Below are 57353 nucleotides of genomic sequence, written 5' to 3' on the forward strand. Positions count from 1 at the left end.
GCCGAAGAGAAGCAGACCTCACGGGAGGCGATTGTGCTTGCATGGCTGATGAAGCATCCAGCTGCGATCCAGCCGGTCATCGGAACGACCGACCCTTCCCGGATTCAAGCTTGTGCGGAAGCGGAAAACATAGAATTGAGCCGTGATGAATGGTATTCCTTGTACGTTAGCTCCCGCGGCGTAAGCTTGCCTTGATCAAGTTCCTAATATAGAGCCGTAAAATTAAGCGTACTCTTCAGCCTTTGGCTGGAGGGTGCGCTTTTTCAACTCCTTTCTATTAAAAATGTAAAAAATAGAAGATAAAACCTTTAATTTGCAAAGTGTAATGTATGCGCTTACCTTCTATAATTTTCTAATAAAGGAGGTGATAGTAAGATGTGGTGTGGATATGCTCCGGGATAAGAGCAATGCCGGAAAAGAAGGCAACCGTAGTTTTGCGCAGGTGAATCAATTGTAATCCAATAAAACGATTTGAGGAGGTAGTGTTCATGTTCGGGTTCAATAAGAAACTTTTGACCTTATGCCTTGCAGCTTCGATGAGTTTTGGCTTGTTTGGAGCAACCTCAAATGCAGCGACGGACTACTGGCAAAACTGGACCGACGGCGGCGGAACCGTCAATGCGGTCAATGGATCAGGCGGGAATTACAGTGTCACTTGGAGTAACACCGGAAACTTTGTTGTAGGCAAAGGTTGGGGCAAGGGATCGCCTAATCGGACGATCAACTATAATGCCGGCGTCTGGGCGCCTTCTGGGAACGGATACTTGACGCTCTACGGATGGACAAGAAATTCACTCATCGAATACTACGTTGTTGACAGCTGGGGCACGTATCGGCCTACCGGAACGCATAAGGGTACCGTGACTAGTGACGGCGGCACCTATGACATCTACACTACGATGCGCTACAATGCTCCTTCCATCGACGGTACACAGACCTTTCAGCAATATTGGAGCGTCCGTCAGTCGAAGCGGGCAACGGGCAGCAATGTAGCTATCACTTTCAGCAACCATGTCAACGCTTGGAAAAGTAAAGGCATGAACCTGGGCAGCAGCTGGTCTTACCAGGTGTTGGCGACAGAAGGATATCAAAGCAGCGGGAGTTCCAACGTAACGGTGTGGTAAACGATTGATCCTTGAATACAGAGGCCGTTCGGTCTCCATTGCCGGCGGCCTTAATGCTTTCATCCAAAGCTTCTACATAACTGTTGGAATATAATAATTCTATTTTCCCAAAGGAGACCTATCCATGAGAAAGCTGATCATTTTCCTGCTAATAGAATTAATGCTTGTTGTCAGTGCTTGCTCGCAGGGAGGGGCCGAGAAGGAGGATGGCTTGGTATTCATCAAGGGAGGTGCTTTCGTGAACACAAAGTCCAACTACCATGGAGGAGACGCAGTTCTATCAAGCTTCTATATCGGAAAATATGAGGTGACTCAAAAAGAGTGGGTAGAGATTATGGGAACCAATCCCTCCCAATTTATTGGCGACAATTTGCCGGTTGAAGGAGTCAGTTGGTACGATGTGGTAGAGTACTGCAATAAAAGGAGCCTGCTGGAGGGCTTGGAGCCCCATTATAATATAGACAAGAATACAAAAGATCCTAATAACAAGAGCGAGAACGATTCCGTAAAGTGGACCGTAACGATAAATGAAGGAGCTAACGGTTACCGGTTGCCGACAGAAGCGGAATGGGAATATGCCGCAAGCGGCGGCCAGCTGAGCAAGAGCTACAAGTACAGCGGCAGCAATCAGGCGGATGAAGTGGCCTGGTATTGGAGAAACGTTGGGGAAGAATATTTAACCGGAGACTGGAACTGGCCTGCGATTGAAAATAACCGGAGTCAGACCCAACCGGTCGGGGGCAAGAAGCCCAATGAATTGGGACTCTACGATATGTCGGGCAATGTAAGAGAGTGGTGCTGGGACTGGTATGTAGACGATTCCGACAATCCTGGCGGTTTTCGGGTAGTCAGGGGCGGCGGTTGGATTGGCGACGTTGGCAGCAGCGAGCTGTCTTATCGGGGTAGATTCGAAGCAAATGGATTTGGGCCCGATCAAGGCTTCCGCGTGAGTCGTAATGAATAGAGGGAGAAGAGGGAAAGAGCAATCTGGCCCTCCAAAAATGAGGTTGCCCCAGTCCGATTAGGACATTGGGACAGCCTCATTTTTGCGTGTTGCCCAGTCCGAGCTTCACGCTAAATAGGCAGATTCAGTCTAGAACATACTGAAAGGCCATCGTATAGATAATCTCCGCCATTTCTCTTGCGGATTTATTATGACCGTACTTTAGCCAATGCTGTATAAGTCCGACGCTTCCGTTCACAATGAATATAAAGTAGGATTCCTTCGTATCCATCGTTCCATCAGGCTCAGCATATGGATTAATGCCGGAATGCTGGTAAATAAGCGTGAACAACTGCTTCTGGAATTCTAGGTCGCCTTGTTCACTCATTAATACCTGAAGGTAATTGCTGTTCTGAACAAAGTAATGAAAGATTTCCTCCAGAAGCTGCAAGGCTTCCTGCTTGTCTGTCTTGTGCTTGAATCCGGAAATCATTTCCTTCGCCCAGGATAGAGTTTCGGCCTCAATCTTGCGAAGCAGATCATATTGATCTGAATAATGCGCGTAGAAGGTGGTCCGGTTAATATCTGCCCGTTCACATAATTCTTTTATCGTAATTTTATTGATCGGCTTCTCTCTCATCAGCTCAATAAGACTGTCTTGAAGCACCATCCGGGTATACCGTTTTTTTCGGTCAAGCTTGACTTCATTCATGCCCAAGCTCCTCCTAACACAATCCTACATCATGCTTTTAATCCGACACATTTATTAAAAATGTCGTGAAATTAACGTTTTAAACTCAACTGACGGTTGTAAAAACAACACGTTGTCTTTAAGCTATTATATTAACAGATAAAAGTCAATGGGTTGCGTGTTGAATCACCCTTTGCAAAAGGAGAGAATCAAGTGGCATATATCGAATTCAACAAGGTCATCAAGGAATACGCCTCAGAGGGCGTGGCAATTCGGGCATTGGATGATGCGAACTTCTCGATTGAACAAGGCGAGCTTGCCGTCATATTGGGGGCTTCCGGGGCCGGTAAAACGACGGCACTGAATATCCTGGGAGGCATGGATACGGCGTCGACCGGCGATGTGATTGTGGATGGCGAAGTCATTTCGAAGTATAACCAGAAACAGCTGGTGGGCTATCGCCGTACGGATATCGGTTTTGTATTCCAGTTTTACAATCTGGTTCCGAACTTGACGGCATTGGAAAATGTTGAGCTGGCGGCCCAGATTTGCGAGAACTCCCTGAGTGCTTCGGACACGCTGGATAAGGTAGGACTTGCCGACCGCAAGAACAACTTCCCGGCTCAATTGTCCGGAGGGGAGCAGCAACGGGTATCGATTGCCCGGGCCTTAGCTAAAAATCCCAAGCTCCTGCTATGCGATGAGCCTACCGGAGCCTTGGATTACAATACAGGCAAGCAGATCCTGCAGCTCCTTCAGGATACGTGCCGCCGGGAGAAGATTACGGTGCTCCTGATTACGCATAATTCTGCAATCGCGCCGATGGCAGATAAGGTTATCCATTTTAAGAGCGGCAAGGTGGTCAAGACTGTTCACAATGAGCAGCCTGTACCGATTGCGCAGATTGAGTGGTAAACGATGAACAAGGCCTATCAAAAAGACATCCTGCGTTCGATCAAGAAGGGCTGGAAGCGATTCTTATCCATTACGTTCATTACGGCGCTCGGCGTGGCCATGCTGACCGGCTTATACGCCGCTTGTCTCGATATGTATTATTCGGCGGATAAATTTTATGACAAGCAGCAGTTATTTGATATTCGGGTGATGTCGACCCTTGGATTAACAGATGAAGATCTGGATGCACTAGCTCAAATTGATGGAATCGAGCAGGCAGAAGGCGGATACAGTGAGACGATCTACACCGATGTCGAGGGTATTCGCAAGAGCACGGAAGTCAAGATGCTTAGTCCGAAGGGATTAAATGCGCCTCACTTGCTGGAGGGAGCCTTGCCGGGCCAAGCCGGTGAAATTGCCGTGACCAAGAAGTATTTGGAGGAAAGCGGCAAGTCGATCGGGGATACCTTGATACTGATGGAGGATACAGAGGAAGGCGAAGATAAGAAGACCGAGTCTCCGGCAGCGGCGGATCAAAAGGATGCATCGTCAGACGAAGTCGGTACGCTGGAGCAAGACTTGGAGCTCGACGTAGAGACGGATATGGAGGATGAGGAAGCTTCCAGTCTCGTAAGATCTAGCTTTACGATTACAGGTGTTGTCCTGGACCCGATGGATATACAGGGAAGCGGAGCGGGTAATATTTTTCGGGCCAATACTTCTACGGACTTTATCTTTTTTGTAACTGCCGATGATGTGGACCATAAGATTTATACGGCTGCGTATCTGGTGTTGGCGGGAACAAAGGAAATGGACACTTACAGCGAAGAATACGATCAAGCTGTGCAGGCCGCTATCGGCCAGATTGAAGGCCGAATCAAGTCACAGCGGGAGCAGGCGCGATATGAATCGGTACAGGAAGAAGCGCGCTCAAAAATAGCAGATGCCGAAACCACCATGGACGAGAAGTTCACGGAGGCAGATCAGAAGTTTGCTGATGCATGGGACGAAATCTCATCCGCCAGAAAGGAATTGACCGAGGGCGAGGACAAGCTTGTCCGTGAAGAGAAGAACGCAGCACAGCAAATTGCCGATGCTCGTGCCGCCATTAATAGCTCGAAGAAGAAGCTGGCCGAAGCGGAGAAGCAATTGGCTGAAGGGGAGGCTCAGCTTGCCAAGGGAGAAAGCGAGCTGAATGCCAATGCCCGGAAGCTGAAGGAAGGCAGAGAGCAGCTGGCCAAGGAGCGCGAACAGGCGGAAGCGAAGCTTACTGCGGCTGAGCAACAGTTGAAGCAGGCCCAGGAGCAATTGGATGCAGGGCGCGCACAGCTTGAGCCCCAGGTTGCTTCGCTGAAGGCTGCCTTTGGCGACTATTGGCCGGAGGAGCAATGGAACGCGTTGGTGAATGCGGCGGCTGCTTTGGCTGCGAACGGTGCGGATGATCAGGCGATTGCAACCGGCACCGGGGAAGAGAGCAGCGCGCTCGCTGCTGCCCTGCCTGCACAAGGTGATGCTGCTGTTCGGGCCGCACTCGGCATGGGCAAGATCATCGGCGGCCAGCAGACACTTGATCAGCAGAAGAATGCCTTTGCGGAGCAGCGGGAACTCGGTGAACAACAGCTATCAGCAGCGGAGGCAGAACTGAAGGCCGGGGAGAAAGAGATTGAGGCGGCCCGCCAGACGATCGAGTCGAAAAAGGCCGAGCTTAAAGCCGGAAAAGCCGAGCTTGCCGAAGGAAAGGCCGAGCTCGCCGAAGGGGAAGCCAAGCTGAATGCCGAGGAGGCGGAGGCGAAGGATAAAATTGACGATGCCCGCCAGGAAATCGCAGAAGGCAAAGAAGAGCTTGCCGAGGGCGAGGCGGAGCTGAAGGGACAAGAGCAGGAATATGCTGACAAAAAGGAAGAGGCCGAGCGGAAGCTGGCTGACGCCTACAAGGAACTGGATAACCTGGATATGACCCAGTGGTATGTTCAGGACCGCACGTCGATTGACAGCTATTCCAGTTTTAGCAGTGACCTCTCCTCTATTGAAGCGGTCGGAAGGGTCTTTCCCGTTATCTTCCTGCTGGTTGCCATTCTTATGAGTCTCACGACAATGACTCGAATGGTGGAGGAGGAACGCGGACTGATCGGTACGTATAAAGCCATGGGCTTTGGAAATGCGGCGATCTACCGCAAGTATATTCTTTTTGCGCTGTTAGCCTGCCTTTTGGGTGGTGTCCTGGGCGATCTGTTTGGCTTTGTGTTTATGCCGAAGTTTGTAGCTGTTATCTTGCGGGACCTGTATACCCTGCCATACTATGAGCTGCGGTTCGATCTGCTCTACGGCATTGGAGGCGTACTGCTGTTCATCGTCGGAATTGTTGGTGCTACCGTGCTGGCTTGCCGCAGCGAGCTGGTTAAAATGCCTGCAACACTCATGCGTCCCAAGGCGCCGCGCGCAGGCTCACGCGTCTTTCTGGAGCGAATTCCAACCGTCTGGAATCGGTTTAAATTTTTGAACAAGGTAACGGTCCGGAATTTGTTCCGCTACAAGAAACGTCTGTTTATGACGATTGGCGGGATTATGGGCTGTACCGCCCTGATTCTTTGCGGTTTTGCCATTAAGGATTCGATCGCCGATTTGGCGCCGAAGCAGTATGAGCAGATCAACCGTTATGATTTGATGGCCGTATTCGAAGACGATGCGAATGATGCGATTGTAGAGAAAATGGCTGCGGATAGCCGGGTCAAGGATACGGTGAACCTCCGAATCGAGAGTGTCAAGGCAATCAATAAGAATGAGCAGGGCGAAAAAGTGCAGTTAATGGTTCTTACAGAGCGTAATGCCCTTAGGGATTATATTCATATTGAAAATCTGGACGGCAAGCAGATCGATCCGGATGATGAGGGGATTCTGATTACCCGCAGCGCGGCCCGGATCCTTGGGCTGTCATCGGGAGACGCTCTTTATTTGCAGGATATGAATCTGGTGCAGCGTGAGGTTGTGGTCTTGGATGTAGTTCAGAATTATTTGGGAAATAACGTCTACATGACGCAATCGCTGTACGAAAAGCTGTTCGGTTCTTACGCTCCGAATGCCGTGATGGCTCACTTTACAGACATTCCGCGTGCTGACCAAGCCGCTTATGCGGATGAGCTGCTGGAGAATGACGCTGTTCTCTCCTCTGTAAGCAAAGCGGCTCTGATCGACGAATTCGGATTTGATCTGATTAATGCCGTGGTGCTGCTGATTACCGCGATGGCAGGCGGGTTGGCCTTTGTCGTGCTGTTTACACTCTCGAACACAAACATTTCCGAGCGGGCACGGGAGCTTGCCACCATCAAGGTGCTTGGATTTTATGATAAAGAGGTACATTCATACGTGAACAAGGAATCGTTGATCCTAACGCTCATCGGTATTCTTGTCGGATTACCGGTTGGAAGAATTCTGAGCGGATTCTTGACCACGGCACTCAATATGCCGTCAATGTACTTTGCCGTACATGTCAAGCCGATCAGCTATCTGTTCTCAGCGGCGATTACCTTCTGCTTTGCGATTATAGTCAACCGCATGACCAATCGCACCCTAAACCGGATTAACATGGTGGAAGCGCTGAAGAGCGTGGAATAGAAGAAGCCGTATCCTTATAAATAGAAGAAGCCCTTCCGGAAAAGCCGTTTCGGCAGACTGGGGGGCTTTTTTTTGAAGAGAGGAATTCTTGCCCTTTGTATCGAATGGGTAGAATCCACCAGAATCGGAGAGCTTGGCGAACATAAGATTAATATTCAACTGGATCAGCTTCCTCGGGAATGTAAATCACTTAGCGATCTGCTCATTCCTAATAACAAGTCTCGTACCGGCTTTTCCCAAATTGATCACGTTGTTATTTCGCCTTATTGTCTATTTGTTATTGAAACGAAAAATTATAATGGAGAAATCAAAGGGAAGCGAACGGACCAACAATGGAGTGTAAGCAATCGATTCAAAATGTACAATCCTCTAAAACAAAAGCTAACAAGGCTGAAGCTGGAGAACTCAGAGCCATCCCTTTCTCCGGAACAAATTGATGCAATTTATGATCGTTTATTAAAGTCCAATATCACCGATCAAGCCATTCGCAACCAGCATGTTCATAGAATTCTTACAAATACCAAGGGAAACAAGGGTAATCGCACATAGGTCTCGGTGCTATAATAGAATCGTTGAACGAACATGAACCTCTCTAGAATGAGACGGATGACTTTGAGCAAAGAAGGTAGAATGACGATATGATTTCAATTGAACGGCAACAGGTAGAAAATGAACTGCAGAAGTTCGTTGGGGAAAAGGTATATGTGCATAGTGAAGCTACATCTTATGTATTTGTCCGGAACTTCAGGATGAACTTGAGAGAAGCGCGCGTCGCAGGAGGAGAAAGAGGCTCATACCGTGTGGCGTTTCGCTTTGATGAGCAGGGCTGGCTGCGTATGGAAGGATTGACCCATTATGAGGTCGACTCGGAAGGGCATCTGTTACTGGCTGGCTACGATGATCATGGACGTATGGATGTAGCACTTCATTTGGGAAGGGAGGCATTTCCCGAATGAAAGAGGATTTGCTAGGGGCAGGTAACAAGCTGCTTGCAGTATTCGCGCATCCCGACGATGAGACATTTATTTGCGGGGGCACTTTGGCGAAGTACGCCGCAGCTGGTGCCGAGATTACGCTGATTAGCGCCACGCGCGGAGAAATGGGACGCCGCATGGGAAATCCGCCTTATCTGAACCGCGAGACGATTGCAGCCGCACGGGAAGAAGAGCTGAGAGAGGCTTGCCGTCATCTGGGCGTTGCCCATCTTCATTTTCTGGATATCCGTGACAAGACGGTGGAATTCATTGAAGAAGCGGAGCTTACCGCTCGAATTGAGACATACATCCGGGAGATCGAACCGGACGCAGTGCTAACCTTCCACGAACAATGGGGAGGACATCCCGATCATTGCGCCATCGGCCGGGCTACTCGTATTGCCTATGAGCAATCAGGCTGTCAGAGCGGCCTCTATTATATTTCGTATGGAAATATGATGGCTCAACCGGAGCGTTATGGCTACACGCGCAACGATGTTGTGAAGATTGATGTTTCGGGACAATTCCAGGCCAAGCTGGCTGCCTTTCGGGCACACCGCTGTCAATCGGAGCTGGATGAATGGGTATGGCTGCCGGATGCCGAAGCGATCGCCCAATTCGGAAAGCATGAATACTTTGTCAGACATTAAAAGGCATGGCAGCAGTTAATTATAGTAAGCTTGCTGCCTGTGGCAGGCAGTGCACAAGCATTTAGCACGTAGGGATGGCAGCCGTGTGAAATGATCTTACGATCGCTGTTGTTCTTTCTTCAGATTCATTTCACACTTTTGCCCTGACTACTTTGCTCTGCAGTTTAACTACAAAATGCAGTTTGCACATGGCCAAACCATAAGGATGCCCTGGCCTTGCGTCGAACTTCATTTGTCCGGTTGGTATCTCCGGTTTTGCTCCGAAATTCACTCTCCTTCTTGATTAACCTCATTCCGGTCATGCTCCAGTGAAATTACTTACCTTAAACTCTTCATTCTGCGCTCAAATCCATCTCTAGTGAAAAAACTTACCTTAAATCTCCAGTAATTAGCCAAACCCACGTTTTAGCCAACTTTAAGCGAAAAAATTTCACTATATACGCATTTCCACCAATTTCACGAAATTTAAGTAACTTTTTTTCACTAAATGTGCGCGATCCGTATTTGATGGGGTGCAGTGTTACGCAGTTGCTGTTAGTAATGAAATAGTGTGTCAAGGCAACTATAAAGCCGAGTCAAGAGCCTGCTTAGAAAGGCATAAATGTGAAGAGTTCGCACGTTGCCCCCCACGCAGAATCATTAGCAGGCTTTATACTGCTGCGCCCGCCGCGCTATTGCAAGCACGCCAGCTCCCTCGACCACTTTTGTTTTCGCAAGGTCAACGCTATGTAAATGGACGCTTCAAAATTTTTACAGGCAGATAATCATTACATAACAAAGGGCTTGTATGATGAATTTGGGTTTGCATTCGAGAGACAAGACACTCGGCGAGTCCGAATTATAAAAAGTGGGGGTATTTGATAGTGAGAAACAGATGGATGTTAACTGCAGTATTTGCATTAGGGGTTGGCCTTCTTGCAGGATGCGGTGCTAACGGAAACACGGCAAATAACGGAGCGGCAGCAGATAACACGACTCCTGCCCCTCAGACGAATACGGCGCAAGAAGCAACGCCTTCTGCAACAGAGATCAAGGAGCTTAAGGTCAGCTTTGTTCCATCCAAGGACCCTGACCAAATCATTACGGCAACAGACCCATTGAAGGATTTGTTGAAAGAGCAACTGGCTACTGAAGGCTATAACGTGGAAACAGTTACGATCGATGTAGGTACGACTTATGAGGCGGTTGGTGAGGCGCTGACAGCAGGGACGACGGACATCGGGTTCATCCCGGGCGGAACATACGCCCTGTACGATGACGGTGCGGATGTGATTCTGACTGCTACCCGTGCAGGTCTGTCCAACGATTCCGACAATCCGAAGGACTGGAACGACAATAAGCCGACAGCACCTACAGACAAACAAGCAACCTACTACCGTTCAATTGCCATCGCAGGCCCAACGGATAAGGGCAAAGAGCTGGCGGCAAAGGTGAATGCAGGCGAATCCTTGACTTGGGAAGACCTGGACAGCGCGAACTGGGCAGTCATGTCCACTTCTTCTTCCGCGGGTTACATTTACCCGACACTGTGGCTTCAAAAGAACTACGACAAGAGCATCACAGATCTGAAGCATGTAGTGACTTCGGACTCTTACGGAAGCTCGTTCGCCCGTCTGGCGGCCGGTCAAGTGGATATCATTGTGGCTTTTGCTGATGCAAGAAGAGATTATGAAGAAAAATGGACAACCGAGTTCAGCCGTTCCGCTTCGATCTGGGATGAGACGAATGTGATCGGTGTTACGGAAGGAATCTATAACGATACGATCAGCGTAAGCAAAAACTCTTCGCTGATGGATGATCAATTCAAGTCTGCCCTGCAAAAGGCCTTCATTGCCATTGCTCAGACAGACAAAGGAAAAGAAGTGATCGCCGTGTACAGTCATGAAGGCTACCAGGAAGCAAAGTCCTCGGATTACGACAACGAGCGCAAGGCTCAAGAGCTGATCAAGAGCCAAAAGCAGTAATCCAGGATCAAGGCGAGAAAGTCAAAGGGAAGCTTTGGAATGAAATGAGTGCATCATGGCAACGTGATGCCCTCATTTTTTCACGTTTTTACGCAGACTAAAGGATCGGAGCTTATGCCATGATTGAATTCAAACAGGTGGAGAAGAAATACGCAAACGGAACAACAGCCTTGAAAAATATAAATCTGTCCATCGAGCAGGGCGAATTCGTCGCCATCATCGGTCTCTCCGGAGCGGGGAAATCCACACTGATTCGTTGCATTAATCGAATGCATGAGATTACCGGAGGCCGGCTCCATGTGGATGGCGTGGATGTAGGGAAGCTGAAGGGCAGCCAGGTTCGCCGGTTCCGCCGGAGAATCGGCATGATTTTTCAATCCTTCAATCTGGTGACGAGAACTTCCGTGATCAAGAATGTGCTGGTTTCCTTTGTCCCTGATCTGCCGCTATGGCGCAAGCTGACCGGAATCTTCACGAAGGATCACAAGATCAAGGCACTGGAGGCATTAGATAAAGTAGGTATTCTCGATAAGGCCTATATTCGTGTGGATCAGCTGTCAGGCGGTCAGCAGCAGCGGGTGGCACTCGCGCGGACGCTTGCTCAGAATCCGGATATTATTCTGGCGGATGAGCCGATTGCTTCGCTTGATCCGGTGACGTCCAGAATGGTTATGGATGATTTCAAACGGATTAACCAGGAGATGAATATCTCGGTCATTATGAATATTCACCATGTCGAGGTAGCACTGGAATATGCCGACCGCATTATTGGCATTCGTCAGGGCGAGGTTGTCTTTGACGGGGAGGCCTCCGGGGTCACTGTGGCAGTGCTTGGCGAAATTTACGGCGGTCGTTTTGAGGAGGAAATGTCGGTCCAAGCGGAGGCAGGGATTGCTTATGTATGACAAACTATTTCCGCCTAAAAAGGTTATTCTTCCGAACGGCAAAATCGTTCTGGAGAAACGCTCCCGCACGCCGCTGATTCTATTGCTCGTTATTGTGGCAGTTGCTCTGTCCGTGGAATTTACGAATTTTGATTTGAAAGTATTGTTTGTGCGAATAAGCAAGCTGTTCGGGATGATCGGCGAGATGTTCCCGCCGGATTGGGCGTACTTTCCTAAATTGTGGGGAGCGCTTGTAGACACGCTGCAGATGTCGCTTATCGGATCGATGATCGGCGCGCTGCTTGCACTGCCTATAGCGATTTTGGCTTCCTCCAATGTCGTTCCAAACCGGTTTGTGACCGCCTTCTTCAAGATTGTTCTAAGCCTGCTGCGTACCTTGCCAACCCTGGTTACAGCCTTGATTGCTACCTTCATCTTTGGCTTGGGACCAACCGCGGGCGTAGTAGCAATTCTGCTGTTTACGCTATCTTATGTGGGCAAGCTGCTGTATGAGCAGATTGAAAATGTGGATATGGGTCCATTTGAAGCGATGGAATCCATCGGGATGACAAGAATTCAGGCATTCCGCTATGCCTTGTTTCCACAGGTGCTGCCAAGCTATTTGTCGAATTCGCTGTTCTGCTTTGAGGGGAATGTACGCTATGCGGCGATCCTGGGATACGTGGGTGCGGGCGGAGTTGGCCTGTTGATTAAAGAGGATTTGGGCTGGCGTGATTATCAGAATGTGGGGATGATCATTTTGGCACTGGTAATCACGGTCTATCTGATCGAGACGGTTAGTGAGCATTTCCGCAAAAAGCTGATTTGATGAAAGAGAGGAGGTTCGTGAGTGACGACGATCGAGAAGCAACTTCAGGCTCACCCGCGTAATATGCGGTATGTGCTGACGCTTACGGTGATTATTATTACGCTGTTTGCCTGGTCGCTTGCTGCTGTTAATTTGAAGGATATTAATCAGAGCGGTCTGAACATCGCTCAGAATATTATAACCGGAATTCTGAATCCCGACTTGAACTTGCTCTTGAGCGTCTCAAAACAAAGTGTACTGTATTTGCTGGTGGAGACGATAGCAATTGCATTCTTGGGCACGATTGTAGGGGCGGTCTTATCCGTTCCGCTTGCCTTTCTGGCTGCTTCAAATATTGTACCCAAGCCGGTGGCTTGGCTTACCCGCCTGCTGCTGATCTTCATCCGGACGATTCCGGCTCTCGTGTATGGCTTGATGTTTATCCGTGTCTCCGGTCCGGGGCCTTTCTCGGGCGTGATGACGATAGGGATCACGTCGGTTGGAATGCTATCCAAGCTGTATGTGGACGCGATCGAGGAGTTGGATACCAAGGTGCTCGAATCCATGACCTCGATTGGCTGCACGACCTTTGAAAAGGTACGCTACGGTATCTTGCCGCAATTGATGTCGTTGTTCCTCTCGGTAACGATTTACCGGTTCGATATGAATATGCGCGAAGCATCCATCCTGGGCCTGGTTGGCGCAGGGGGGATCGGTGCGCCGCTGATCTTTGCCATGAACGGGTATAAGTGGAATCAGGTCGGGGCGATTCTGATCGGATTGGTTATTCTGATTCTGATCATCGAGTGGGTGTCCAACAAGCTTCGGACCAAGCTGGTAAAAGGGTGAAAAAAGGGCGGTGTCAGAAAATTTTATTCTGGCGCCGCCCTTTCATATGGATTAGATGAACTTAGTAGACAACCTCCCAATTGTGATTACAAGTCGCCTGGATCACGCCCGCCCGGGAAATGTAATCCGCGAGAATCTCGGTCATATCGGTAGGAATTTCACGAATGACAGGTGCTTCTTTCAGCATGTCGAAATTGCCGCCACCGCCAGCCCGGTAGCTGTTCATGACGACATCGAAGCTTGCCTCCGGATTAAGAGGTGCTCCGTGGCGCTCCAGTCTGACCACCCGGTGTCCGACGGGCTTTGAGATGTCGAGCGTATAGTCGATGCCTTCCCACATATCATAATTGAAATGCTGCGGCTTTGGCTCCAGGTAAGACGGCGCAATGCATAGTCCGTCACCGGTCTCATTCACCTCAAAGTATCGGGCCGTCTGCTCCAGCATGTCCCGGATGTCGCTGCCTCGCATACGGACAACCTTTAACGTATTTGGATAAATGTAGTTGGACACTACATCGCGCATAGTAATTAATTCTCCAAAGCCTCTGGCTTCATTGGTAAAGATGGCAGCCAGAGAGAGCTCGGCCCCGGTCACCTCCATTTGAATCCAATTTATCATTTCCGTAAAGGCATGATCTGCCTGACGGGCTGTAAACGGATCGGGAATGGAGAGATCTCCCTCGGTGCGGCCTATGGGTTGATCAAGCCAATGCTGCGTTTGCCGTTCATCCTCAGCAAATAGAGACAGAAAATCCTCATCGGCCTGATCCGCTTCATCTACAAGAAGCAAAGAGGAGGATTTGCTCGATAGCCGCCATCCCCCTTCTGGAGTCGCCTGAAATTCCAGCTCTACCTTTGCGATCGCTTGTCCGGCACTGCCAGGCTGCGTAATGACTACCCCGTTAATCTCCCCGTCTAACAGGCGGTGTTGGTGGCCGGTGAGCAGGATGTCGACACCCTCGATCGTTTCACATATCGCATAGCCTTGATTTTCGCCGGTTAAGGGCTCGGTTGCTTCACCAGTTATGGGATCGCGTTCGAAGCCCCCGTGATAGCTCAAAATCACCGCATCCGGTTGCTCAGTGTAACGAATCTTGTCTACCCAGTACTTAGCAGCATCAAGCACATCAATAAAGGACAAGCCTCCGATGTGATTTGGTTCCTCCCAATTTGGAATGAAATGAGTGGTAAGCCCCAGCAGGGCGATGCGGACGCCTTGCGGCAGCTCGAAGATCCGATATGGCTTGCCGAATGCAGGCTTGCCATCAGCCTTGTTTACGATGTTAGCAGATAGCCAGGGGCAATCGGAATCGCTGATCGCCTGTCGAAGCAGGTCCTGTCCGTAATTGAACTCGTGATTCCCAAGCACGGCTGCATCATATCCAAGCGCATTCAGCGCTCTGGCTGCAGGGTGCAGACCTTGGCGGTTGAACTTGGCATAGTGATACATCAGCGGCGTTCCTTGGAGCAAGTCTCCGTTATCGATCAGGAGCATATTTGTGCTCCGGCTTCTCTCTTTCTGAATCAGGCGCGACAGCTTGGCAAGGCCAAGCGGTTTATCACCAGGGCCGCGGTAATCGGTCGGATACAGGTGGCCGTGAATATCACTCGTATGCAGAATCGTCAGATTTATAGAATTTATAGATGCCATCAATGGCTGCCTCCCATGCCGATCAGATAAATGTGGAACTTGAATGGAATACAGCTATTATAAACAACTACATCAGCGGCATGGTAAACGCAGTGTTATTTTTGTTAGGATGCCGATGGGAAGAAAAATATATTTCTTTAAATTTTACATAACCTTACTTTTTAGCTAATAATCGCATGCCAAAATAAGGGTGTTAAACTACTCTTAATCTCATGGGAGGGAAATTATGAGCAGAAAGCTGGTTAGGCTTGGAAAGAAAATCGGGAAGAAGTGGCTGCGGATCGGACTTGCTGTATCCTTGGCATTTACGATTCAGTTGGAGCTGGGCGCGATTCTCGCACCTGTGCATGCCGAGGGTCCGAACGATCCCGCACCCTACATTGCTGCCAAAGTGGTAAATGAGAATGCCGGCAAGAAAATTCTTTTTGACAACACTCATGCCCAGACCGCAGGTGCCGCAGACTGGGTGATCGACGGCGGGTTTTCCGATTTTGGACAAGCACTGGCGGCCGACGGATTTGATGTCGCCGAGCTGCGCAAGTCAACACCGATTACCTACAGCGATCTAAGCGGCTATTCTGTATTTGTTATCGCGGAGCCAAACATTCCCTTCAAGCAGAGCGAACAGGTTGCGATGGAGCAATATGTACAAAACGGCGGAAGTATTTTCTTCATCGGTGATCACTATAATGCCGACCGTAACAAGAACCGCTGGGACGGCTCTGAAGCTTTCAACGGGTATCGCAGAGGGGCTTGGGAGGATCCGACTAAGGGCATGAGCACGGAAGAGCGAAACTCGGAGGCCATGCAAGGTGTCGTCAGCTCGGATTGGCTCGCAGACAATTTCGGAGTTCGATTCCGGTATAACGCATTGGGCGACATCACGGCTAATCATATTGTAGAGCCCGATCAAGCGTTCGGAATCACCGAGGGAGTTGACGGAGTTGCGATGCACGCCGGTTCTACGCTAGCGATTACCGATCCGACCAAGGCCAAGGGCATTGTGTATCTCCCACAGACGAATGAGGCATGGGGAAATGCGGTCGATCAGGGCGTATATAACGGCGGCGGCATGGATGAGGGACCTTATGTTGCCGTAGCCAAGGTTGGATTGGGTAAAGCGGCCTTCATCGGTGATTCCTCGCCGGTAGAAGATGCAACGCCAAAATATTTGCGTGAAGAGACAGGAGCTAAAAAGACGACCTATGATGGCTTCAAGGAGCAGGATGATGCCATTTTGTTAGTCAATTTGATGAATTGGCTGGCAGACCAGGAGAGCTATACAAGTCTGGCACAAGTCGATGAGCTTCAATTGGACGAGGCGACAGAGCTGCATTCCTTCGAAGCGCCTGAGGCTTCAACGGAGCCCCAGCCTGAACCATGGTCTGCACCGGCCGCCGGCTATAAATGGTGGGACAGCTCGACCTTCAAGCCGGGCTCCTATGGTGGTGCTGGAGTGAATGCTTCGCCAGTCTACAGCTTTGTCCGCCAATCTGTACTTCCCAATGCAGCAGAGTTCCAGATTCGCGTTCTCATCGAGAACCTGCCTGCCAATTCAACGGTGACCGGCTTTAGTGCAGGGATTTACCTGACGGGAGGAACCCAGGTGGCCATGACGCAAAAAGCGGACGGAACCTGGCCAACCGCTTATGGATACGGGGACACCTTCAGCCTGACTGCTGATAGTCAAGGACGGGCTTATAAGGATTTAACGATGCGCATCAAACCGGGCACCTCTGGGGCGGCCAATCTTCGCTTGCGGCAGAATGGCAATAATCTGTTGACCCAATCCGTGACGCTGGATAATGTGCCTGCCGAACCGTTGCCGGATGGAGGCAGCTCGCTTCCGGAATTGATTACGATTGCGGAAGGAAGAAGCAAGCCGGAAGGAAGTCTGATCACGGTTCAAGGTACTGTAACGACTGAGCCGGGTATCTATGGAGGACAAACCTTCTATCTGCAGGACGCTACCGGCGGAGTCTATGTGTATCAGAGCAGTACGGGATTTCATCAAGGAGATGTGGTCAAGCTTACGGCCTCAACAGCCCTCTATAACACTGAACTCGAATTAACGAGCCCGGTCTTGATCGAAAAGACCGGGACGGCAGATCTGCCGGAGGCAGTCGCGGTCGATACCGTAAATGCTGCCAATCAAGGCCAACTGATCGCACTCCACCAGGTGGAGATCACCAATATCATTACGGCATCTCCATCGGGTTCCTTTGAATTTGATGCGATCAGCGCGAATGGAGTCAGCAACCATGTTCGCGTGGATGCCAGAACGGGTCTGGCACTCGCAGACTTCCCCTATGAAGAGGGACAGATTGTCAATCTTCAAGGTGTATCTTCGATCTTTAGAGACGTATATCAATTGAAGGTGCGGGGGATAAACGATATTTCGCTTGCGCAGGCCCATGTCCCCCCGGCAACCACTGCCGTTCTATCAGAACAGCCGAATTCGAACGGTTGGTTTAACCGGAATGTGGCCCTTACTCTGACGGCTGCGGGTTCGGAGCCGGTATCGACAACCTATCGGTTGAATGAGGGAGCTGAGTCCGTATACTCGGGTCCTGTGGATATCGGCAGGGAAGGGATCAACGTCATTCAATATTACTCTTCTGCAGGCGGTGTGGTTGAAGAGGCGAAGACGATAGAAATCAAGCTGGATAAGACAGCGCCCGCCGTAACGCTGACGCAATCGGGGAACCGAATCGGAGACGTATGGGAGCAGGATATCCTGAAGTTTGAGCTTCGCAGCACGGACGAGCTCTCCGGGGTCATTGCCCGCGAGCTTCTCCTCAACGGCCAGCCAATTGAAGAGGGTCAGACGATCAGCGCCAAGGAGCTGGGAGCAGGAGAGCAGGTCATTGAATACCGCGTAGAGGACGCCGCAGGCAACGTGGCCTCGGACCGGGCCGTATTCCAGGTGAAGCAGCCGCATGCCGCCGCTGCCCCGGGCAAACCTGTACTGTCAGATAATAATGGTTATGATACCGGCCTCCGAGACGGGGATTATAAGGTGACCATGAATTTGTGGTGGGGAAATAACGGGTCGGAATTCAAATTGTATGAAGACGGCGTCTTGATTCAGACCGTCCCATTGACGGAGGCTTCCCCCTCGATGCAGACGGCTTCTGTCGATATTACGGGAAAGGCAAACGGCGTATATACGTATGTCGGCGAATTGGTCAATGCCTGGGGCGCATCGCAGTCGGAGCCCCTTCGCGTAATGGTGACGGATGCTTCACCGGGCAAGCCGGTATTGTCGCATGACAATTGGGACGGAGATGGCAGCTACCAGCTTAGCGCGAGTCTGTGGTGGGGGACGAATGCCACCGAGTACCGTCTCTATGAGAACGGCGTATTGATCGACACCCAGGCTTTGACCAGCGCTTCGCCGGGTATGCAGCGCGCTGTCACTGAGATCCATGACCGGGCGCCGGGCACTTATGAATATTATGCTGAATGGATTAATGCCGCAGGCGTAACCCTTAGCGACCGTATTCAGGTTCGTGTAGGAGCAGGGGGCTTCCTGCCGCAGCACGCCGCTTAAGCAAATTTAACACATGACTTGTGAATGGCCGATCGGACCGGGACAACCCGGAGCCGGTTGGCCTTTCTTTTTTGGTTCTCCACATTTGGTTCTCCATAAGAACAAACTTAAGAAAAACTTTAGATTTACCATCCGTTCTTTTTAAAAAGTTCCTCTTATCCTTAAGGAAGAAGAAAAGGTATGGAGGAAGTACGCATATGAAGAAGTGGTTGATTTCTCTGGTGATCCTGCTGCTCTTGGGGCTTGGGTTTGCGAAGCTGAAAGTGAGCACGCTTGAAGAATGGCATAGAGAGCTGACCGTCCCTGCGGAGCAAAATGATCAGATGCTGGAACCGGAGACTTTTACGAAAGAACTGGGGTTTACGATCGAAGTAAGCAAGTCCATGATCTATGAAGGGGACCTGCTCCTGGTGAACAAGGATTATCCGGTGCCCGAAGGACTCCATCCTGAGACGGAAGCGGTAAGCCTGGTTAAGAATCCTGAGTTGATCGATGGTTTCGGTGTCCTGGATAACAGCATTATGTTATCACCGCGGCTGGTTGAGCATTTTACCGCGATGGTTAAGGCAGCGGGCAAGGAGGGCATTCATCATTTTCTGATCAGCAGCGGGTACCGGGATGAGAGCAAGCAGGACGAGCTGTATCGCGAAATGGGCCCCAAGTGGGCGCTGCCTGCCGGATTCAGCGAGCATAACCTCGGTCTGTCGCTGGACATCGGTTCATCCCAAGGCGAGATGAGCGAAGCGCCTGAAGGACTGTGGCTCAAGAAGCATGCCTGGGAGTACGGCTTTATATTGCGCTATCCCGAAGACAAGACGGACATCACGGGCATTCGGTTCGAGCCCTGGCATTTCCGGTATGTAGGTCAGCCTCATAGTACAATTATGCAGGAAGAAGGCCTGGTTCTCGAACAATATCTTGATGAGTTAAAGAAGCGGAAAAGTATGAGCGCAACAGTAGGGGGGCAAGAATATCGGGTGTTTTATTACCCGGTTTCGGAAGATCAGGTCATCTATATACCCGCACAAGGAAAATATTCACTTTCCGGCAACAATATAGACGGCATCATTGTGACGGTTGCGGAGTAAGCAATACAATCGAGCTTGGGAAGGCAAGGAGATGGTCGCATGAGTATTTCATCCAGAATAATCCATGCCGGGATTCGGCTTATATTTGTTATTTATTTGTTCATGCTGGTGAAGATTATCCTGTTCAAGATGCAGAACGTTGAACCGGGGTTCTTATGGAACCAATTGTATAGCAGCTTGAGCCATCCTGGACTGGTCTATCAGAGACTTCTGACGGGGAATCTGGTGCCGTTTAGAGAAATAACAAGAACGATGGAGCTGATGACGGGCCATAGTCTCTTCAACTTGATTGGCAATGTGGCGATCTTTGTTCCTTTTGGCTTGTTCACCGGAATCATGCTGCAAAAGAATGAGACTCCTGCACGGGCCACTCTAATATATTCTTTTCTGATGAGCCTCTTCCTGGAGTGCGCCCAGCTATTATTGAGAATCGGCCAGTTTGATGTGGACGACTTGCTGCTGAATACCTTTGGAGGGCTTATCGGTTACTTTAGCTTCAGCGTCATAGCTAGGGCAATCAACGGATTACCGAATTTTACGGACATTACATCCTCTTAGAACTAATCTTTGATGACGATGGAAATCTAACGGACATTTTGTACACTTAGCTAATAGATTTGAAGGGGAAAGGGTTGATTAAGCGTTCTAAGTAACGAAAATGTCCGTTAGCGATCAAAATAGTCTGAAAAGGCTTGCTAACAATCCAAAATGTCCGTTAGAGGAGCGGTTGGTATGTTTTGATTCCATCTGCAGGGGAGCTTGCTGTTCTGAGGGTGGGATTGGTGATGACCCAAGATCAGATTATCCATGTGCCTGCTCATGGGTTGGTCATTGAAATCGCAGGCAGTCTCGGTTATGCTGTCCTTGAAAAGGAGACGAAGCTATGAAACCGATTTCGATTCTGATTGCGGACGACGAGGAGGAAATCGCCGACCTGATTGAGCTGCATCTGTCCAAAGAAGGCTATCGCTGTATGAAGGCCTGCGACGGCCAGGAGGCGCTTGATGTGATTCGAACACAGCCCATCGACCTGGCCATCCTGGATATTATGATGCCGAAGATCGATGGCTATGAGGTGACCCGGCAAATTCGCGAGCAGTATCATCTGCCGATCATTTTCCTGAGCGCCAAGACAACCGATCTGGATAAAATCACCGGACTCGTCCGCGGGGCGGATGACTATATGACAAAGCCCTTTAATCCGATGGAGCTGGTAGCAAGAGTAAATGCGCAATTGCGCAGGTTCATTCATTTGAACCCTTCGATGGCTTCAACACCAGACGTATCCGTTCTGGAAGCAGGGGGAGTTCGTCTATTTCCCGAGCAGCGAACGGCTTTCTTGTACGGCGAGCCGATTGAGCTGACACCGAAGGAGTTCGATATATTAATGCTGCTGGCCAGCCATCCGAAGAAGGTGTTTAGCTCGGAGCATATTTTTCAGCAGGTGTGGGGCGAGGCATATTATGAAGGCGGGAATACGGTCATGGTGCACATCCGGACCTTGCGCAAGAAGCTCGGCGAGGACCAGCACAAGAATAAGCTGATCAAAACCGTTTGGGGAGTAGGGTATACATTCAATGGCTAAACCGCTACGAAGCTTCCGTTTCAAAATGATCCAGTTGTTTGGGCTCAGCATGCTGTTGTCAGCATTCACCACCTTTCTCATCTATTTGGGGCTGCAACGCTATTACCATACGCTTTACCGTGAGGATCCGATGTTTGAAGTCCGTCAAATCATGAGGGAGATCGGCGATATCAACGTGTTTCTGATCATCTTCTTTCCGTTGTCCTTCATTTACTTTTTCCTGCTCAGCCGGCGCTATGTCGGCTATTTCCGGGAGATTTCCCGCGGGATCAACCAGCTGGCAGGGGGAGATTTTGCGAGTAATGTCGTCATTCCGTCCAACGACGAGTTCGGGGATATCGCCAGAGACATTAATCTGGCCGGGCAGCAGTTGAGGGAAGCACTTCAGCGAGGCGATTTTGCGGAGAACAGCAAGGAGCAGCTGGTGCTGAATCTGGCTCATGATTTGCGGACGCCGCTCACCTCGGTCATCGGGTATCTGGACTTCATCCTGCAGGGCAAGGACCTGACTGCCGAGCAAATGAAGCATTACTTGACGATTGCTTATACCAAATCACAGCGCCTTGAGCGATTGATCGATGAGCTGTTTGAAATTACGCGGATGAATTACGGGAAGATGAATATGAATCGGCAAACCCTTGATCTGACGGAGCTGCTGACCCAGTTAGCGGAAGAATTAGTTCCTCTGTTTGAGAAGAACGGCCTGACGGCCCGGCTTGAATTCGATTCAGGACTAGTGGCATTCGGGGATGGAGAGCTATTGGCTCGGGTATTTGAAAATATACTGTCCAACGCCGTTCGTTACGGCAGTGATGGTGAATATGTGGATATCGTCGGCCGCTTGGAAGGAGCGGAGATTGTCATTACAGTTACGAATTACGGGAACTCGATACCTGAGGCCGAGCTTTCTCATGTCTTTGAAATGTTCTTCACCGGCGACCGCGCGAGAACGCATAAGGAAGGCAGCACCGGCCTGGGATTGTTCATCGCCAAGAATATCGTGGAACAGCATGGAGGCTCTATCTCTGTCCATAGCGATGTGATCCGCACGGATTTTGAGGTGCGCTTGCCAACGCAATAAATTATGTACATTAAGCCGCGGCGGATCCTTGCCGATAAATAACTATAGCTGAAATGACACGGAGGATCCGTTGAACCTTGAGAAAAATACTGAAAACTGCATCCATGATCACCCTGCCGTTTGCTCTGCTGATACTTGCTTATTTAGGCGCTGACCGTACACAATGGTTAACTGAGCCTCAACTAGACTTGTTAGGCATGGCACCCTACCCTATCTTTCTGATTGGCGGTGTGCTTGCCTGGAAGTTTAATCGCAGCAGGGAGTTCTTTCTTCTCCTTGTTTTTGCTTTGACGCTAGCTCTGCTGCAATACTCGCCTCAGGCTGGCGCAGTAATGGGAAAGGTCCTGTTAGAGGACCTGCTCCTTCTTATTAGCCTGATTCTTCCGGCAAACATTCTGATCTTCTCCTTCTTTAAAGAGAGAGGGATTTTTAGTATGTGGGGAATGACTCGAGTAGGCGTTATAGCGGCCCAGGCCGCGGCAGCCGTATGGCTGATGAAGCCGGAGCAGCAGTCTCTGCTCCATCAATGGCGGAAGGATCTGCTTCCTTTTTCACTGGAAAAATACACCTCCATGTCTCAAGCTGCGCTCTTCCTGGTTCTGTTGGCGGCCATTCGTCTTATATACAGACAAATTAGCCGGCCATCATCACAGGATGTTTCGTTCCTGGCCGTGCTGCTAGGGATGGGATTTGCGCTGCATCAGGCCTATGATCCGCTTCTGATCGCCGTGTTCTGGGCTGTTTCGGGTATCATTTTAATCAGTTCAATTATTCAGGATAGCTACTCGATGGCATTCTCGGATGAGCTGACAGGCCTTCCATCCAGACGGGCATTGAAGCAGGACATGCTCAAGCTTGGAATGAATTATACTATAGCCATGCTGGATATCGATTTTTTCAAAAAATTCAACGATAAATACGGCCATGATACAGGAGATGACGTGCTGAAGCTGGTAGCTTCCATTTTGAGGGAGGTAACCGGGGGAGGCAAGGCTTTCCGTTACGGGGGCGAGGAATTTACAATTCTGTTCCCGGGCAGAAGCGTGGCTGAGGTGATGCCTCACCTGGAGCAGCTGCGCGAGAAGGTGGCTGGGCGAGGCTTTACACTTCGCGGAAAGGGCCGTCGAAAAGGAAAAGGCAGAAGCCGGTCGAAATCAGGAAGCACCAGAGCCGGTGGAACGATACATATCACGATCAGTATTGGCATTGCACAGAAGAACGAGAAGAATAAAACACCGGATGCGGTTATGAAGGCAGCGGATACCGCTTTGTACCGGGCTAAGAAAAAGGGACGAAATTGTGTCAGTAAGTAAGGTATATAGAAATGAGGCGATTTGCATGAAAATCCCCTGGATCAAGCTCAAGGAATACCTTGACCATGAGGATTACGAGCTGATTAGCCATCTTCAGGAGCTATGTGTGCGAAAGGATGGAATTACATTAAAGCTTGAGCTGGATTACAAGCTAGGAGCAACTGTGGAGTCAACCGGAATGATCGGTCTGAAGCAAATGAATGAATTTATGTATTTTACCGGACAACAGCTGGTTGGATATATGGGGATCAGTCAATTTGGCGGAAAGGGCTCACCGATGGAGATCACAGGTATGGTGCATCCCGAATTCAGAAGGCAAGGAATCTTCACTCAGCTGTATGCGTTGGTGACAGCCGAACGGAAGCGAAGAAATGCCGGGGGTATGCTTATGCTATGCGACAGAACATCGTTATCGGGACAGTCCTTCGTGAAAAAAGACGGGTGCGGCATACAGACATTCGGAATATGAAATGGTTTTGCGGGAAGAACGCAGGGAACAGCAAATAGAGCAGGGAGAACGGGGAGACCGACTCGTCTTCCGCAAGGCGGATAATGCTGATGCCGAAGAGATCGCAAGGCAGAACGCTATCTATTTTGGGGAAGCAGGCGACACTCTTCTCCCGGAAGAGGAAGAGAAACGCGGGATGATGATTTATCTCGCGGAAAAAGCAGGAGCAACCATTGGCAAGTTTCACTTGCAAATGAGCTCGGGTGCTGGAGGGATTTTCGGGTTAGGCGTACTACCGGAGCATCAAGGACAAGGCTTTGGTCGGGAACTTCTGCTTCAGGCCGTTGAAAAGCTGCAGGAGGCTAAGATGAAAGATATCTTCCTCCAGGTAGCTGCCGATAACGCGAGAGCCCTCCAGCTGTACAAATCATGCGGCTTTCAGGAAACCTCGATCATGGATTATTTTGAGGCGGCCCCATAGTCGGTAGAGTCAAGAGCAAATTCAACCGGACGGCAGTTCACCTCTTTTCCTGTCTGGGCATATGCTGAGTTAGCATACCAAGAAGGGAAGAAGCGACGTGTATGATATTTCGGAAACAGGCAGCAATCAATCCGTGCTTGCAGCCATCCTATCGGGAATCCAAAGAGAGGCTTCGGATTTGGAGTTCTGCAGCCGTCTGGCGGACGCAGCGCCAACACAAGAGCACCGGAGCAATATTATGCGAGTGCTGGAGAGTAAACGGCCTCGGCTGCAGCAATTTTCCAATCTTTATGCTGCAATGACGGGCAACTCTCCTGCTTACCGATTTGCTCCAACTGCATTTTCCAGTTATGCGGAAGGCTTACGAATAGCCTATCAAGCAGGCTTGGAGGAATATGAAGAATATAGGACACACAGCCAGTTGGCAGGGCCTCCTATATTGCAGCAGATGTTTATGGATGCATTCAGAGACGCCTACGAAAATATCGCGCAATTTGATGAATTAAATCGGAACGTATCCAGGGATGCCGGCCCCAATCCATTTGTCGTGAATATAGAAAAGGTTACCGAGCAGAACGACACTTACCGCACGGCAATATGGACAGGGGAACATCTGCAGGTGACCGTGATGAGTATCGGTGTCGGTGATGATATAGGATTAGAAGTCCATCCTACGACGGATCAATTTATTCGGATCGAAGAAGGCCAAGGACTTGTGCAAATGGGAGACAGCAAGGACCGACTGGATTTTGAAGCAAGGGCCCGTGAGGATTATGCCGTGATGGTCCCCGCCGGGAAATGGCACAATATCACCAATATCGGCAATGAGCCGCTTAAAATCTATACCATTTATGCGCCGCCGCATCATCCGCACGGTACAGTTCATCTGACAAAAGCCGCTGCAATAGCCGCTGAAGGATAGCAGCCAGCGAATGGTTGCCCGAAATAGCCGCTTCTTCACAGAAGGGGCTATTTGTCATAAACTACACTTATCTATAAAAAGCCTGGCTATACGCTTGGCAGGCTTATTAGAAAGGAACGTTGAAATGACCAAGCAGATCTACTATGACTCGGCTTATTTGCAGGAATGGCAGACTACGATCCGCAAGGTAGTGGAAAGAGCGGAAGGCGTGTATCTTCTATTGGAAGAAACGGCGTTTTATCCCGAGGGAGGCGGGCAGCCCTGGGATAAAGGAACCATCGGCGGGATGAATGTGCTTGAAGTGGCGATGGAAGGAGAGCAAATCCTGCATAAGGTGGACAGGTTATCCTTGGCAGAGCCGGAGACGACCGTCATATGCCGGCTGGATTGGGCCAGAAGATTTGATCATATGCAGCAGCATAGCGGACAGCATCTGCTGTCGGCGGTATGTCTGCAAGCTCTGGAAGCGCCAACGTTAAGCTTTCATCTAGGTGAAGAATATGCCACGATTGACATTAGACTAGACGAGCTTTCCTGGGAGCGGATGGAGATGCTTGAGCGGGAGGTCAACCGGCATATTTACTTGAATCATGCCATTTCAAGCTATTTCGTCACGGCGGAGGAAGCCGCGGAGCTGCCTTTGGTCAAAGCGCCGAAGGTGACCAGCGGGATCCGGATCGTGGAGATGCAGGACGTGGAATATAATGCCTGCGGCGGAACCCATGTCTCTTCCACGGGCGAAATCGGTATGATCAAGCTGCTGAAGGCGGAGCGGCAAAAGGGTAACATCCGGATTTATTTCCTGTGCGGTTATCGGGCACTTCGGGAGTTTAATGAGGTTCAACGGACACTGAATGCGCTGGCGCTAAAATTCAATACAGGCAGAGCCGATATTTTAAGCCGTATTGAGAAGTGGGAACAGGAGCATAAGCAGCTGCAACACGACCTGAGCACTCAAAAGGAAATCAACGACGGATATTTGCTGCGGGAGCTTCTATCCGGTTCCACTGGCGGAGTAGTGGCTTACGAGTTTGAGGACAGGAGCCTAAAGGATTTGCAGCAGCTTGCCACGAGACTGGCCGCGGAGACCGCTCTTCCCGTCTTGTTACTGGCAGCAGGGGAGAACAAGGTGGTCTTGGCACAGGAAGCAAGCGAGGGCTTCTCTTGCGGAGCGTTCTTTAAAGAGAACCTAAGCCCCTACAACGGCAAGGGCGGCGGCAATGAAAAAATGGCGCAGGCAGGCTTTGGCAGCCTGGAGGAAGCCTCCGCTTTTTACGAATATGCGAAGCAGGTTTTGTCCGATCGCTGACATTTCAAGACGGTTCTATACGAATGCATACTTCCACAAACGGCAGTAAAGCTTAAGAGAGACAACACACTACTGTTTTGGGAGGATTTTAATCATGCTACTTGCGGCACATGAAGTACAGGATCTTAACGAGCTAACACTAAGCTGTGTCAATTCCATTACGAATATGGCCTGTTTCAAGACCCAAGTTCAAGATCCGGAATTACTGGCCCTGTTGGAGCAGCATTTTCCGCTGCATATTCAAGATTATAATATTAAGGTCGAATATTTGAGCAAAGCGGAAGGGGCCACGTCCAAATTACCGATACCTGATCTACGGCCTGTTCTGTCATCCTATACGCAGGCTTCTGCAGCGGCCGTGCCAGTTACTCCGAGAACCACGGTTCAACAATTTAACGATCGTGAAATTGCGACGGCTTATTTACTGACGCTGAAGCGGGCTGGCCGGGAATATGCCTGGGCGGCTATGGAAATGAGCCATCCTGAAATCCGGAGCTTTCTGGAAGATGCATTCTGCATGAGTTGCCGCCATGCCTATGATATCTGGCAATGGATGGTGAGCAAGGGCTATTATCCGTTGGAACCAGCTTCTCCGGCTACTCAAGCCGTGCTTGGGAGCTTTTACCATGAGGTCCAGGAAAGCCTGATTCCTCAATGAGCAGGACGCAGTATCCGGACGGATCAAGAGGAGGCCATGATATGCAGGAGGATATGCGTTACGGAAGCGATTATCACGTGATACCGGCCGTATCGATCAAGAGCGGAACCGGAGTGGAGGTGCTTAAGGACGTCTATTGCTACACCGATCAGATTGTAAACCTTGTCCTGTTCGGCGAGCCGGGTCGAGGGTCGTTTGTGTTGGTGGATGCAGGAATGCCGGGCTCGGCGAAGGAGATCATTTCGGTCGCCGAAGCTCGCTTCGGGGCCGGTTGCCGACCGGAGGCGATCCTGCTTACGCATGGCCACTTTGATCATGTCGGATCGCTCATTGAACTCGTGGAGCACTGGGAGGTCCCGGTCTATGTCCATCCGGCCGAGCTGCCTTATCTCGACGGAACTCAAAGCTATCCGGAACCGGATCCAACCGTCGAAGGGGGATGGATTGCGAAAATGTCGCCGATATTCCCGAATGAACCGATCGATCTTGGCGATCGGCTTCGTCTGCTGCCTGCGGACGGCTTGGTTCCCTACATGGAAGGCTTTCGCTGGGTCCATACGCCGGGCCACTCGCCGGGGCACATCTCCCTGTTCAGAGCAGAGGATCGGGCTTTAATTGCAGGGGATGCTTTTGTTACGGTCAGGCAGGACGAGCTGTACAAGGTGCTGACCCAAAAACTGGAGATATGCGGCCCGCCGAGATACCTGACTACCGATTGGGCGGCTGCGAAGGAATCCGTAAATAAGCTGGCGGAATTGAACTCGGCTGTAGCTATTACCGGGCATGGTGTTCCTGTATCGGGAAGCGAACTGTCGGAAGGCTTGCAACGGCTGGCGGCAGAATTTGATCGGCTGGCCGTTCCCGATTACGGCAAATATGTGAATTAACCTCATAATCAAAGCTAAAGAATGCCTGCTTCTGCAAGAGTGACCGGAAAGGTATATAATGGACTAGGAATGCAAATCAACTTGCTGAAGGAGGAAATTCAATGGAGTATAGAAAATTAGGCCGGACAGGCCTGAAGGTCAGCGAAATCAGCCTGGGAAGTTGGCTTACATACGGCGGATATGTGGAGAAAGAAAATGCCGTCCGTTCCATCGAAACCGCCTATGATCTCGGAATTAACTTTTTTGATACCGCCAATGTTTATGAAAAAGGCGCAGCAGAGGAGCTTGTAGGAGAAGCCTTGAAGGCCTATCCTAGAGAATCGTATGTGCTCGCTACGAAAGCTTTCTGGCCGATGGGCGATGGACCGAATGACCGTGGCTTATCCCGCAAGCATGTCATGGAGCAAGTCCACGCCAGCCTGAAGCGTCTGGGCCATGATTATGTTGATATCTTCTATTGTCACCGCCATGATCCCGAGACGCCTCTGGATGAAACGCTTCGCACGATTGATGATCTGGTCCGTCAGGGCAAGGTGCTCTATGTAGGGGTCAGCGAATGGCAAGCCTCCCAGATCGCCGAGGCGCTTACGGTCGCGGATCGTTATTTGCTCGACCGAATCGTTGTTAACCAACCGATCTACAACATGTTCCAGCGCTACATCGAACAGGAAGTGATGCCGCTCAGCGAGCGCCACGGAATTGGCCAGGTCGTATTCTCGCCGCTGGCGCAAGGCCTACTGACAGGCAAGTACACTTCCGCCACCGACCTTCCAGCGGACAGCCGGGCTGCGAAGCTGGATGGGATGCGTAAAGGAATTACGGAAGAGAAGATTGCCAAGGTCCGGGAGCTTGAGAAGGTTGCGGCTGAACTGGGCTTGTCCGTTGGCAACCTCGCACTCGCCTGGATTTTGCGCAAGCCGATCGTGGCAAGCGCTCTGGTTGGCGCAAGCCGGCCTGAACAGGTAATCGAGAACGTGAAGGCATCGGGTGTGAAATTAAGCGAAGATGTGCTGGCGCGGATTGAAGAAATATTGCGACTGTGACTAAAGTTTCACTCCCGGATTTGCTTCGATTTTGTAATTGTTCATTCTACAATGGGAGTATACATTTTGATACAGGGTGGTGTCTTTCTTGAGTGTGAATAGGGAGGATTTGAAAGAACTAATTGACGGCATTCATGATCAAGATGCAGAAGAAGTGTATGATTTCATTAAATATCTGCAAATGAAACGTGAACAAAAGGAACTTAAGGAACTTAAGGAACTTGAACGTATAAGTGAAACGAGCATGGATTTCTGGAACAATCCGGTGGATGACGAGGTATGGAATGAGGTATAGGGCCGGAGAAAATGAATGAGATACGTGCGATGATAAGCAAATTGCTACCTAACCAAGCCTACTACAAGACCCCTGAGCCAATAAGGATCAGGGGTCTTGTAGTAGTGAACAGTCCTATTATATAAGTTGAACTACAAAACTACATAGAATAGGACATAAGTGTTAAGTGTGCTGAAGAAGCTTTAGCGTTCGCCTTTGTGAGTGGATTTCTACCTTCAAATGGCTTAGTTCAGTCAGAGAAATCCGGGAACAACAGCGATCGTAAGAACACTTCACACGTTGCCCCCAGCAGCCATATTTTTAGTTCAACTTATATAATATCTTTATTATACGACTTCCATCTTCTGTGCGCTGTACAGTCGGTGGTACAAACCTTGCTTCGCCATCAGCTCGTCATGCGAGCCTGATTCGGCGATGCCTTTGTCCGATACGTACATGATTCGGTCGCAGTTTCTGACGGTAGACAGACGGTGCGCAATGATGAACGAGGTGCGTCCTTTGAGCAGCTCGTTCAGACCTTGCTGCAACAGGCGTTCTGTCTTGGCATCGATGGACGAGGTCGCTTCGTCCAGGATCAGAATCTTCGGATCGGCAAGCAATGTCCGGGCGAAGGAGATCAACTGGCGTTGGCCCTGCGATAGCTTGGAGCCGCGTTCGTTCACTTCGGTCAAGTAGCCGTCCTCGAATTCTCGAATAAATTCGTCCGCACACACGGTCTTCGCGGCAGCAATAATCTCTTCTTCCGTGGCATCCAGACGTCCGTAGCGGATATTGTCCAGGATCGTTCCCGAGAAAATAAAGCTATCTTGAAGCATAATACCCATCTGGCTGCGAAGCGACTTCAAGGTAACTTGGGAGATGTCCTGCCCATCGATCAGAATCTTGCCGCCGGTCAGATTATAGAAGCGGGAGATCAAATTGACGACAGTCGTCTTGCCTGCTCCGGTAGGGCCGACAAGGGCAATGCTCTCGCCGGGCTTGATATCGAAGTTCAGGTTTTCCAGTACGTTAATCCCAGGGTCATAACCAAAGGTCACATTGTCAAAGGTGACTCTGCCTTGTACGGGCGGCAGTTCTTTGGCGTCAGGCACATCGCTGACCGTTACCGGCTCATCCAGGGTTTCAAATATACGCTCCAGATAGGCAACGGCATTAATGAAGCTATTGTACAGGTTAGACAGGTTAAGAATAGGCTGCCAGAACCGGAAGGCATAGCTGCTCATTGCGAGAATAACCCCAAAGGTAACATCCTGCGGACTGAGGGCCAGAAGCCCAACCAGATAGAGCAAGGCGGACACGATGGTTGCCAGGTTATCCACCGAGAATGGAATCAAGGCGTTGTAGCGCAATGCTCTCATCCACTCTGTACGGAAATTGGTTGCCAGTCGGGTAAAGATACCTTCATTATGCTGCTCCCGGGAGAAAATTTGTGTCACCCGGATACCGCTGATGCTCTCCTGCAGATATGCGTTCAGGTTCGAGCTTTTGTTCGATACGGCCTGCCAAGCCCGGCGCTGCTTGTTCTTGATAAGCAGCATAATGCCGAGGAAGACGGGAAGTCCGGCAAGAATGACGAAGGAGAGCCTTACGTCGACGGCGAACATAAATGCCGCGATAAAGATTAGGTTAAGCATTTCAAGAATAAAGTTGATAATTCCGTTCGACAGCACATCGGACACCGAGTTAACGTAGTTGACTACCCGGATCAGGATTTTACCTTGCGGACGATCGTCATAATATTTGAACGGCAGCTCTTGCAGGTGCTTGAACAGATCCGTCCGGATATCAAAGATAATGTCCTGTCCGACACGGGTCATAATCCGGGAGCGGATCGTCGCAAGATACACGCTGACAACAATGGTCGCGAGCATCAATGCAGACCAGCCGAACAGCGATCCTACAGACTTTGCCGGAATGGTTACGTCGACTACGTGCTGCATGATAAGCGGCGCAGACAATGCGATCGCCGCGGACAGAGCACTCAAAATGAAGGCGATAATCATCGGTTTTTTCTGTTTTTTAATATAGATCATGGCCCGGCGAAAGTGCCGTATATCAAATGGTGACTCCAGATTTTCGTCGATGTCGAATTTATTTCGTGCCACTTCCGGTCACCTGCCTTCCGATTCCTTCGTTTTGAAGCATGAATACATCATAGTAGTATCCGCGCTTGGCCAGCAGCTCCTTATGTGAGCCTTCCTCGACTAGACGACCATTGTCCAAGATCAGGATGCGGTCAGCTTGCGCTGTTGTGGATACGCGCTGAGCAATAATAATTTTGGTGCAAGGATAATCCAGCTCACGCAGACTCTTCTGAATATGCTCCTCTGTCTCCAGATCGACTGCCGAGGTCGTATCGTCGAGGATCAGAATCGGACGATGAACGGCAAGCGCCCGGGCAAGAGCAATCCGCTGCTTCTGTCCGCCGGACAGGCCCACGCCGCGTTCCCCGACAATCGTATCGTAGCCATCAGGCATTTTGAGAATAAAGTCATGGGCGGCCGCAAGACGAGCATTATGAACCGTATCCTCTTCGGATAAATCCGGGTTCCCGAATGCGATATTCCCGTCAATGGTATCGGAGAAGAGCAGTACATCCTGGGTCGCAATCCCGATATTTCCACGCAATTCATCGAGCTCCAGCTTGCGGACATCCTTGCCGTCAACCTGCACCGTCCCCTCTGAAACATCGTAGAAGCGCGGGATCAGGTTGATCAGCGTGGTTTTGCCTGAACCGGTCGACCCCATTATAGCGATAGTCTCGCCAGGATTAATCGTGAAGCTGACATCATGGAGCACCTCAATCCCGTCATACTTGAAGCTTACATGATCAAATTGAATGCGGCCCTCATAACGGCGCATCTCCGTCAGCTTATGCTCGTTGACGATATCGGGCTTGGCATAATAGACCTCGATAATTTTGCTCAAGCTGGCGAAAAACCGTTGGAAGTCATTGATTATAATCCCGATATTACGCATCGGGTTGGAAATGGCCCACACCAAAGAGGAGAAGGCTGCGAATTCCCCGAAGGTAATTCGGCCGTTCATGACGAACAGACCGCCTACGAACAACAGTGTCACGCCAAAGGCTTGCGCAAAGGTTTCCAGATAAGGAAAGTAATCAAGCCAGACGAGAGCTGCCTTTTTATTCGCTTGAGAATAGTTGATGTTTTTCTCGGTGAATTTCTCCACTTCGTAATCCTCGCGGGCAAAGGCTTTAACCACCCGATTTCCCGCAATGTTCTCCTGAGTTGTCGTATTCAACTGCGAGAGTCTTTCCCGCAGGTCTACATACATTGGACGAACCTTCTTGGCGAATAGGAAGGCTACCGCAAAGATAGCAGGCGACAGAATCAGCAGCCATAAGGTCAGTTGCACATCAATCGAAAAAAAGTAAATGACGGCTACAAGGAAAATTGTGAGCGATTCAATGATCGTCTTGATAATCCATGATAAGGAGTGCCGCACCATGTCGAGATCCCCGGTCATCTTTGTCATAAGATCTCCGGTTCGATTGTGATCGTAATAATGCATGTCCTGACCTTGAATCTTGTTGTACAGATAAATTCTCACATCGTAAAGCATGTTCTGTGAAGCGCGTTCATATTGCATCGTCGTAACATAAGCCAACCCCGTTCTTAACAGGGTAAAGCCGATCATAGCCAGACAGAGCGTAATGAGCAAGCCCCGCTTATCTGTCAGGTTCTGAATTGCATTGTCGCCCGAAATAAACGTGTCGACAATTTGCTGGCCTATGTAGGGGTTCGCAATCATTAGAGAGGAGCCCACTACCGAGAGGCAAAGCGCGAGAATATACCGTGCCCGGTTACCCTCAAGATTTTGCCATAGCCATTTTAGTTCGAACATTCCATCACCCGCTTTGGTTTGTTTTGATTCATGTTGAAGAGAAAAAATTCTGTACCCAATCAACAAACTAAAGCGATTATACCACTACCAGAAATGGCGTCTACCCGTTTTTAAATATTTGTTTCAACAAATAACTGAATCGTTTCCGGTATGGAATAAACTGCTCTTTTCTTCCAGTTTAGTGCGACTAATTCCTATGGGTTTTGTCTCTTTAATTTTGAGCTAAATCGGGTGTAAGTTCTGTTTCTTCCTATATATTAAATCCAGAAGCAAGCTATAGGAGCTGAGGTACGAGAGCTCAAAAAAACAAGATTTTTGATGAGGCGCCTTAGGAGTTGGTTATAGAGTCTGTCGATTTCTTCAACTTTCATAGATGTTTTGTCAAAGGGATTGTCCTTGAAATAAAGAGAGGCTAAACTAATCAGCACAGGAGAGATTCAGGTTTGGAAGGAGGACATTTTCTGGCTGAAGAGTTCGGATTGTTCCACAGATGGTAAGCGCTATCATGCCCTTTGTTATCTTATTTGCGAAACCGGTTTAGGAATCGAACAGGAATCTAAGAAGGGGGAGACAGTCTTATGATGATGGTATCCGGTAAAAAAATGCTCAGGCCGTTTATGGCTATTCTGCTTGTCCTCATGCTGTTTGGAAGCTTGCTGGCTGATTTGGGCAGTATGGCTGCAGCTCAGACCAGCGGAGCTATAAATTCGCCGTTTAGCGATGTGCAAGGTCATTGGGCCGGGGAACAGATCAGAAAGTGGGCCGCATTTGGAATTGCTGAAGGCAGCGAGGGAAAGTTCAGGCCGGGAGATGAGGTGAGCCGCGCTGAACTCGTCAAACTGGTCAATGTTCTATTCGGGTATAAGACAGACGGAGGGAATACCGGAGGAGGCTTCATCGATGTAGAGCAAGGAAAATGGTATACGGGTCATGTAGCTGCCGCTAAAGAAGCAGGATATATGGCGGGCTATCCGGATGGAAGCTTCAAGCCGGACGGGATGGTTACCCGTCAGGATGCAGCTAAAGTGATCGGAGCCTTGTTTTATTTGAGTAATTCGAATCCGGTTTCGTTAGAAGGCTTTCAGGATAAAGAACAGGTTGCTTCTTATGCGGCTGACGCGCTGTCCGCGCTAGTTGCTGCTGGAAGTATGAAGGGCTTCCCCGACGGAACACTTCGTCCTCAGGCGGTCATATCACGTGCCGAGCTCCTCGTGCTGCTGGATCGTGCGGCCGGAGAGATTATCCATCAGCCGGGGCAATACTCGGGAATCGCAGCAACTGGAAACATGCTGATTGCGAGCCAGGAGGTTGCGTTGGAAGACTCTTCAATCGCAGGAAACTTGCTGGTGACACCGGGAGCTGACGGCAAGGGAATTTCGCTGGAGGGCGTGACGGTAAAAGGAACAATGTATGTGAACGGAGGAGATTCCGTTCGTGTTAGCAATTCCACAATTGCCGCCGTAGAGATTGCTCGCCAGTACGGTAAGAGCGTTGAATTCATCGTGGATGGAAGCATGATCGGACATTTAACCTTATCCAGTGATGCGGTAATCATGTTGAATGAGACCTCTACAATTGAACAGTTGACCATCCAGGATACGGCTAAAAATGTTACTTTAGGCGGCAAAGCTTTAACGCCGGGTACGATCTATCAGGTCATTGAAGGCCAGCTGACTGAAAAGGGGAAGGCGCCAGCAGGCACCGTACCGACCCCGCAAGCTCCTGCAGTGCCTGGGGGACAATCTGGAGGAGGCGGCAATAACGGTGGCGGTGGAACCGATAATGGCAACAAGGAGCTCTGGAGGCTGGTGTGGAGCGATGAGTTCGACAATAGCGGAAGCAATCTGGACAGCAATGGCCTTGACCTCGATAAATGGGGTTATCAGGAAGGAACGGGCTCTCAGTACGGGCTGGATGGCTGGGGCAATGAAGAACAGCAGTATTACTCAAGGGATAATATCAAGGTTGAGGACGGCAAGCTGACGATTACCGCAAGGAAGGAGCAGGTGGAGAATAAGCCTTACACGTCCGGCCGGATCTGGACCTCGCCTACCTTCTCGAAAACCTATGGGAAATTTGAAGCTAAAATAAAAATGCCGGTGGGCGAGGGACTCTGGCCTGCTTTCTGGATGATGCCGCAGGATAGTGAATACGGTGTGTGGGCCTCCTCAGGCGAGATCGATATTATGGAAGCCAGGGGGAGACTGCCTGAGGTTGTTGGCGGGACGGCTCACTTTGGCAAGGCATGGCCCAACAACAAGTACGTCGGAGGCGAATATGACTTTCCGGCAGGCCAGTCCATCGATAGCGATTACCATATCTACGCTGTGGAATGGGAGCCGGGAGAGCTTCGCTGGTATGTAGACGGCAAGCTGTATTACAAGCTGAATGAATGGAGCAGTCAGGGCGTAGGCCAGCCGGATAAATACGCATTCCCTGCGCCGTTCGATAAGCCATTTCATATGATCCTGAACCTGGCGGTCGGAGGAACCTATGACGGAAACCGGATCCCTCCGGATTCGAAGCTTCCCGCTCAAATGGAGGTCGACTATGTTCGGGCTTATGAATTGGCGGGCAGACCATACAGAACGCCGGTAGAACCCGTGCTGAATAAGGATCCGATTCCGGCAGAAGCACGGAAGCCGGTAAATGGAAGCTATATTTCCGATCCCAACTTTGAACGTGGGCTTAACGATATCACAGTGCCAGGACAGGCGCTTGATCCGGACGACTGGAACTTCCTGCATACCCCTGAATTTGGCGGGGCGGGTTCGGTGGCTATTGAACCGATAAACCAGAGTCCTTTTGTCAAAATCATACCAACCAATGGCGGTAACCAAAATTATTCGCTCCAACTCATTCAGCATGTGCCTCTGGTCAAAGGACGCATCTATAAGCTCAGCTTTGATGCCAAGGCTTCGGCTAACCGCTCGATTGCGGTTAAGCTGGGCGGGGATGCAGATAACGGATGGGCAGCTTATTCGGATAATTTCGACACCGTATTAAGTTCAGATGCGGATCCGCAGCATTATGAATATCGCTTCCAGATGTCTCATCCCACGGATGTGACAGCCAGGCTGGAGTTCAATGTGGGGCTGGACACCAATACGGTATGGATCGGCAATGTCAGGCTGGAAGAGGTTGAACAGCTTGTAGAACCCAACGGGATCAAGACGCCTCTTGAAAATGGAAACCACGTGTATAATGGTTCATTTGACTTGGGGACGATGGATCGGATGACGTTCTGGAACTTCCTTGCCGAAGGGGCGACTGCTCAGGCAAGCGTCGATCCTCAGGAGCGGGCCTTAAACGTGAGGATCGCTGACGGCGGCGGCAGTCCAGAATCTGTCCGTCTCATCCAGAAGGGGATCGAGCTGCTTCAGAGCGATGAATATGAGCTGTCCTTCGATGCCCGATCCGATGCGGTGCGCGGAATTAACGTCAAGCTGGCCAGCAAGGACGGCCTGACCACATACCACGAGAGCACCATAGGTGTGGGAGTCGCAATGACTAATAAAATTGTAGGGTTTACGATGCCGGAAGGGGTCAGCGATCAAGAGAGTCAATTGATTTTCGAATTGGGGGGAAGCCCCGCTTCAATCAAGGTGGATCAGATCTCGCTGATTCGAAAGAGTAATCATAACGTGGATTATAGCGAGATTAGTATGTATCCGTTGATTAATGGGCAATTTGAATCGGATTTAGAAGGCTGGGAGCCGTTCGTTCAGGATGCATCCGCAACCTTTCACACGGAAGATCGGACGGCAACCATCCAAATTGCCAATTCTGGAGGTCAGGACTGGAATGTGATGCTGATGCAGCCGGGTCTCGAGCTGAGTAAAGGAATCACTTACAAGCTGTCCTTCGAGGCTAAATCCTCGGAGGCCAGAAATGCGCTGCTCACCTTGGAGGATGCGGCCTATCAACGCCAGTTTGACTCGGGCAGCATCGCTCTCGGAACCGCTTGGAAGACCTATGATTATACATTCAAAGTTACGAAGAATGAATTGTCCACGTTCAAATTGCAATTGGGCAATGCCAAGCTTCCAAATGCCCATGAGGTTTCAATCCGGAACGTGGTGCTCGAAATGAAGGACGCTCCTCTCAAGCGTCCGCCGCTTCTTAAGGCAGACCAAATCGATAATAGGATTGGTGAGCCTATTGAGCTGACCTTTACAGATCATCCGGATTGGCGCAGCCATATCCGCACAGTCCTTGTAAAGGATGAACCGCTTGAAGCGGACCAATATACGGTAGAAGCGGGCCGGCTTAAGCTGGCCGCCGAGGTATTCCCGGATTCGGGCAGTTATACGGTGAAGGTTCTGGCTGACGGATACGCCTATACCAAAGTAACTCAGACGATGATTGCCGGGGATGGCAACCTGCTGGCAAATGGCAGCTTCTCTGCCGGAACCGCGGGCTGGGAGCTGCTGGTCAATAATCCCCCGGATTCCCAATTTGAAGTAAAGGATGGAACGGCCGAAATTCAGATCAGCTATTATGGCGGCGTAACTACAGAGTGGGGAGACCCCGTGCCCGTAAGCTGGTATACCCAGCTCGTCCAAAAGGGCGTCAAAATTGAGCAGGGAAAAGCTTATGAATTATCCTTCCGAGCTTGGTCATCTATGGATCGCCCGATTTTTATCGAGCTTACGGGCTATAGCGGTGACAAGCTGCCCTTCTCGTTGACAGACAATCGGGAGAAGGAGCACCGGACGGTCATCAGACCCGCAAATGATGCTGCATTCGAGCTAAAGTTCCTGCTCGGAAATGTCATCTTCGAAGATGAAGCAACTGCAGATCAAGAGCATATTGTCTGGATTGATGATGTAGTCCTGAGGGAGCTTCCGGCTTCGCCGGAGCCCCCTGCCGGTGATGAGAATCTTGCACTTAATAAGAAGGTGGTTGCCTCTAGTTCGAATACGAGCTTTAATCCCGCAGTGATCACCGACGGAAACACCGGCACGCGCTGGGAAGCGGACTACAATCAAAATAGTGTGACGGAGTGGGTCTATATTGACCTGGAAAAGGTACATGACCTGAACCTGATCCAAGTGGATTGGGAGCGGGCTTATCCGGCGGCCATGGAGCTTCAGGTTGCTGATATCCTGCCTGCGGATGATTCGGGCTGGACGACCGTCGAATCCCTCCAGCTGGAGGGTGCGGTTGATGACAGATGGACCCAGATCATTGACCTGAGCGGGAAAAATATAAGGGGAAGATATGTGCGGATTTTCATGACAGACCGCCATTTCCCTCCCTATGGACCGTCGATTTATGAGATAATTGTTCATTAATGAAGGATATCTTGCCATAGAGGGAATGAACAAGAGGGTATCCCGAAAGTAAAGTAAAATTCTGTACATCCTTAATAATAAAATAGGGTGATATTCATATAGAAACCAAGGAGCTAAGCGGCCTTCTCTCGCTTGATTCCTTGGTTTCTTGCGTCCACTGCGGCTTTCTTGATCAAGTTATGAGCGAGGGGAAATCCGCCCGACCTCAAAACTTACTTTTGGCAAGCATTAAGCTTTAGCATTCTGCAATATAATCGCCGCCCGAACACCCACGCCAGCGAATTTTAATGCCTTTTGGCACTAAAATCGTCGGACGAGCCCCCACGCCAGCAATTTTAATGCCTTTTGGCACTAAAATCGCCGCCCGAGCCCTACGCCAGCAAATTTTAATGCTTTTTGGCACTAAAATCGTCGCCCAAGCCCCACGTCAGCGAATTTTAATGCCTTTTGGCACTAAAATCGCCGCCCGAACCGCCTGCCAATCATTTTAGTGCTTATCGACACTTGTTACGCAACGCACGGCTTAACCTCACTTTGAAAAAGGTGCCCCCAATCATCTACGATGGTTTTGGGACAGCCCCTTTATTTACGGCATGCCAGATCAGGTATTATATAAATCACAGTTTTTTTATGAAATTTCATTGAAAATGGTACAGAACTGATGAAGAAGGAGATTCGAAAATATGTTTAAATCGTTAACCGGAAAAATATTGCTTATTATCGTCGTGCTGATCTCGGCATGCACGATTTCTTTTACCGCCATATCATCCTTTGAAATTCAACAATCCGTGACCCGACAGATGAAGGATGACGGCAGCACACTTGTCGCCAATATCAAGCGCGCGGTCATTCAGGACGAGATTCTCAATCCGGGGGATCTGCAAAGTATATTCCAATCGATCAAAGAGGACAGCGGAGGCAACATCGTCTACGTATCTCTGTCGGATTCGAATTCCAATCTGATTGTTTCGGATAACAGCCAGCTGGACCAAGGCCAATCGGCAAGCCAAGGAGATGCAACCTCGGCAGCCTCAACAACCGCTCACAGCAGTGTTGCGAAGGTAGTGGAGAATAAGGAAGCGATTGGGACGATTCTGCAAATGCCCTCGGGTGAGAAGGTATATAGTATTTCAACGGACTTCGCATATAATCAGGAGCTGTCCGGTGTGCTGAATGTCGGTATCTCTCTGGAAAATATGTATGATCAAATCCGGCAATCGTTCGTCTGGACGCTTACGATTTCCTTGGTCATTATGATCGTTGCCGTATTGATCGGGATCATTGCCGCTAAGAAAATTATCCAGCCGCTTACCCGTATGTCGCAGCAATTAAAGAAATATGCGGAAGGCGATTTCACCTGTGAGCTTCAATTCAAACAGAAGGATGAAATCGGAGTGATGTCCAGGGATCTGGCTAATATGAGACAAACGCTGGGAGTCCTGGTGACGAATATCCAGCGCAGCTCGAAGCAGATTGCAGACAACTCGCACATGCTGAGCTCCGTTATCAGTGAGAGCGCCAGCTCGACAGAGGAAATTTCAAGAGCTACGGATGAACTGGCTGCCGGGGCGGGAGAACTAGCGAACTACTCTCAGGAGGGCTTGAATCGGTTACAGACGTTGGCCGATGAGATTATTCGGCTGACGGATCGAGCCAAAGAGATGAAGGCTCGAATTGAGCAAGTCGACGAAGCGAGTCTTTCCGGTATGAATAGTGTCCGGGAGCTTCAGCAGGCTGTAGATAACAATGCAGCACTGACCCTGGAGATCGGAAAGGAAATGGATGAACTGGCATCCAAGTCGGAATTGATTACAGAGATTACCGCAGTGATCAGAGCTGTATCCGAGCAGACGAATCTGCTGGCCTTGAATGCGATGATCGAGAGCGCCAGAGCCGGCGAGCAGGGACGAGGCTTTGCTGTAGTCGCCGATCAGATTCGGAAGCTGGCTGAGCAGACGGCAAGCTCTGTTCAGAATATCGAAGGGGTTGTACAGCAGGTGAACGGAGCTATCGTGAAGACGCAGAATCACATGCATCAGGGTACTCGCCTTGCCCGCAGAACGACGGAGGCTTCCGCAGATACCGGACAAGCCTTTGGCGAGATTAAACATTCGGTGGCCGAAGTTATTCAAGGCATTGAAGTATTGGTCCGGGGAATTAATCAGCTGAATCAGGATAAGGACGGTACGGTTCTGGCAATGCATAGCATTGCAACGATTACACAGGAATCGACGGCATCTACGGAGGAAATCTCAGCTTCCATTGAACAGGAGCTGGCGACGATGGAGCAGATCTCCCATTCGACCGATGATCTGAACGAGGTCGTCCGGGAGATGGAGGAATTAACGGGGCAGTTCAAGTTTTAACGCAGATCCTGCAGCCGGACATTGCTGCTGAACAAGCCCGATGGGCTGCTAAGCTTAAAGGTAGGAAGCGGAAGGTTCGCTTCAAGCTGCATCTGTGCATCAAACAGGGAGGCTTGCTGCTGATCGACCACAAATGTGAAGGGGGCCGCGTCAATGGGCAAATCGGTGTCCAGCGGCTGCTGGATAATCTGTATAGCGGGAACTCCGTTGCAGCCGCAGTCCTCGGTGTCATATAACAGCTTGAACACGGACGGAGTCTGAACCTGAAGCTCGTGCAGCCGAGCCTCAGAATGGGAATCAAAATGCAAGGAAATTTTCATAGCCAAATAGTTCTCCCTTCTTGAGGCCAATTTCAACGATATTTCAAATTTAATTTAAAATAACATGATTGTCCGATTTCATTTGTGATTCCAGTCACGTGCTCCTTTAAAGGCTCCCTTACAATGTAAAGAAATCCATACAGAAAGGGAGAAAAGAGCTATGAGTATTTTACGTGAGACTGGGGATTCCATTCAAGGATTTACATATTGCGGTGGAGGATTGCTTCTGTAAAGGACTTCCCGAGCTTGAGGAAAGCCTTGTCTCGATCTGGAAGGTGCCATAATGGAGGGGGCCTTAAGCCGGATTTTCAATAAAGCGGTGAATGTCAAGGAGATCAAGTGTAATGTAAATGGGGACGAATGCTGCGAATATGAAGTCCGGCTATAAAGGGTTGTTCAAAAAGCCCCTTTTTGAACATGCACTATTTAATAGGAATGGCAGTCAACTGTGGCTAACCTGCACAGGAGGCTGCTTTTTTTCTACTGCTCCTTGATCACAAGGATGACTTTTTGAACTGCCTCTTATGGAGGGAAGAGGGATTCGTGGTAGAATAATGAGATTGGAGTCAGTCTATGTAATGGAGGTAAGTTGGTTGTTAAATCATGAAATTGAAGAATCGATCGAGCAATTGAATATACAGCAGGCCATTATTGGCGTCCCTCAGCATACCCTGCGGGGATGTCTGGAGCTATGGAACCGGGGCAGGTTGTCCGCACTCGCCAAGGCGCACGAAACCTCGGGCCGGGCCCGGACATCCAAGGAAGAACAGCTTACGGCAATAGAAGAAGCAATTCAGGATCCGGATCAATTGGCTAACCACTTGCTGATCCTGGATGAACAAGAATGGGCTGTATTTGAGGATGCTTATCGCGTAGAAGAATTATCCGTTCAGCGAGTTCCTTATGGTTACTACCGTTTTTTGCTGGAGCACGGTTTCGTGTTTACATTTTTCCATGATGCTCAGGTTGTTATGGTTATGCCGGAGGAGGTCAAGGCCACCTATACGCGTCTGAACGATGAAGTGTTCCAAATGAATCGGAGCAGCATGTCGCTGATTTTCAAGTATCTCACGGCAATGACGCATTTCTACGGCATCTTTACCGTGGAGAGCCTGACGGAGATGCTCAATCGGCATCATCCATCAGAACAGATAAACCTCCAGCAGATGGAGGAGGCCGTCTCCTTCCTGTTGCGGAGAGAGCAGGAATTTGTCAGAGCGCGCGGCTTCATCGTTGATTCCAGCCTTGTGCACCATGCGGAAGCAGGAACATTGGAGCAGTTGATCTCTCAGACGAAAGGAAGACCGCACTACATTCCCGAGCAGGAAATGCTGATGAACTATGCGGACGGAGGATATTTTGAAGTTACGCCGCAGCTTGAGGCGCTTAAGGTTTATGTTCAGGACCGGATGGCATGTGACGAGGTTACTGCAGAGGATTTGACGGATGATATTCAAATGCTCTGTACGATGGAGGAGCCGCTTGAGGCGCTGCTGCAAGAATTTGAGCGAAGAGATATCGTGTTCAAGCATCAGCGGCAGGGCGAGGAGGTTCTGGGCTTGCTGAAGGATATTCAGAAGACGACACGCCTCTGGCGTCTAGGCGGACATACGCTCAAGGAGCTGGAGCGTCCGGGGGCAAGGGCGACAAGCGCCAAGCCAGGCCGCAATGATGCTTGCCCCTGCGGCAGCGGCTTGAAGTATAAGAAATGCTGCGGCAAAGGATAGACATGCATGAGGAGCAAGATGAAGAAATTGGCGAGATGGAGGTTTGAATTATGAAAATACTTCACACCGCAGATTGGCACCTCGGCAAGCTGGTACAGGGTGTCTACATGACCGAGGATCAACGGTTCGTGCTGGAGAAATTGCTGGGCGTGATCGAGACGGAGCGTCCGGATGCCGTTATCATCGCCGGGGATTTGTATGACCGTGCAGTTCCTCCTACAGAGGCGGTTCAGCTGCTGGATGAATTACTGGAGCGGATCGTGCTGCGCCTTCAGGTTCCCGTTCTGGCGATTGCAGGCAATCATGACAGCCCGGCACGTCTGAATTTCGCTAACCGGATTATGCGTGCTTCCGGGCTGCATATGGCCGGGGAGCTTACGCTTCCGGTTCAGACGGCGCGGCTTCAGGATGAATTCGGCCCGGTGGATTTTCATCTGGTGCCGTATACGGAGCCTGGAATTGTCCGGTTTATGACCGGCGATGAATCGGTACGCTCCCATCACGATGCGATGCGGGCGATTACAGATCGAATTCGGGAGGAGATGGATCCGGCGGCAAGACATGTGCTTGTGGGACATGCCTTCGTGACCCCTCACGGAGAAGCGGAACCGAATACAAGCGATTCGGAGCGGCCTCTCACGATTGGCGGAGCGGAGCATGTCAGTGCGGCGCACTTTGACGGCTTCCATTACACGGCGCTGGGCCACCTTCATCAGGCTCATTTTGTTGGGCGAGAGCATGTGCAATATGCAGGGTCACCGCTCAAGTATTCCATTTCGGAGGAGCATCACAAGAAAGGATATTTGATGGTGGAACTGGATGCGGAGGGCAAGGTATCCGTTGAGAAAAGAGAGCTGCTGCCGCGCCGCGATATGCGTGCGGTAGAGGGCTTCATCGCAGACCTGGAGCGCCATCCAGTCAACGAGGATTATGTCTTCGTCCGGCTGCTGGATCAAGCGGCGGTCACATCGCCGATGGAACGGATCCGCGCTGTCTACCCGAATGCTATGCACGTTGAGCGGAAGCCGGAACTGGAGCAATTGGCCGGGATCCGGGAGGGCGGCTCCACCTCCGTAAGAGCCAAGATGGACGGCTTATCGCTCTTTAAGGCTTTCTATGAGGATGTGACGGGAAGTCCTCCATCCTCTGATACAGAGAGGCTATTGATGGAGACACTGCGGGAAATTGCACTGGAGGAGGGGGAGCGCCATGAAGCCCATCAAACTGACGATGACGGCGTTCGGGCCGTATAAGGATACCGAGATTATCGATTTTGGCGAATTGGCGGAGAACCGTCTGTTCGTGGTATCCGGTAATACGGGGGCCGGTAAAACCTCGATCTTCGATGCGATCTGCTTCGCGCTCTATGGAAGCGCCAGTGGAGAGGACCGCAATGACAGCCGGATGCTGCGCAGCCATTTTGCAGAGGATCAGGTGCACACCTCGGTAGAGCTGGAATTTGAGCTGAAGGGGCAAGTGTACCGGGTATTCCGGCAACTCGCCCATGTGAAAGAAGGAAACAAAGGGGCTACAGGAGACCGTTACGAGCTGTATCAGCTTTCCGGCGGAGAGCCTGTTCCGCTGACCGACCGTTTTATTGTCACTCAGGTCGACGACAAGATCAGGCAGCTGATCGGTCTGACCCGGGAGCAATTCAGCCAGATCGTCATGCTGCCGCAAGGCGAATTCCGCAAGCTGCTGACCTCGGAGACCGAGGATAAGGAAGAGATTCTGCGGCGGATTTTCCGGACCGGGATCTACAAGCATGTCGCCGATCATTTGAATGTTAAGCGGAAGGAAATGCAGCAGATTGGGTTGGCGCTGCAGCAGACACGGGATGGCTATATCGATCATATTAAAAAGATGATTCCGGTAAGAGAAGGCTCATTGCTTGAGCATGTATTTCAGCAGGAATTCTGTAATGCGCATCAGGTTCTTGAGGCTCTTGGTGAAGAAGTCCTGTATTACGAAGAGCTATCGAAGCAGCTTAAAGGCAAGCTGGAGCAGGAGACGGCTCAGCACAAGCAGCTGGCAGAACATTATCATCAGGCCAAAGCGCTGAATGCACAGTTTGATCTGCTGGATCAGCTTTCTAGTAAGCTCCATCAGCTGCTGGCTGAGGAGCCGGCTATGCAGGAGCTGGAGCAGCGGTTGAAGCTGGCAACTCAAGCCGTGCAGCTTCGGGTGCATGAGCAGCATGTTCAGGAGGCGGTCGACGAGCTTGCTCGCAGAACAAAGCTGCTGGCGGAAGCAGAGACTGCGCTTCATCAGACACAGCAGCAGTTGGGTGAAGCGGAGACTGTCTTCAAAGCGGAGGAGCAGCTTGCGAAGGTCCGGGAGGATCAAGCACGTGAGCTTGAGCGTCTGCAGGGCTATTTGCCAAAGGTCGAGGAGCTTCGAAAGAAGGAGCAGGTTGTTCGTGAATTGGATGCCGAGGTGAAGCAAGGAGCACGGAAGCTGGAGGAGCAGCAGGGGATTCTGGAAGGATTAACTCGGGATCGTCAGAAGCTTAGTGAAGAGATCGGAGTCAGTGAAGCGCGAACGGCGGAGCTTCCTGCTGTAACCGATAAGCTCCGGCTGCTAAGGGAGCAAGCCAAGCTGATTCAGGAGCTGACGAAGCTGAACGCTTCGTTGAAGGGCCAGCTACAGCTTCAAACCGAGCTGCGTAAAGCGTTCGAGCAAGGGGATCAGGCTTACAGGAAGCTTGAAGAGCGCTGGATCGGAGGACAGGCCGGGCTGCTGGCGCGTCATCTTCATTTGGGAGAGGCCTGTCCGGTCTGCGGAAGTATAGAGCATCCTCAGAAAGCGGAGACGCAGCAAGATATTCCGGATCGCGAAGAGCTGGAGCGATTGCGCCAGGCACGTTCAGATGCCGAGCGGAAGTATCTGGAGGCAGAGGCAGGCCGAAAGGCTTTGCAGCAGCAGCTGGAGGAGAAGGAGGCGCTTGCCCGCGAGCAGGGAATCTCCCTGGATCAATTGGAGCGTCTCTTTGAGCGCCTTGTTCAACAAGGGAAGCAGCTGGCGGAAGAAGAGAAGCAGCTGAAGGAAGAGCTTGCCAGCTTGACAGCAAGGAAGCAGCAGCTTGCTGCGCTAGAACGCAGCCAGGAGGATACCCGCACCGCGCGCGAGCAGTTGCAGCAGCAGTGGGGAGAGCTGCGGACAGGCTTTGCCCGCGAGTCGGCTTTGCTGGAGCAGCTTCTGACCGAGGTGCCGGAGGAATTAAGAAGCCTGGAGCAATTAAAGCAAGGCATCCTGCAAGCCGAACAGCGTAAGCAGCAATTGGAGGCTTCCTGGCAGGAAGCGCAAAGACGCTACCGCGAAGCCCAGGACCGCTCGTTGCAGGCAACGGAGACCCGTAAGCATGCGGAGAGGTTGAAGATCGACACGGAGACGGCCTGTAAAAAATCGCAGCTCAGCTATTATGAAGCATTGGAGCGGGCAGGCTTTGCATCCGAAGAACGGTATAAGGAAGCCAAGCTTCCGGAATCGACGTTCTTGGAGCTGCAGCAGCAGCTTGAGGAGTATAAGTCGGAGGTTGCCCTGAACCGCAAACGGCTGGAGGAATTATCGGCAGAGCTAGCCGGTAAAGAGCGCTTGATGCTCTCCCGATTGGAGGAGCAGATGCAGGAGCTGGAGCAGCGGATCGAAGCAACCCGGGCAGGCTCGATGGATGCCGGAGAGAAGCTTAGGAAATGTCTGGAGAGCGGGGAACAGATTCAAGGCGCTGAAGCCAAGTGGCAGGAGGCTGAACGGGAATATCAATTGGTCCGTGGATTGCATGATGTGATTCGCGGGGAGAACAGCAAGAAGCTGTCCTTTGAGCGCTATCTTCAGGTGGAGTTTCTGGAGCAGATTATTCATCAGGCCAATCAACGTCTTCAGCGGATTTCAGGGGGACAATACTATCTCATCCGTAGTGACCGGATGGAGAAGCGGGGCAAGCAAAGCGGGCTAGGCTTCGATGTCTATGATAACTATACCGGCCAGCTTCGGGATGTGAAGACGTTATCCGGGGGAGAAAAGTTCAATGCTTCCCTTTGTCTTGCACTGGGCATGGCTGACGTGATCCAGGCCTATGAGGGCGGAATATCGCTTGAAACCATGTTCATTGATGAGGGCTTCGGTTCACTGGATGAAGAGTCTTTGAACAAGGCCATTGATACCCTGATTGACCTGCAACAGACGGGCCGAATGATCGGCGTTATCTCTCATGTCCAGGAGTTAAAACAGGCCATTCCTGCCATTCTTGAGGTCAAGAAGACCAAGGATGGACACAGCTATACCCAATTTTTCATTAGGTAGCTCGAGGCTGAAACAATAGGCTGCTTAAGCTCGTCCTGTCCAAGTAATAAAGGATAGGGCGAGCTTTTTTTATCATAGAATGTAATATTATGTAACAAAAATTAAATATTTCAAAAAAATCATAAAAATTAAAAGGAAATTTATGGATTATGGCGAATGAATTAATCATCGACATCTTGTTTGACATCACTAATTAAAGAACAAGAGGAGATGAGATGATGAAGAGGAGAGCAGTCGCAGGTTTGATGAGCTTTATGCTGGCATTTACGCTTTTGATGCCAGGCGTTAGGGCTGAAGAAGGAACCGTCTATTTGGATCATGACGGGAGGAAGGTTGAGTCCAGGCTTCAACCGGAAACCGCTTCGGATGCTGCACTTTCTTTTGAACAGACCGGGATCGAGATTGGCAAGAGGGAGCGGGCGGAGGCCAAATCCTTCCGTCATTCTGCCGATATAGGCGGACCGCTTGCCCTTGAACCATTGGAAGCAGGCCAGGAACAAGGCATCTCCCGGCAAGGGCCGCAGAATTACGTCCCGCATTCAGACCTTGCTGAAGAGGCCTCTGTCATCGTAGAACTTCAGGAAGAGCCGGCCAAGGTAGTTGAGGCCGGACAAGCTCAAATCCAGCAGCGCAGCTCCTCCGGCGCCTCGGCAGGAGCAGCCCAGAAGGTGAAGATCAATCTGGAGCAGCAAGCATTCAAGAAAGCAGCGTTGAACCGGTTGCCGGTCAACTTTGGACGCGAGTATTCCAGTGTATTCAATGGGATAGTCGTGAATCTGCCGGCGAACCGTGTCGATGAACTGCTGCAAATGCCCGGCGTGAAGGCGATTTATCCCAATAGCACGGTATTTGCAACCGATATAGGAGAGACTGCAGAAGCTGTTCTTCAACCGCCAAGCAGTACAAGCTTTATCGGAAGCGAGTTATTATGGGCGGAGAATATTCGCGGAGAGGGCATCAAGGTAGGGGTCATCGATACGGGAATTGCCTATGATCACCCTGATCTGACGGGGGCGGTAGTAAATCCTTCCGGATACTGGGGCTATGATTTCGTGAATGAGGATTATGAGCCTTATGAGACAACGAAGCAGGAATTTGAAGAAGCGCAGGCTGCGGACCCGTCGATTCCGGAGGTGAATGAGAAAGGAAAGCCTTACTACACCTCCCATGGAACGCATGTGTCCGGGATCGTGGCCGGTCAAGGAGTCGGTATCCCGGGAGAAGGGGCGGTTGCCGGCGTGGCGCCGGAAGCGGAGCTATACGCCTATAAAGTGCTTGGTCCTTACGGCAATGGCTCGACCGAAGACGTGATTGCCGGGATTGAACGGGCTGTTGAAGATGGGATGGATATTATTAATCTTTCGCTCGGCTCTCAGTCGAATAATGAGCGGTCCGCCGATTCGGTTGCGGTTAATAATGCAGTGAAGACCGGTGTCGTTGCCGTGGTCGCCGCGGGCAATTCCGGGCCGGATGAAGCGTCTGTCGCTGATCCGGGAAGTGCGGAAATGGCGATTACTGTAGGAGCATCAAAACCGCCGCTGCTAACACCGATTATGCAGGCCAAAACAGCGGAGGAAGATCTGGTTGGCAGCTTCTTTATTGAGACGTTCGATAAGTCCTTCGGAATTGAGGCATTGACTGATACGTATGAATTAGTGGGCGTTGGGCTTGGATATGAATCAGATTATGAAGGCAAGGATATGACGGGTAAAATCGCCTTGATCAAACGGGGCGAATTTTCCTTCGCAGATAAGGCCTTGTATGCTATCCAGTCGGGGGCATTGGCAGCGATTATTTACAACAATTCACCGGAAGCGCTGGAGAGCGGGACGTTGGGCGGCACGGATGTGACGATTCCAATCTATGCCTTGTCAGGCGTCTATGGCGACCAACTAGCTTCGGCTCTGGCATCAGGTATGGTCAAGGTTAATTTCGACCAGACCATAGAGCAGGATACGATAGCAAGCTTTAGTGCGCGAGGTCCGTCAAAGCCGTCCTTCGATCTGAAGCCGGATATTTCGGCTCCGGGTGTATCTATTTTATCCAGTGTGCCGGAGTATGAGGGCTGGTATAAAGCGCAAAATGGAACAAGCATGGCTGCTCCGCATGTGGCGGGTGCCGTTGCACTCTTGAAGCAGAAGTATCCGGACCTTGCTCCATCGGAGATTAAGGCATTGCTGATGAACAATACAGTCAAGCTTACGGATCGTACCGGTGCTCGATACACGCACATGGATCAGGGTGCAGGAAGAATCGCACTGGATCAGGTGTTGGACGCCCCGGCCATCGCTATGACAGAAGAGGCAACAGAGTCGGTTGAGCATAATTTGCCAACCACACATTACTCCGGCAGCTTGTCTTATGGCTATGTTGGCTTGGGAGGCACCTCCTCCAAGAGCGTGGTAATCAAGGATATCGAGGGAGTGGCGTCGAATTACAGCGTCCAATCCCTGTGGTACAGCGAGTCGCAAATCTCTCTTTCGGTTTCTTCCAATGATGTATCCGTTCCGGCAGGAGGAGAGCAGTCTATTGATGTTACGGTGACTGTGCCTGCCGGCACTACAGAAACCTATGCAGAAGGTGAACTCATTCTATCAAATCCGGCAAGCAGTCACATCATTCGGATGCCTATTTCGATCTATGTTGGGGAAGCTCCCGAAGTGGTTGTGGTATCCGATCTGGCGTTAACGCCGGAGATTATTTCGCCGAATGGGGATGGAGTACAGGATGCAGCGGATATTACCTTCACCATTCATGAATATACGGCTTATTTCTCACTTGATTTATTCTCGGCAGCTGGACAATGGTTGGGCACGATTGTGGAAGCAGATGAGGGACTCTCGCCAAACAGCTATAAATTAAGCGGCTGGTCGCCTCCAATCCCGGATGAGCTGTATTTTGTCGTCCCATATGCAGGAACGTCGCTTCAAGAGGCAGAGCCTTTATTGAGTCAGGCAGCTCCATTAGTAATCGATACAGGAGCACCTGTTGCGGAGGTGTTCGGAGAATTGGAGCACACCGGCGGATTGCCGGAGGGTACGATTCGCGGACAGGTAACGAGTGATCTGCTTATTGATTTATTCGTGCTGCAAAGAGGACTCGCGTACGGGGATGTAATCGGCGTGGCTGCTTTGTATCAGGATGCGAATGGGGAATGGATTCAGTCAGACGGCAGTATTGATGCAGGCGGCCGTTTCACAATTCAGGTGCCGGTACAGCCTGGCCGCAATCAATATGAGGTGTATGTGTATGATTTGGCAGGCAATGGTGCGATTGAGCCGGTTCAAGTCATTGAATACAACTACGGGGGGCAAGTCGTTCCAGCCACTCCCGGAGCTGCCGGCAATCATCAGCCGTTCAATCTGGACCTGTTCTTCACGGTTCCTGAAGCCGTTTATTCTGCCAGCATAGAGCTTCAATACAGCACGAGTCTGACGCTGACCGGAATTCAGGCGGGGCCGGAGCTCGAAGCGCACCAGGCACTGCATCAGCCGGATACACCGCTGACCTTAGTTGGTACTCCGCTTGATGGAAGCGGCGCGACAGCCCGTTATGAATACTTCATCAGCCTGGAAGGAACGGACGGCTATTCAGGCTCCGGCTCACTAGGCAGGTTAACGTTTGAGGCAAGCGAACCAGGTTATTATGTGATTGAATTGTCCAAGGTGCTTCTAAGAGACCGGGCAGGCCATGAGATTCCTGTGCAGGTTTCGCCAATAGCAGTTATTTATGTTCACTAAGGCGTGATAAAAGAGAAAGGGCTTCCCAACAGACTTGATCTGGCGGGAAGCCCTGTTTGTGTTAAGAGACTGGCATGCAACGAATTTCTTGGCAGGCGAAGGACGAGTTAGATAGGGCAACGTGTGAAGTGTACTTTCGACTGCTGTTGTTCGCAGATTTCTTTAATTGGACTAAGTTCTAACAAGGGAGAAATCCGCTCACAAAGGCGAACGCTCCGCTTAATGCTTACGAAGTAGCTTTCTTACAGAAAGCTTTTAACACTCCACACTTATGCCCTGACCTTCGCCTCAGCAGTTCAAGTACAATGCAATTGGTACATAACTAAGCCTAAGCTGCATCGCAATAAGCTGCAATGGAAATAAGCTAGTCCCCCGTACCATGCAAGCAGGTACTGCACGCAAGCCTTGGGCAAAGCACACACAGCACTTTGCACGATTCTTTTTTCGCCGGAGGCATGCATATCGACCGTGCCTGGAATTGCGCTCCATCTCACATGCAGGCGCTTATGGCGGGCGCCCATGTAGCGAAACAAGCGCCGAAAAGCAATAAATAGCAGGAACGGGCGCTCATGCGGAGAAATAAGTGCCGAAAAGCAATTAAATAGCAGGAGCAGGCGTCCATGCGGAGAAACAAGTGCCGAAAGGCAATTAAATAGCAGGAGCGGGCGCCCATGCGGAGAAACAAGCGCCGAAAAGCAATTAAATAGCAGGAGCGAGCGTTCATGCGGAGAAATAAGTGCTGAAAAGCAATTAAATTGCAGTCACAACGCTCCGGTCCTTGCGCGGAACATTGCTTGTCTGAGTGGCATTCCAGTTTTGCTTCGAACTTCACTTGTCCTACTTGACCAACCTCATTCTGGTCACGCTCCAGTGAAGATTATGCTGTCTCAGTGTCATCCGGCGCCTCATATGCCGGAAGAACGAGCCTGTATGTATATTGAGCGATTCAGTGCTTTGCCACTGCATGAAGGGGCCGTGTGAGAGCTACTATCATGCATTCGGCAGCTATAAAGCCGGACTAAGAGCCTGCGTAGCAAGGGTATAAGTGTGAAGGTTGCTGCAGAAGCGGAGCGTTCGCCTTTGTGAGTGGATTTCTACCTTTTAATGGCTTAGTTCAATCCAAGAAATCCGCGAGCAACAGCGATCGAAAGCAACCTTCACACGTTACCCCCGGCACGCAGAATCAATCTTTAGACGGTTTTAAGCAATGCTAGTAACTCCAGATATCGCTCCAATTCAGCTATGTGGAGCAACTATTACTCAGGAAGAGAGACGGATGGGTCTTCCTGAACAAGAATGACCTCGGCATTCGTGATGCCTGGCATAGAGAGTGCCATCACCATGGAGTGAAAGGCGGTAATTTTCATGCCCGGCTTCAACACTGTATCTCCGCCGATAACAGGAATGATCACCGTATCGTCGGACAGATTCAGTACAATGTCGTTCTCTTTGACCGAATCGGAGCCGACATTGACATAGACTTTGCCTTCACCCGCAAAATCTGAAGCTTCAATGGTGCCTTCTACCTTCGGTGCTTCTCCCTTTCGCACGATAATTTTATCGGCATGGGATTGAGCCGGATAGATCATGATCATGACTTGAGGATAGAGGGCTTGTACGTAAGCTCCTTCCTTCAAGGCTTCCTTGTTCAATACATTGCCTTCCTCATCAACAATCTGCGTTGCATCATCCACGCTTAGAATAATGTAATTGGTGCCTCCTTGCTCCAGCGGGTGACCGACCACGGTCATTTTTCCGTCGCTATAGGAGGTGATAATTCCATCTGTACCCGGCGCTTCTTGTTCTGCCTCATTTTCTTCAGCAATCTCCGTGTTTACACGAATATAGCTAGCTACGGCCTGTACGGGGAAACTTTCCATAACTTCCGGACCATAGAAGGCTCTCAGCGTCATCCCGCTTTGAATTTCGTCCTCGGTGACCGGGTTTCCGTTTTGATCCAGCAGCTTGGTCTGTTCACCGACTCTCAGAATGATCTCCTGATCATCGCCACTGTATATGTCTGTGCCCTTGACGAGAAAACCAGCCTTAGAAAGAGAGTCTACCGTACCGTCAACAGCCGTGAACGTATAATCTTGAACAACCAGGGTTAACAAGGTGCCGCGAGCAGGCAGGCTCTTGGTAATATTGGGGCCGTAAAAGGCTTTGACAACCCGCTTTTCATCAATCACCGTTTTCAGCGGCACCGTTTTTCCTTTGGCGTCAATGATCTTGGTATCTTTAGTAATGGAAAGAATGATCTCGCTCTGGTCAGTCGCGGCAAGGCCTCGGCCGGTCACTGTAATGAATTTTCCTGATTGGTCATTCTGAAATTCGGTGATTAATCCCATGGTTGCAGGGACAACTTTAGACTCCGGCTGTATCTGTGCAGAGATAGGTTGAATCGTGCCCGCAGGTTGAGTCTGTGCAAATGCCGCGATCGGAAGGGCAGTCATCGCGAGCACGGATACAGCTGCAATTGTCTTGTTCATTTTCTTCATCTCTTCGATCCTCCAGTTATAAGGTCCAGTAGTTTTTGGAATCATGCCTATACTTTCCAGACGAAAAACGGGTAAAAAGGTTGCAGCTGCAAAAACAGAAGAACTAATGATTGTAGAATCGTCTGAAGTCTTATATTCTGTTTGGTGAAGAAGGTGAATGAACATGCCCGGTTTAAAAGACATGATTCTGCAATTGTTCCTTACCCTGTTGCCGTTCTTATGCTACAACGTGTATTACCGTAACAAGGCGCATAATTATTCCCCAGCGTTCATCCTGCTTACCACCGGGATCAGTCTTTTTTTATCCATGACCTTCAACAAGGAGTCCGTTAACGGCTTCATCTATGATGCCCGGTATATCCTGCTGTTCTTTGGTCTGTTATTCGGGGGACTTCGTACAGGCTTTGTGCTGCTTGCCGGGTTCATGGTGTATCGTCTATACCTAGGGGGACCTGGCTTAGAGATCGCCATGGGAACGATTCTGGTATCGTTCCCGGTTTCGGTTCTGCTCAGTTATCTATACCGCAGAGTGAAACGAAGACCGTTATTTTTCGTGGTCTCCGCACTGCTTATTTCGCTGATTCCGACAGTAATGCTCTATCTATACAATCCTGATATTTTACAGGAAAGTCTTCTGTTTTATTTACTCTACGTGCCTCTTCTGAACTTTATAGGAATATGGCTGCTGCTCTCTCTCTTTCAGCGGGCGGTGATTGATAAGAATCTGTCGATCATCTATGCGCAAAAGGAGAAGCTGGAGACGATCGGGCAAGTTGCGGCCTCGCTGGTTCATGAGGTAAGGAATCCTCTGACTGCGGTAAAAGGATTTTTGAAGCTGATTAGCGAGGCCTCGGGCAATCAGGAGAAGGTGCACAGATACATTGAGATTTGCGTTAGCGAAATGGAGCGGGCGGAATATATCCTCTCTGAGTATCTGGCGATCACCAAGCCGTCCACCGACCGACGGGAGCAGGTTAATCTGAACGCGATTCTGCAAATTACGGTGGATGTCATGCGCCCGTATGCAAATATGAACAATGTAGAGCTCCAGCTTCAGGATGAGGATGGGGTCTGCAGAGTGATGGGGAATCCGGAGAAGATTAAGCAGGTGCTGATGAACCTGATTAAAAATGCAATTGAAGCCTGCTATGATACGGAAAATGCGGTTGTGTCCCTAACGCTTGAGCCCCTTGATAACGAGGCCCTTCTCTATGTGCGGGATAATGGCATCGGGATGAGCAGGGAGCAGGCTGAGCGTCTGGGCTCCGTCTTTTTCTCGACAAAGACAACCGGTACCGGGCTGGGGCTGGCCTTCTCTTATCAGGTCATCCAGGAGCTGGGGGGAAGCGTGCAGGTTCGAAGCGAGCCGCGGCAAGGGACGGAATTTGCCATCACCCTGCCTCTTTGTGAGCCTTCGGCCAACGCCGTCTAGCTGGGTAGCTGGGAGGCTGCTCCTTCTCTGTCCTAACTTAAGAGCTGCCCGCATATCCTTGAAGCAAGGAGCGTGAGGCGTGTGAGCGTGGAGGACAAGAAGCTGGATGGAATTGCAGAGCGGTACTTTGAGATCAAAGTGCTGCAAAAGGAGCTTGATCAGGAACTCTCAGAGCTCCGGCAACAGATTTTAGAAAGCTGTAAAGAGCAGGACTCGAACCGCTTGGAGCTGGAGAATTATGAGATCAAACTGATTGTCCAGCAGCGAAGAGAATATGACGAGAACCGATTATATGAGACACTGCCCGATCTGGAGCTGTGGCGGATGCTGTCCAAGCCGGACAACAGCAAGATTTCCAGTCTGATCAAGCTTAAGATTATTTCCGAAGAGAAGATCAAAGACACGTATGCTGTGAAAAATGTGACCGTGGTACAGGTGGACAAAAAGTAGCCGGCTTATTGACAATCAGGGAAAATATGGATAGATTAATAACCAAGTGAATAAGAAATTCCACTAGGGGAGCCGGCAGCGGCTGAGACAAGAGTGATCTTGGACCCTTTGAACCTGATCTAGTTCGTACTAGCGTAGGGAAGTGGAGCCGGTCAACTTTTCGATTTGTCCGATTTATCGGCACTTCGTCGATCAGTCAGCAGCCGCTCCGCTATCGGGGCGGCTTTTTCGCGTGGATTTTGATTATTCCAATTCAAGGATTGACGGAGGTGGGGAAATGAGCTTTACCGAGCAACTGCGGAGGGAAAATGACGACTTGTTCGCAGCGATCTTTAAGCATCCCTTTGTAAGGGGAATAGCCGGGGGGAAGCTGGACAGGGATCAACTGATCCATTATGTGAAGCAAGACTATGAATATTTGAATGCGTTTATGCGAATCTATGGAATTGCGATTTCAAAATGCTCCCGGCGGGAAGACATCGCTATGTTTCAAGAGCAGATCGGGTTTATTCTTCACAGCGAGGTGCATCCGCATCAGAATTTTTGCAAGGCGGCCGGGGTGCGCTATGAGAAGCTTCAGGGAGATCCGCTTGCTCCGTCGGCGCATCATTATATCCGCCATATGCTGACGGTGGCTCATGAGGGGAGTCTCGGCGAAATAGCAGCCGCTTTGTTGCCTTGTCCCTGGACGTATGTCGAAATCGGACAACGGCTCATGGCGGAATTGCCGCCACAAGAAGCTCACCCGTTCCGGGAGTGGATCGAATTTTACGGCAAGCTGTCCGGAGGAAGCACGGAACGGTTATGCGAGCTTGCGGATCGCTTGGCGGCGGAGGCTACCGCCGGTGAACGGGCGCGTATGGCCGAGCATTTCCGTCATAGCTGCCAACTGGAATATATGTTTTGGGATATGGCTTGGCGGGTGGAGACATGGCCGGTGGAATCGAATACTTTGGTGAAGGACTGATGATGATGAATAGAAATATGGGCAAGAGTTCAAGCATTCCGGAGAACGAATTCGCAGGATTGATCACGAAATTGCAGCAGGTAAAGCCGCTCGTCCACAACATGACCAACGTTGTGGTGACCAATTTTACGGCTAACGGGCTCTATGCGCTGGGGGCTTCCCCGGTGATGGCCTATGCGCCTGAGGAGGTGGCCGACATGGCTGCCCAGGCGGGTGCGCTGGTATTGAATATCGGGACGCTCAGCCGGGAACAGGTGGATGCGATGATCGTGGCCGGTCAAGCCGCAAACGCTGCAGGGGTGCCGGTGCTGCTGGATCCGGTCGGAGCGGGAGCCACGAAGTTTCGCACGGAATCGTCCCTCCGCATCCTGCGTGAAGTACGTATCTCGCTCCTGCGCGGAAACGCCGCCGAGATCGCCCAATTGCTCGGCGAGAACCTGGCGATCAAAGGCGTGGATGCCAGGGAGAACAGCGGTGCTGATCAAGCAGGGATTGGGCGAAAGGCGGCGAAGCAGTTCGGTTCGGTTGTTGCGGTCACCGGTAAGGAGGATGTGATTACGGACGGCAGGATTTCCCGGATCATTAGCGGAGGGGATGCTTTGCTTACACAAGTGACGGGGACGGGGTGCTTGCTAACCTCGGTGCTCGGAGCCTTCGCAGCTATAGAACCGGATCTTATG

The 57353-nt window shown here is 50.5% G+C and carries 44 protein-coding genes and 1 riboswitch (1 of these 45 cut by a window edge); of the genes, 38 read left to right on the plus strand and 6 right to left on the minus strand.

Features of this window, described 5'->3' with window-relative positions:
* The 3 genes from TX85_RS00840 to TX85_RS00850 all read left to right on the plus strand — a co-directional run.
* A protein-coding gene (locus TX85_RS00840; protein WP_044477256.1) for an aldo/keto reductase crosses the window boundary here: on the plus strand, window positions 1–195 show its final stretch. 783 nt of this gene lie to the left of the window's left edge; only the last 195 of its 978 coding nucleotides appear in the window; its start codon lies beyond the left edge, outside the window; the stop codon is at window positions 193–195.
* A gap of 293 nt (window positions 196–488) precedes the next feature.
* Window positions 489–1124: a glycoside hydrolase family 11 protein gene (locus TX85_RS00845; protein ID WP_044477257.1), complete on the plus strand. Its 636-nt coding sequence runs from the start codon at window positions 489–491 to the stop codon at window positions 1122–1124.
* Between the two features lie 124 nt (window positions 1125–1248).
* The gene (locus TX85_RS00850) at window positions 1249–2088 is read left to right on the plus strand and encodes a formylglycine-generating enzyme family protein (RefSeq protein ID WP_044477258.1); all 840 of its coding nucleotides are present in this window, start codon (window positions 1249–1251) and stop codon (window positions 2086–2088) included.
* 124 nt (window positions 2089–2212) lie between these two features.
* Here TX85_RS00850 and TX85_RS00855 read toward each other — a convergent pair whose 3' ends face one another.
* Window positions 2213–2779 (minus strand): TetR/AcrR family transcriptional regulator, encoded by a 567-nt coding sequence (locus TX85_RS00855; protein ID WP_044477259.1) that lies wholly within the window; start codon window positions 2777–2779, stop codon window positions 2213–2215.
* A gap of 192 nt (window positions 2780–2971) precedes the next feature.
* Here TX85_RS00855 and TX85_RS00860 point away from each other — a divergent pair, with 192 nt between their 5' ends.
* The 9 genes from TX85_RS00860 to phnE (TX85_RS00900) all read left to right on the plus strand — a co-directional run bounded on the left by TX85_RS00860 (window position 2972) and on the right by phnE (TX85_RS00900) (window position 13393).
* Window positions 2972–3673: an ABC transporter ATP-binding protein gene (locus TX85_RS00860; RefSeq protein WP_044477260.1), complete on the plus strand. Its 702-nt coding sequence runs from the start codon at window positions 2972–2974 to the stop codon at window positions 3671–3673.
* Between the two features lie 3 nt (window positions 3674–3676).
* Window positions 3677–7264, plus strand: coding sequence for an ABC transporter permease (locus TX85_RS00865; RefSeq protein WP_044477261.1), 3588 nt, complete (start codon window positions 3677–3679; stop codon window positions 7262–7264).
* A 72-nt stretch (window positions 7265–7336) separates the two neighbouring features.
* Window positions 7337–7813 carry a nuclease-related domain-containing protein gene (locus TX85_RS00870; protein WP_049894743.1) on the plus strand — a complete coding sequence of 159 codons (477 nt, stop codon included), beginning with the start codon at window positions 7337–7339 and terminating at the stop codon, window positions 7811–7813.
* Window positions 7814–7902: 89 nt separating this feature from the next.
* Window positions 7903–8220 (plus strand): DUF1806 family protein, encoded by a 318-nt coding sequence (locus TX85_RS00875; RefSeq protein ID WP_044477263.1) that lies wholly within the window; start codon window positions 7903–7905, stop codon window positions 8218–8220.
* The gene (locus TX85_RS00880) at window positions 8217–8888 is read left to right on the plus strand and encodes a PIG-L deacetylase family protein (protein ID WP_044477264.1); all 672 of its coding nucleotides are present in this window, start codon (window positions 8217–8219) and stop codon (window positions 8886–8888) included. The genes TX85_RS00875 and TX85_RS00880 overlap by 4 nt, the downstream gene beginning before the upstream one ends.
* Window positions 8889–9751: 863 nt before the next feature.
* The gene (locus TX85_RS00885) at window positions 9752–10852 is read left to right on the plus strand and encodes a phosphate/phosphite/phosphonate ABC transporter substrate-binding protein (protein ID WP_374705669.1); all 1101 of its coding nucleotides are present in this window, start codon (window positions 9752–9754) and stop codon (window positions 10850–10852) included.
* 119 nt (window positions 10853–10971) lie between these two features.
* Window positions 10972–11757 (plus strand): phosphonate ABC transporter ATP-binding protein, encoded by a 786-nt coding sequence (gene phnC, locus TX85_RS00890; RefSeq protein WP_044477265.1) that lies wholly within the window; start codon window positions 10972–10974, stop codon window positions 11755–11757.
* Window positions 11750–12565 (plus strand): phosphonate ABC transporter, permease protein PhnE, encoded by an 816-nt coding sequence (gene phnE / locus TX85_RS00895; protein ID WP_044477266.1) that lies wholly within the window; start codon window positions 11750–11752, stop codon window positions 12563–12565. Before phnC ends, phnE (TX85_RS00895) begins: the two co-directional genes overlap by 8 nt.
* Window positions 12566–12586: 21 nt before the next feature.
* Window positions 12587–13393: a phosphonate ABC transporter, permease protein PhnE gene (phnE, locus tag TX85_RS00900; protein WP_044477267.1), complete on the plus strand. Its 807-nt coding sequence runs from the start codon at window positions 12587–12589 to the stop codon at window positions 13391–13393.
* 61 nt (window positions 13394–13454) lie between these two features.
* Here the strand turns inward: phnE (TX85_RS00900) and TX85_RS00905 are convergent, their stop codons facing one another.
* The gene (locus TX85_RS00905) at window positions 13455–15044 is read right to left on the minus strand and encodes a bifunctional metallophosphatase/5'-nucleotidase (RefSeq protein WP_044477268.1); all 1590 of its coding nucleotides are present in this window, start codon (window positions 15042–15044) and stop codon (window positions 13455–13457) included.
* Window positions 15045–15270: 226 nt separating this feature from the next.
* Between TX85_RS00905 and TX85_RS00910 the strand changes: the two genes are divergently transcribed.
* From TX85_RS00910 to TX85_RS00970, 15 genes are all read left to right on the plus strand, one after another.
* On the plus strand, window positions 15271–18597 hold the full coding sequence (locus TX85_RS00910) for a chitinase N-terminal domain-containing protein (protein WP_044477269.1): 3327 nt from the start codon (window positions 15271–15273) through the stop codon (window positions 18595–18597).
* A gap of 197 nt (window positions 18598–18794) precedes the next feature.
* Window positions 18795–19685 (plus strand): D-Ala-D-Ala carboxypeptidase VanY, encoded by an 891-nt coding sequence (locus TX85_RS00915; protein ID WP_044477270.1) that lies wholly within the window; start codon window positions 18795–18797, stop codon window positions 19683–19685.
* Between the two features lie 39 nt (window positions 19686–19724).
* Window positions 19725–20243, plus strand: a complete 519-nt coding sequence (locus TX85_RS00920; protein WP_044477271.1) for a VanZ family protein — start codon at window positions 19725–19727, stop codon at window positions 20241–20243.
* A 179-nt stretch (window positions 20244–20422) separates the two neighbouring features.
* Entirely contained in the window at window positions 20423–20572 is a 150-nt protein-coding gene (locus TX85_RS27165) for a hypothetical protein (protein WP_222860693.1), read from the plus strand.
* Window positions 20569–21270 (plus strand): response regulator transcription factor, encoded by a 702-nt coding sequence (locus tag TX85_RS00925; protein WP_044477272.1) that lies wholly within the window; start codon window positions 20569–20571, stop codon window positions 21268–21270. The genes TX85_RS27165 and TX85_RS00925 overlap by 4 nt, the downstream gene beginning before the upstream one ends.
* Window positions 21263–22351, plus strand: coding sequence for a sensor histidine kinase (locus TX85_RS00930; protein WP_044477273.1), 1089 nt, complete (start codon window positions 21263–21265; stop codon window positions 22349–22351). The genes TX85_RS00925 and TX85_RS00930 overlap by 8 nt, the downstream gene beginning before the upstream one ends.
* A gap of 77 nt (window positions 22352–22428) precedes the next feature.
* Window positions 22429–23664 (plus strand): GGDEF domain-containing protein, encoded by a 1236-nt coding sequence (locus tag TX85_RS00935; RefSeq protein ID WP_049894744.1) that lies wholly within the window; start codon window positions 22429–22431, stop codon window positions 23662–23664.
* A 25-nt stretch (window positions 23665–23689) separates the two neighbouring features.
* On the plus strand, window positions 23690–24133 hold the full coding sequence (locus tag TX85_RS26960; protein ID WP_199558815.1) for a GNAT family N-acetyltransferase: 444 nt from the start codon (window positions 23690–23692) through the stop codon (window positions 24131–24133).
* Between the two features lies 1 nt (window position 24134).
* The gene (locus tag TX85_RS26965) at window positions 24135–24593 is read left to right on the plus strand and encodes a GNAT family N-acetyltransferase (protein WP_199558816.1); all 459 of its coding nucleotides are present in this window, start codon (window positions 24135–24137) and stop codon (window positions 24591–24593) included.
* A 97-nt stretch (window positions 24594–24690) separates the two neighbouring features.
* On the plus strand, window positions 24691–25515 hold the full coding sequence (locus tag TX85_RS00945) for a cupin domain-containing protein (RefSeq protein ID WP_044477274.1): 825 nt from the start codon (window positions 24691–24693) through the stop codon (window positions 25513–25515).
* A gap of 124 nt (window positions 25516–25639) precedes the next feature.
* On the plus strand, window positions 25640–26824 hold the full coding sequence (locus tag TX85_RS00950; RefSeq protein WP_044477275.1) for an alanyl-tRNA editing protein: 1185 nt from the start codon (window positions 25640–25642) through the stop codon (window positions 26822–26824).
* Between the two features lie 94 nt (window positions 26825–26918).
* Entirely contained in the window at window positions 26919–27482 is a 564-nt protein-coding gene (locus TX85_RS00955; RefSeq protein WP_044477276.1) for a spore coat protein, read from the plus strand.
* Between the two features lie 41 nt (window positions 27483–27523).
* On the plus strand, window positions 27524–28369 hold the full coding sequence (locus TX85_RS00960) for an MBL fold metallo-hydrolase (protein ID WP_044477277.1): 846 nt from the start codon (window positions 27524–27526) through the stop codon (window positions 28367–28369).
* A gap of 101 nt (window positions 28370–28470) precedes the next feature.
* Complete coding sequence (locus TX85_RS00965) at window positions 28471–29412, plus strand: aldo/keto reductase family protein (protein ID WP_044477278.1); 942 nt, start codon at window positions 28471–28473, stop codon at window positions 29410–29412.
* A gap of 94 nt (window positions 29413–29506) precedes the next feature.
* Entirely contained in the window at window positions 29507–29707 is a 201-nt protein-coding gene (locus TX85_RS00970) for a DUF2281 domain-containing protein (RefSeq protein WP_233500718.1), read from the plus strand.
* Window positions 29708–30033: 326 nt separating this feature from the next.
* Here TX85_RS00970 and TX85_RS00975 read toward each other — a convergent pair whose 3' ends face one another.
* Both TX85_RS00975 and TX85_RS00980 read right to left on the minus strand, forming a co-directional pair.
* Window positions 30034–31812, minus strand: coding sequence for an ABC transporter ATP-binding protein (locus TX85_RS00975; RefSeq protein ID WP_044477280.1), 1779 nt, complete (start codon window positions 31810–31812; stop codon window positions 30034–30036).
* Entirely contained in the window at window positions 31799–33574 is a 1776-nt protein-coding gene (locus tag TX85_RS00980; RefSeq protein ID WP_044477281.1) for an ABC transporter ATP-binding protein, read from the minus strand. The genes TX85_RS00975 and TX85_RS00980 overlap by 14 nt, the downstream gene beginning before the upstream one ends.
* 578 nt (window positions 33575–34152) lie before the next feature.
* Here TX85_RS00980 and TX85_RS00985 point away from each other — a divergent pair.
* Window positions 34153–38871: a carbohydrate binding domain-containing protein gene (locus TX85_RS00985; protein ID WP_049894745.1), complete on the plus strand. Its 4719-nt coding sequence runs from the start codon at window positions 34153–34155 to the stop codon at window positions 38869–38871.
* Window positions 38872–39554: 683 nt separating this feature from the next.
* Window positions 39555–41237: a methyl-accepting chemotaxis protein gene (locus TX85_RS00990; RefSeq protein ID WP_044477283.1), complete on the plus strand. Its 1683-nt coding sequence runs from the start codon at window positions 39555–39557 to the stop codon at window positions 41235–41237.
* On the opposite strand, the gene TX85_RS00995 is transcribed toward TX85_RS00990, so the two are convergent.
* Window positions 41234–41557 (minus strand): iron-sulfur cluster biosynthesis family protein, encoded by a 324-nt coding sequence (locus TX85_RS00995; protein WP_044477284.1) that lies wholly within the window; start codon window positions 41555–41557, stop codon window positions 41234–41236. The genes TX85_RS00990 and TX85_RS00995 overlap by 4 nt on opposite strands.
* Window positions 41558–41840: 283 nt before the next feature.
* On the opposite strand from TX85_RS00995, the gene TX85_RS27170 reads away from it, so the two are divergent.
* From TX85_RS27170 to TX85_RS01020, 5 genes are all read left to right on the plus strand, one after another.
* Complete coding sequence (locus tag TX85_RS27170) at window positions 41841–41945, plus strand: V4R domain-containing protein (RefSeq protein WP_233500576.1); 105 nt, start codon at window positions 41841–41843, stop codon at window positions 41943–41945.
* A gap of 205 nt (window positions 41946–42150) precedes the next feature.
* Window positions 42151–43284, plus strand: a complete 1134-nt coding sequence (locus tag TX85_RS01005) for a YecA family protein (RefSeq protein WP_044477285.1) — start codon at window positions 42151–42153, stop codon at window positions 43282–43284.
* A gap of 50 nt (window positions 43285–43334) precedes the next feature.
* Window positions 43335–44537, plus strand: a complete 1203-nt coding sequence (locus tag TX85_RS01010; protein WP_044477286.1) for an exonuclease SbcCD subunit D — start codon at window positions 43335–43337, stop codon at window positions 44535–44537.
* Window positions 44494–47586 (plus strand): SbcC/MukB-like Walker B domain-containing protein, encoded by a 3093-nt coding sequence (locus TX85_RS01015; protein WP_044477288.1) that lies wholly within the window; start codon window positions 44494–44496, stop codon window positions 47584–47586. The genes TX85_RS01010 and TX85_RS01015 overlap by 44 nt, the downstream gene beginning before the upstream one ends.
* A gap of 218 nt (window positions 47587–47804) precedes the next feature.
* Window positions 47805–51326 (plus strand): S8 family serine peptidase, encoded by a 3522-nt coding sequence (locus tag TX85_RS01020; protein WP_044477289.1) that lies wholly within the window; start codon window positions 47805–47807, stop codon window positions 51324–51326.
* 1256 nt (window positions 51327–52582) lie between these two features.
* Here TX85_RS01020 and TX85_RS01025 read toward each other — a convergent pair.
* On the minus strand, window positions 52583–53824 hold the full coding sequence (locus tag TX85_RS01025; RefSeq protein ID WP_044477290.1) for a hypothetical protein: 1242 nt from the start codon (window positions 53822–53824) through the stop codon (window positions 52583–52585).
* A gap of 163 nt (window positions 53825–53987) precedes the next feature.
* On the opposite strand from TX85_RS01025, the gene TX85_RS01030 reads away from it, so the two are divergent.
* The 4 genes from TX85_RS01030 to thiM form a co-directional block, all read left to right on the plus strand.
* A complete protein-coding gene (locus TX85_RS01030; RefSeq protein WP_044477292.1) occupies window positions 53988–55256 on the plus strand; it encodes a sensor histidine kinase in 1269 nt (422 codons plus the stop codon).
* An 81-nt stretch (window positions 55257–55337) separates the two neighbouring features.
* The gene (locus TX85_RS01035) at window positions 55338–55706 is read left to right on the plus strand and encodes a hypothetical protein (RefSeq protein WP_316244862.1); all 369 of its coding nucleotides are present in this window, start codon (window positions 55338–55340) and stop codon (window positions 55704–55706) included.
* A gap of 55 nt (window positions 55707–55761) precedes the next feature.
* A riboswitch (TPP riboswitch) is annotated at window positions 55762–55864 on the plus strand.
* 119 nt (window positions 55865–55983) lie between these two features.
* Complete coding sequence (tenA, locus tag TX85_RS01040) at window positions 55984–56673, plus strand: thiaminase II (RefSeq protein WP_044477293.1); 690 nt, start codon at window positions 55984–55986, stop codon at window positions 56671–56673.
* A 17-nt stretch (window positions 56674–56690) separates the two neighbouring features.
* Window positions 56691–57353 (plus strand): hydroxyethylthiazole kinase (thiM, locus tag TX85_RS01045; protein WP_233500719.1); only part of this gene is annotated, 663 nt, incomplete at its 3' end.

Source organism: Paenibacillus antibioticophila (assembly GCF_000455265.1).
In the GTDB taxonomy this organism is placed as follows: Bacteria; Bacillota; Bacilli; order Paenibacillales; family Paenibacillaceae; genus Fontibacillus; species Fontibacillus antibioticophila.

Coding starts and splice junctions, on each gene's coding strand:
- TX85_RS00875 (WP_044477263.1), top strand. CDS start 7,903: ATGATTTCAATTGAACGGCAACAGGTAGAAAATGAACTGCAGAAGTTC.
- TX85_RS00865 (WP_044477261.1), top strand. CDS start 3,677: ATGAACAAGGCCTATCAAAAAGACATCCTGCGTTCGATCAAGAAGGGC.
- TX85_RS00905 (WP_044477268.1), bottom strand. CDS start 15,044: ATGGCATCTATAAATTCTATAAATCTGACGATTCTGCATACGAGTGAT.
- tenA (WP_044477293.1), top strand. CDS start 55,984: ATGAGCTTTACCGAGCAACTGCGGAGGGAAAATGACGACTTGTTCGCA.
- TX85_RS00925 (WP_044477272.1), top strand. CDS start 20,569: ATGAAACCGATTTCGATTCTGATTGCGGACGACGAGGAGGAAATCGCC.
- TX85_RS01025 (WP_044477290.1), bottom strand. CDS start 53,824: ATGAAGAAAATGAACAAGACAATTGCAGCTGTATCCGTGCTCGCGATG.
- TX85_RS00910 (WP_044477269.1), top strand. CDS start 15,271: ATGAGCAGAAAGCTGGTTAGGCTTGGAAAGAAAATCGGGAAGAAGTGG.
- TX85_RS00955 (WP_044477276.1), top strand. CDS start 26,919: ATGCTACTTGCGGCACATGAAGTACAGGATCTTAACGAGCTAACACTA.
- TX85_RS00845 (WP_044477257.1), top strand. CDS start 489: ATGTTCGGGTTCAATAAGAAACTTTTGACCTTATGCCTTGCAGCTTCG.
- TX85_RS00880 (WP_044477264.1), top strand. CDS start 8,217: ATGAAAGAGGATTTGCTAGGGGCAGGTAACAAGCTGCTTGCAGTATTC.
- TX85_RS00985 (WP_049894745.1), top strand. CDS start 34,153: ATGATGATGGTATCCGGTAAAAAAATGCTCAGGCCGTTTATGGCTATT.
- TX85_RS26960 (WP_199558815.1), top strand. CDS start 23,690: ATGAAAATCCCCTGGATCAAGCTCAAGGAATACCTTGACCATGAGGAT.
- phnE (WP_044477266.1), top strand. CDS start 11,750: ATGTATGACAAACTATTTCCGCCTAAAAAGGTTATTCTTCCGAACGGC.
- TX85_RS01020 (WP_044477289.1), top strand. CDS start 47,805: ATGAAGAGGAGAGCAGTCGCAGGTTTGATGAGCTTTATGCTGGCATTT.
- phnC (WP_044477265.1), top strand. CDS start 10,972: ATGATTGAATTCAAACAGGTGGAGAAGAAATACGCAAACGGAACAACA.
- TX85_RS00965 (WP_044477278.1), top strand. CDS start 28,471: ATGGAGTATAGAAAATTAGGCCGGACAGGCCTGAAGGTCAGCGAAATC.
- TX85_RS00850 (WP_044477258.1), top strand. CDS start 1,249: ATGAGAAAGCTGATCATTTTCCTGCTAATAGAATTAATGCTTGTTGTC.
- TX85_RS01030 (WP_044477292.1), top strand. CDS start 53,988: ATGCCCGGTTTAAAAGACATGATTCTGCAATTGTTCCTTACCCTGTTG.
- TX85_RS00990 (WP_044477283.1), top strand. CDS start 39,555: ATGTTTAAATCGTTAACCGGAAAAATATTGCTTATTATCGTCGTGCTG.
- TX85_RS00915 (WP_044477270.1), top strand. CDS start 18,795: ATGAAGAAGTGGTTGATTTCTCTGGTGATCCTGCTGCTCTTGGGGCTT.
- TX85_RS26965 (WP_199558816.1), top strand. CDS start 24,135: ATGGTTTTGCGGGAAGAACGCAGGGAACAGCAAATAGAGCAGGGAGAA.
- TX85_RS00980 (WP_044477281.1), bottom strand. CDS start 33,574: ATGTTCGAACTAAAATGGCTATGGCAAAATCTTGAGGGTAACCGGGCA.
- TX85_RS00930 (WP_044477273.1), top strand. CDS start 21,263: ATGGCTAAACCGCTACGAAGCTTCCGTTTCAAAATGATCCAGTTGTTT.
- TX85_RS27170 (WP_233500576.1), top strand. CDS start 41,841: ATGGAGGGGGCCTTAAGCCGGATTTTCAATAAAGCGGTGAATGTCAAG.
- TX85_RS01010 (WP_044477286.1), top strand. CDS start 43,335: ATGAAAATACTTCACACCGCAGATTGGCACCTCGGCAAGCTGGTACAG.
- TX85_RS01015 (WP_044477288.1), top strand. CDS start 44,494: ATGAAGCCCATCAAACTGACGATGACGGCGTTCGGGCCGTATAAGGAT.
- TX85_RS00920 (WP_044477271.1), top strand. CDS start 19,725: ATGAGTATTTCATCCAGAATAATCCATGCCGGGATTCGGCTTATATTT.
- TX85_RS00855 (WP_044477259.1), bottom strand. CDS start 2,779: ATGAATGAAGTCAAGCTTGACCGAAAAAAACGGTATACCCGGATGGTG.
- TX85_RS00950 (WP_044477275.1), top strand. CDS start 25,640: ATGACCAAGCAGATCTACTATGACTCGGCTTATTTGCAGGAATGGCAG.
- TX85_RS00960 (WP_044477277.1), top strand. CDS start 27,524: ATGCAGGAGGATATGCGTTACGGAAGCGATTATCACGTGATACCGGCC.
- TX85_RS00995 (WP_044477284.1), bottom strand. CDS start 41,557: ATGAAAATTTCCTTGCATTTTGATTCCCATTCTGAGGCTCGGCTGCAC.